Below are 56915 nucleotides of genomic sequence, written 5' to 3' on the forward strand. Positions count from 1 at the left end.
ATTTAGGAATCTATGGCTCTTATAACACGGGCCAGCTTGGGCACCGCCAACTGATAGCTTGGATGTAATTCCATTCTTCTCGCTACACCAGTTGCTCTATCTGTACAATTTTAAAACACGCCCTAGCTTTTATTCTGTTTTCATCGTCTCCCATATCCCGGTAAAAAACTAAAATCATAAGTTCGGAAATAATTGCCGCCTTATCACGTGACAACAAACGACGGCGAAAGATCTCCAATCTTCTGTCAAAATAGTGCTTCAACAAGGCTGGAAAAACCTTATCAGCTATAAAATAGAAAACCGGAAAAAGAGCTAACCCTGCTACCCAAGTTTTAAAATCGGATAGTAACTTCAACGAATCAATGATGTAGTTCAGGCCTTGTTGCATAACTTCATTTTAGATTTCAACACACTTAATAAAAGAGTTAAGCGATGATTTACGCCGTCCATTGTTTCGCTACTTTTTGAGCTCATCAAGCATCTCTTTTGATTTGGCAATTAACTTGGTAAACTGCTCCAAATCGGCCATGGACAAATGTGCCATTGTTCCGTTAAATCTTCCGCATTGTACTGCTGCTTCCACAATACCCTGACTGCTGCTATAGCTAGAAACAGTCATATCTCCTTTTGTCTTATAGTCGGCTTGAAAATCCGCAAGCTTGGTAATTGTCTTGTCAATTTTGGCAATATATTCGATGCCTTTAAGAAGAGAAACAATCTCGTCATCATCAATGAATGAGGTGTCCGACTTTTCAAATCGTGAAGTGCTTTTAACGGTTACTGTGATGCCGTACTCCTTTTTGCCAGAACTTGCATCGGTGAACTCCTTGCATTCGACCGCGATCGATGTGCTTAATTGACCTTGGATTGATCCAACTTCTGAAAAACCTCGAATAATGACTGCGCCACTCCTGGCTTGAAACATCTCTAACTTGGTTTTCGGCTCTGCCGGGGGAGCCTTTGCTTCTTGTGCATGCGTGTAGCGAAGCAACGGGAACGCTAGGAATAGCGCAACTGCTGACAGGGTGGTTTTGGTTGTCATAAATTTGGAATGGTGCTTGGATGCGTCCTAACAGTATTGGCATACTGGAGCCGACAACGGCTACCTGTCGAAGAAAATGTTTATCTGGAATGGTTTGGCATTGATCTCACAAATGTGGAATAGCGTGTCTTTCCCGTACCTGTGTCTATCATAAATAGCACCAAGCATTTAGCGCCTACGCGCCTCAAAAGAGTCAGTGCTTGGCCGCTGGAAACAACGCCTGCATGGCACGCACCGTTTGATCCACGAGGATCTGCCCGCCTTCAGGGCCGACTTTGTTCACGTGCGGCAGGCCGCTGTAGCTGCCGCCTTCGATAGCGAGGGCGGTGGGCAGATACATGCCGCAACCATTCGTGAGCTGCAGCACAAAGGTCTGCTGCGCGGGGCTGCGGGCCTTCATCTGGATGCCCCAGTCGAGATACAGCTCAAAGGTGTTCGTGGTGATGGCGATGTCGCCGAGACGCAGGACGTGGAGCTCCATTTCGTAAGGCGGGAGTTTGTCGGCTTCTTCGAATCGCTTCACGATGCCCTTCTCCAGCGCGAGCATCGTGATGACGCGGTTGTCCGGCTTCTCGACGACGCTGTATTGCGCGATGTTCTTCTTCGCGTCCTCATACTCGCGTTCGAGGATCTTGCGCGGCGGCAGCGGCAGGTCTTCGACGATGTGGCCGAATGGCGCATCAGTCCGGATGTCGGCCTTCGCGGCATCGACCGTGTCGAAAACGGCATTGCTGATGCGGCGACCGAGTTCCTGTTGCCGCGAGAGGCCGCGCAGCTTGATCATGCGCGCCTCGGCGTCCTTGCGATACTGCGGATGCGGCGATTGATCGCCCGCCGCGCTGCACCAGCCGAGCACGGTGAGGTCAGGCAGGTTCAGTTTGGCCTTCAACTGCTCGCGTGCATCATGCCAGAAGTCGGCGTTGAGCGCGCTGCGGCTCTCCACTTCCTGCGAAGGACATGCGACATTGATTGCGACGGCTTGAAGCTGCTTTTCGGCATTCCAGAAGAACAGCGTCTCGATTCCCGATTCGGAACCGGCCTCCAGGTGGCGGAAGCGTGCGTCATTTGTCTTCGCATACATCTGCGCGTGACCATCGGCGAACACGGAGCGGCGATTCTCGCCGATCTGCGCGAAACCGAGCGTCCAGCTCACGCCACCCGGCTTGCGGCTCTTCCAGGCCTGCACGGCGGCCTGCGACAGGCGCTCGACGAGAAACGCGGTGTATTCCGCTGGCTGCATCACGCCTTCCTTCGGGATCGGATAAGTGATCAGCGTCTCCTCGGGAATCTCGGACGTCACTGGAGCGGTGTGCGTGTGCGTGGCGGACACAATGACCTTCCGCACATCGAAGTCCGGCAGCAGCGGCTTCAAATGCTGCCGAAACTGCGCCAGCACGGAGTGATGAATGCCCACAAGGTCGCAGGAGATGAGAATGCTTTGATCGATCACCTTGCTGCCCTCCACCGACTCAATCGCCACCGCCGCAGCGATGATCGGCGCTTCGACGCTTTGCGAAATGCGCGTCCCAAACTGCCCCGCGAGTGCCACGGGCTTGTCAGGCGTGATGCTGACGGTGGAAGAGCCGATGCGGAGTTCGGCGGCGTGGATCGAACCCAAGGCGAGAAGGCATAGAAAAAGTCGCATGAACGAGAAACGGCCTTCTAGACCGATTCTTCGAGCTTGGGCCGTGTGAAGCATGAAACAACGTCTCACGCTTCGGCTTATTGATGGCCCCACCATTCGCCATGAAGCCGACCGCTGCCTCCAACCGCCGCTCCTTTCTCCAAAACACCGCCGCTGCGGCCTCCACGCTCATTTTGCCGTCCGGGCTGCTGCGCGGACAAGCGGCGCGCCAGCTCAACGTCGGCTTCATCGGCATGGGCGGGCAGATTCAAGGCCATGTGAGCAAGATTGTGCAGCTCGGTCATCACGTCGGCGCGCTATGCGATGTCGATTCGGCTCAAATCGAGAACTCCAAGAAGCGCCATGGCGCGGGCGTGGCCGACGCGGCGGTGTATCGCGACTACCGCGTGCTGCTTGAAAAGGAGAAGTCGCTCGACGCAATCGTCATCGCCACGCCGGATCACTGGCATGCGCCGATCTGCCGTGCGGTGATGAATGCGGGAAAGCATGTGTATTGCGAAAAGCCGCTCACGCACACGATCGCGGAGGCACGTGAACTGCGCGAGATGTCACGCACGGCGAAAGTGATCACGCAGACGGGCAATCAAGGCAGTGCGTCGCCGAATCTGCGCCGCAGCATGGAGCTGATCGGCGCGGGATTCTTCGGCGCGATCAGCGACATCCACGTCTGGCATCCCACGCACAGTTGGCCGAGCGGTGATGAGCGCCCTGCGGGCAATGATCCCATCCCCGCTACGCTCGACTGGGACTTCTGGCTGGGCATCGCGCCCGAGCGCGCCTACAAGACCGGCATCTACCATCCGGCGAAGTGGCGCGGCTGGTATGACTTTGGCAACGGCTCGCTCGGCGACTTCTGCTGCCACGGCTTCAACATGCCTGTGCGTGCCTTGAATCTCGATTATCCGACGCGCATCGAGATCAGCGGCACCGGCATGGGCAAGGAGAGCTTCGCCGCAGCCTGCACCGTGCATTTTCACTTCGCGGCGCGTGGTGATCGCGGCCCGGTGCGGCTGCATTTCTACACCGGCGGTGATTTGCCGCCCGCAGATGTCACCGCGTCGCTCATCGCCACGTTCGGCAGCCTGCCGCGCACCGGCTGCCTGCTTATCGGCGAGCAGGGCCAGCTTCAAAGCGGCCTTTGGAACTCCGATTGCTACGTGAAGCTCAACAGCGACGCGAAATTCACCGGCGCGGACAATCATCCCGCCGCGAAACAGGTGCCCATCTCGCTGCCACGCGTGAAAGGCCACATCGACGAGTGGGTCGATGCCATCCAGGGCGGACCAAAGGTCTTCGCCGATTTTGATCTCGGTGGTCATCTCACCGAGATTGGCCTGTCCGGCATCGTGGCGCTGCGTTTGCAAAAGAGCATCGACTGGGACGGCCCGAACATGAAAGTCCCCGGCATGCCGGAGGCGGACAAGTTTATCCGCAAGACCGAGCGCGCGAAGTACGGGCGCCAGTGAAGTCGTATCGCTTCCGATTCAGCGGACCACTTTAAATGATCTCGGCAATCGGCTGCCCGAGATCGACAAGATACTGCGGTCTGCCGGTCGTGTCGGTGAGCGTGGTGCCGCGGGCGTCGATGCCGAGATGTTGGTAGAGCGTGGCAATGACGTCCTGATAGTGCACGGGGCGCTCACTGGCCTCGGCGGCGTATTTGTCGGTAGCACCGATGACTTGGCCGGTTTTGAGATGACCGCCCGCCATGATGCCCATGGCTACTTTGGGCCAGTGATCGCGTCCGGCTTTGTCGTTGATCTTCGGGGTGCGACCAAACTCACCCCAGACGATGATCATCACGTCCTGCAACATACCGCGCTCGTCGAGATCCGTGACCAGCGTGTGTAGCGCGTGGTCGATCAGCGGGCCGAGGTAGCGCATGGCGGAAAAGTTCCGCGAGTGCGTGTCGAAATCGCTGATGGAGATGCTCACACAGCGCACACCGGCCTCGATCAAGCGCCGAGCGAGCAGGAACTTCTGCGCGCACTTCGGGCTTTCCATCGAGCCAAAGGCATCGGCAGGGCGAATGATGCGCGGTGTGTAGCGTTCGAGCACTTGGGGGTCTTCTTTGCTCAGATCCATCGCGGCTGCGAATCGGCCTGAGGTGAGGATACCGAGCGAAAGCTGCGTGAACTCATCCAGCGCGTGCATGGAGCCGCTGTTGTCGATGTCGCGGCGGATCGTATCGAGATCACGCAGCAGCGACACGCGGTCTTCGAGTCGGCCAACCGTGAGACCTTTTGTCAGCGCCAGACTTTGGCTGTGACCGGAACCTCGACGCGCCAGTTCGGCCTTCATGCCGTTCTCCAATTGGCGCTCAAACAGATGGGAGATGTCCGGACGGAACGCCGAGGATGCGGTGCCGAGAAAGCCTGGCCTAGCGCTGTTGCGCACGAGCGGGCGGCCCTGCATGAGATCGACAAAGGCAGGCGCGGAATCTTTGGAGGTACTCAGCAGCTTGCTAACGACACAACCCATCGCCGGACGCCCGCCGATGAAGGCGAGGTCTTTGTCGCTGAAGCCTGACTGGCACTGAAAGGCATCGTGATTGCCCATCGCGCCGCTGAGCGAGCGCAGGAATACATACTTGTCTGCGTTCGCTGCCAGTCGCGGCAGCAATTCGGTCAAATGCAGCCCCGGGATCTTCGTCGGCAGCGATTTGAACTCGCCGCGAATCTCGCTCGGTGCCTCCGGCTTTGGATCGATCAGATCCATCTGAGGCGGACCACCATCGAGATGGATGTTGATCACCGCCTTTGTCGAAGACCGCACGCCAGCCGCCGATTCCGCCCGCAGCAGGTCCGGCAGCGTCAGCGAACCAACACCTAGCGCCCCCGCCTTCAGAAAACTGCGGCGGTGGTGGCTGGAGATGCTGCTCGGGAAGGTGAACATGCGCCCACGAACTACGGCATGGGGCGTGACGTGCTTTCCTTTCTTCTCGACATCGTGATGGGCGGGCAAGTCTCTCGATTTGCGTCGCGTAGTCACGACAGACCATGAAATTCATCCTTCTCTCACTGTTTCTCTCGCCGTTTGCCCTTCTCGCAGTGGATACACGGCAAGTTGGAGCGGCTTCGGTGGACATCACACCGGAGTATCCCGTGCGCCTCAGCGGCTATGGCGGTCGCCGTTTGCCAAACACCGGCGTCTCACAGCACATCTTTGCCAAGGCTCTGGCGATCGGCAGTGACGAAGAAGGCCCGGCGGTGATCGTGACGGTGGACAACTGCGGTGTGCCGGCAGCAATGCGCGACGAGGTGCTGAAACGTCTCGCGGCGAAAACGAAGGTCGTGAACGAGCGATTCGCCATCTGCTCCAGCCACACGCACTGCGCGCCGATGTTGATTGGCGTGCTGCCGAATTTGTTTGGCATGGACATCCCGGCGGAGCATCTGCCAGCCATCGAGCGCTACACGCGTGAACTGACCGACCACATCGAAAAAGTCGCCCTCGCGGCCCTGGCGGACCGAAAACCGGCCACGCTGGCCTGGAGCGTCGGAAAAGTCGGTTTCGCGGCGAACCGTCGGAATTTTCCGACGAAGCCCGTGGATCACGATCTGCCTGTTTTGCGCGCCACGGGCGCGGATGGCAAGGTGCGTGCTATTTTGACCAGCTATGCATGCCATTGCACGACGATCGGCATTGATGAAATCCACGGCGACTGGGCCGGATGTGCGCAGGAGGCGCTGCAACGTGAGTTTCCGGGTGCCATCGCGCTCACGGCGATTGGTTGCGGTGCAGATCAGAATCCCAATCCGCGACGCACGATGGAACTGGTGAAGCAATACGGCGAAGATCTTGGTGCGGAGGCGAAACGGCTCGTGCTGGGCGAGATGAAACCAGTCAATGGCCCGGTGAAGTGCAACGCGAAGCAAATCGACCTGGCCTTCGGCACACTGCCCACACACGAGGAGTGGCAGGCGCTGGCAGCATCGAAAACGCCCGCCATCGCCTACCACGCGAAGAAAAACCTCGCCCGCCTTGATCGCGGTGAGAAAATCCCGACGCATCTGCCCTATTTCGTGCAGACCTGGGCCTTCGGGAATGACATGGCCATGGTCTTCCTACCAGGCGAGATCACCGTGGATTACTCCCTGCGCATCAAGCGTGAGTTTGATCACGCCCGCATGTGGGTGAACGGCTACTCAAATGATGTGCCGTGCTATGTGCCTTCGAGGCGTGTGCTTGATGAGGGCGGCTACGAAGGTGCAGGTGCAATGGTTTATTATGATCGCCCCACCAAATTCGCGCTCGACGTGGAGGAGCGCATCATGAAGGCGGTGCATGAGGTCACGCCGAAGGGGTTCGTGGTTCCGCGGCAGTGACCGGCCGCGGATGACTTTCCGTTTGAGCCTGCCGGGCTTTCGGGCTAGTCAGCGGGCTATCAATTTCCCATGAGCAGCCCCTCCGCACACACTTACAAACAAGCCGGCGTCGATATTCACGAAGCAGCATCGCTGGTCGATGACATTGGCGTGCTGGTGAAGCGCACGCAGCAGAAGCGGAAGCTGGCGAATCCCTTCGGCCTGTTCGCCGCCGCCTACGACCTCAGCGGCTACAAGCACCCCATGATCCTCACCGGCTGCGACGGTGTCGGCACAAAGATCGAGCTGCTGCTGAAGCACGACCAGCTCGAAGCGGCGGGCAAAGACCTCGTCGCCATGAACGTGAACGATGTGCTGACCACGGGCGCCGATCCGATCATGTTCCTGGACTACGTCGGCATTCCGAAAATCCAGAAGACACAGATCACCCGCATCATCGCCGGCATGACGGAGTACCTGGAGGCGTGCAACTGCATCCTCGCGGGTGGTGAGACGGCGGAAATGCCGGGCATGGTGCCGGAAGGCATGGTGGAGCTCAGCGGCTTCGCGATCGGCGCCTGTGAAAAGGAAGACATGCTTGATCCCGGCACTATCGCCGCAGGTGATGTGCTCATCGGCTGGCCCAGCGCGGGTTTCCACGCGAATGGCTTCAGCCTCGTGCGCCGCATCATCGAGAAGGAAAAGCTCCAGTTCAGCGAGGACGAGATGCGTACGCTGCTGCTGCCCACGCTGCTTTATCATGAGGAAACGAAGGCGCTGAAGGCCGCTGGCGTCCGCCCGCGTGCCATGGCGCACATCACCGGCGGTGGTCTGCCGGAAAATCTGGGCCGCATCTTCCTAAAGCGCGGTCTCGGCGCGAACCTGCGCATTCCTTTCTGGCAGAACGACGTCGTCCAGAAGGTGCTGCGTCATGCGGACCCGAAGGACGCGATCGACACCTTCAACATGGGCCTCGGCTGGGTGGCGATCGTGTCGCCAGAACAAGCCGACACCGCTGTGAAGTGCGGCACCGGCGCGAAGATCATCGGCGAAATGGACACCAGCGCCCAGGTAAGCGTGGAGATCGTGTGATCTCCATCCTGGAACCGCTCATGCGAGAACCGGGCGTCGGCGGCTCAGGACGAAAAAGGCCGCGCAAAGAATGAGAACCGCGCCTCCGGGCTCCGGCACCGGCTGGAACAGCGTATCAAAGGTGTAAGTGGCCACATTCATGCCAAGCGCGGCACCGTCGGTGTTGTCACTCATCCAGTGAATGCCGCCGTAAATCCGGCTCATGCCCGCTTCCTCGGCAGCCTCAGTGAAACTGGAGAAATTTCGCGTGTAACCCAGCGGCAGGAAAGGCGACTCGGAAGTCGCAGAGAAGGAAATGTTGTCAGTGCCGAAGAACTGCGCGAGGACGGCAGCTCCTGCCATTGAGAAGGCGCTGTGTCCGCTGGTGTAGGCACCAAACGAGGGCGTGGGGATCAGCGGGGTCCATGACGCGTCGGCGATGGTGTCAGGATTGCCGTCGGTATCAGCGGTGTTGATGGCCAGCATGGGACGCCAGGTGTCATAATAGACCTTGGCCTCCCAGGTGGCGATGGCCGTGTCCGCCTCGGCGAGGTTGAGCAGGGCAAAGAGCCGAGCGTTTTGCTCCACATTCAATCCAGCGGAAGCCGACACGCTCTGAGCGATCCGGTTCCAATGGCCGGGTGGTGAGGCGGTGCCAGGTCCATCGACCCAGAAATAGGCGATGGCAGTCTGGTCTGTCGTACGGGTGGAGCCGGTGGCCCTGCCCAGGCTCTTGACCTGATTGAACTCCGTAGTGTAGGCGGCGCTCTGCACCCAGTTCTGGTAATCTGTGGCTGTCCTGCCATTGAGACCCGCAGGGCCACCAGGGCGAAACTGAGCTCCATTAGTGAGCACAAACGGCACGACGTCGCCCCATTGCGAGTAGAGGAAACTCCCGGTGCTGGCGCCCCAAGCCCCGGGATTGGTTCCCGCCTGCCAGCGGCCCACCGTGCCAAGAGGCTGCGGGTTGTAAGTCGAGACGGCATTCCAGCCATCCCCTGCCCGCGCATTGATCATGGCCGTCGCGGCGGCGGTTCCGACCTCCATGCCACGGGTCTTCGCATCTCCGGAGGCGATGGCGGACATGTGTGTGTTGTAGAGGTCGGTGAATCTGGTCAGATGGGAATTGCCCGGACCGTAGCGGTCCGTGTAAACCGAGGTCAGGGTTTGGTAGGCTGCGGTGGCTGCGGCGGCATTGATGTCGATGGCCGTTCCCGCCGTGGTGGGGTCAAAATAGCCTAAGTAGGGCTGGTAATTCCGGTTCACGGAATTCACCGCGTCGAACATGGATCCGCCAAGCATTCCCATGGTGCGCGAATTAATGGGAGGTGCGGCGGCACTTGCTTCTGCGGCAAAGGTCTGGCGCATGAGTTCATTCCAATCCATGATCACGTCCCCACGCGCCATGCCCGCAAAGGCCAGGCAGAGGGGGAGAATCAAGCGAGAAGAGCTCATTGGGCGGCGTTGAGAAGGGCATTTGGTTAATGCATCAATAATTTATGTGTTTATTAAGCCCATGACAACACCCAGTTTATAATTTCCACAATATTCTTCCAACTTTTTCAACCCACATTGCAGCCCTCCATGAGCCTTTCTTCCCCTGCCTTTGCCGTCCTAATCTGCTCTTTTTTCGGCCTCTCGTTGGCCTTCGCCCAAGCACCTGCCACAAAGGCCAAGCGCGCTCCGAATCCGGCCATGGCTCCGATTCAGGATGTCGCGGGCCTGCCACGAGTGCTCCTGATCGGTGATTCGATCTCCATTGGCTACACGGTGGCCACCCGGAAGCTGCTGGAGGGCAAAGCCAACGTCCACCGCATCCCTACCAACGGCGGCCCGACGAAGAACGGTGTCGGCAACATCGCCAAATGGCTCGGCGATGGCAAATGGGACATCATTCACTTCAACTGGGGCATCCACGACCTCAAATACATGCCCGACGGCAAACGCCAGGTGGAGCCCGCCGACTACGAGGCGAATCTGCGCAAGCTGGTCGCCACGCTGAAAGCCACAGGCGCGAAGCTGATCTGGGCGACCACCACGCCGATCCCGGACGGAGAGCTCAACCCGCCGCGTAAATTCGGCCAGGTGAAGGAATACAACGACATCGCCGCGAAGGTGATGGCGGAGAACGGCGTCGCCATCGACGACCTCAACACCCACATCACGCCTCACCTCGCCGAGATGCAGAATCCGCGCGATGTGCATTACACGGCGGCCGGAAGCCAGCATCTCGCGGAAAAAGTCGCCGGGGCGATCACGCAGGCGCTGGCGAAGTAGCCGGGGAGGCGGGTTGCGCGGGCGTGAATCCCGCTTATCTACGCGGCCCGCTTATGCACAGCTTCCGCTACCATCAGGGCGAATTGTTCGCCGAAAACGTCCCGCTCCAATCCCTTGCCGAAAAACACGGCACGCCGCTCTACGTCTATTCCAAGGCGACGATCACGGACCACTTCACCCGCCTCGACGCGGCGTTCGGAAACCTGAATCACCTCGTCTGCTATGCGGTGAAGGCGAACTCGAACCTCGCCGTGCTCAGCACCATCGCGAAGCTCGGCGGCGGCTTCGACATCGTCTCCGCAGGCGAGCTTTACCGCGTCATCAAGGCCGGCGGTGATCCTGGAAAGTGCACCTTCGCCGGCGTGGGCAAGACGCGTGACGAGATCGAGTTCGCTCTCAAAAGCGGCATTTACTGCTTCAATGCCGAGTCCGAGGCCGAGCTGCGCTACATCAATCATGTCGCCGGTGAACTCGGCAAAAAAGCCCCCGTGGCCGTGCGCGTGAACCCGAACGTCGATGCGAAGACGCACGCGAAGATCACCACAGGCAAGAGCGAGAACAAGTTCGGCATCGACTTCGACCAGATCCTCGACGTTTACGCCCGTGTGGCCGCCGAGTGCCCGAATCTCGTCATTAAGGGCCTGCAGATGCACATCGGCTCCCAACTCACCAATGTCGATCCCTTCCTGGAGGCCGTGCAGAAGGTCGTACCGCTCGTGAAGCAGGTCAAAGAGCGCCACGGCATCGAATTCTTCAGCATCGGTGGCGGCATCGGCATCAACTACCGCCAAAGCCTCGACTCCGGCCCCGCCACCTGGTGGGAAAAGAACGCTGAGACACATCCGCTCACCATCCAGGCTTATTCGGATGCCGTGGTGCCTCATTTGCAGTCGCTCGGACTGCGCATCCTGTGCGAGCCCGGCCGCTTCATGGTGGGCAACGCGGGCACGCTGATTACCAGGGTGCTCTATGAAAAGCGCGGTTCCGCCAAGACCTTCAAAATCGTCGATGCCGGTATGAACGACCTCATCCGCCCGACGCTTTACGAGGGCTGGCATCAAATCGTGCCGCTGAAGCAGCCCGCGACCGATGCTGTCGAGAAAGTCGATGTCGTCGGCCCCATCTGCGAATCCGGCGACTTCCTCGCGCAGAACCGCGAAATCCCGCTCGTGAAGGAAGGCGACTACCTCGCGGTGCTCAGCGCAGGCGCGTATGGCTTCACGATGGCGTCGAACTACAACACACGCCCCATGCCCGCCGAAATCCTCGTCGATGGCGACAAGGCCACCGTCGTGCGCGAGCGCCAGACGCTCGACGACGTGCTCAAAGGCGAGCACATCGCTTAAAAAGCGCGAACTGACAAAAGCGAACCAGGAACCGAATTAGATGCACATCGCCGACATCCTCAAAACCCAGCGTCCCACGCTCTCTTTCGAGTTCTTCCCCCCGAAGACCGCCGAGGCGTCGGAAGCGCTGTATCAGACCATCGGCGAGCTGGAGGCCTACAAGCCCTCGTTTGTCAGCGTCACCTACGGCGCCGGCGGTTCCACGCGTGAACTCACGCATGATCTCGTGGTCCGCATCAAGACCACGACCACGCTCGATCCCATCCCGCACCTCACCTGCGTCTGCCACAGCGAGGCCGACATCGCCGCGATTCTTGAGCGCTACGCAAAAGCCGGCGTGAGCAACATCCTCGCCCTCGGCGGCGATCCGCCGAAGGGTCTCACGGGTTACGACCGTGCGAAGGACGCCTTCCAGCACGCTGCCGACCTCGTCGCCTTCATCCGCAAGTTCATCAGCACCGGCTCGCATCCTGATCCGCGCGGCTTCGGCATCGGCGTCGCCGGTTTCCCGGAAGGTCATCCCGCCACGCCGAACCGCGTGCTGGAAATGGACTACCTCAAGGCCAAGGTCGATGCGGGCGCGGACTACATCTGCACGCAGTTGTTTTTTGACAACCACGACTTCTACGACTTCCGCGAGCGCTGCCAGCTCGCGGGCATCCACATCCCCATCATCGCCGGCATCATGCCCATCACCAGTGCCGCCGGCATGCGCCGCATGGCCGAGCTGGCCGCCGGAGCACGCTATCCGGCCAAGTTGCTGCGCGCCATCCAACGCTGCGGCAAGGACGAGGACGCCGTGCAGAAAGTCGGCATCCACTACGCTACCGAGCAGTGCCGCGACCTGCTCGACCACGGAGTCGATGGCATCCATTTCTACACCTTGAACAAATCCCACGCCACGCGCGAGATTTACTCCAGCCTCGGTATCCGTGACTCCGCCGCAGTGCGCCCGCAATCATGAGCGAAGAAGCACCTCTCATCGCCGCCATCGAGGCCGGCGGCACGAAGTTCGTCTGCGCCATCGGTACCGGCCCGCACGATCTGCGAGATGTCACGCGCATCCCCACCACCACGCCGGAGGAGACGCTTGGCGGTGTGAACCGCTTTCTCACGATGGCCCGGTCGAAATACGGTTCCTTCGCCGCCATCGGCATCGGCTCCTTCGGGCCGATCGATCTCGACAAAAACAGCGAAACCTACGGCTACATCACCTCCACGCCGAAACCCGGCTGGCAGTTCACCAAGGTCGTCCCCATGCTGCACGACCGCTACAAGGTGCCCGTCGCCTGGGACACAGATGTGAATGCAGCCGTTCTCGGTGAATACCTCTGGGGTGCCGGGCAGGGCATCGATCCGCTCATCTACATCACCGTCGGCACCGGTGTGGGCGGTGGCGTGCTCGTGAATGGCCAGCTTTTGCACGGCCTGCTGCATCCCGAGATCGGCCACCTCATGGTTCCGCCGCCGCAGAACTCATCGGCCATCCAGCAGGCCTGCCACTGCCCGTTTCACAAAAGTTGTGTCGAAGGCTACGTCAGCGGCAGCTCGCTCGCCTCACGCTGGGGCGTCAAGGCCGACGCGCTGCCGCCCGATCATCCCGCGTGGGAGGAAGTCGCTGACGTCATGGCCCATGCCTTGATGAATCTCACCCTCAGCCTCTGCCCGAAGCGCATCATCCTCGGTGGAGGCGTCATGAGCCAGGAACACATCCTGCCCCTCATCCGCGGCCAGCTCCACAAGCTCAACAACAACTACCTCCGCGTCCCCGAACTCGGCCGCAACATCGACGACTTCATTGTCGCGCCGGGGTTGGGAGCACGCTCAGGTCTGCTCGGAGCGCTGGCTCTCGGGAAGTATGAGCTGGACAGACATGCGAAGTGAAACTTGTCCTCAATCAAGACACATACGGCGCGGTGCTGCGTGAGATCGTGCCCTCGGCCAGGCGGCTTCTCTGGCTTGTCACGGCGGACATCAAGGACTTGCATGTCGAAGGCGGGCGGAAAAAATTCGTGCCGTTTCTGGAAGTTCTCGCCGGGCTCATCAAGGAGGGCGTGGAAGTGCGGCTGGTGCATGCCAAGGAACCCGGACCGCGCTTCCGCAAGGACTTCGACCGTTTTCCCGAACTCATCGGCAGCGATCTCTTCACGCGCATCCTTTGCCCGCGGATGCACATGAAATGCGTGATCGCCGACGAACGAATCGCCTACATCGGCTCCGCCAACCTCACCGGAGCCGGCCTTGGGGCCAAAAGCGATCACCGCCGCAACTTCGAAGCCGGCGTCGTCACCGAAGACCGGACCACCATACGTACGCTCATGGAGTTTCTCGACGCCTACTTCCTCGGTGACCATTGCCTCAAATGCCAGCGCAGAGATGTCTGCCCCGACCCGATTGCATGATCCATGGGCTCCGGCACCCTCGCGCATTTCCGGTGCCCGTCACCTGGAAGACTGAGGTGGCGCTTGCCTTCCACGCCGGGATTTGGAGAATCGCGCTTCATGAAGCGCCTTTTGCTCCTTCTTTCCCCTGCCCTGCTCGCCTCCGCTGAATCCGGCGCGCCGGTGCAGAAGTTTCAGCAGCTCGACTCGCCGATGCCGACACCTTCGGCGCAGCGACTGGCCTCGGGGGCGCCGGGGAAGGATTACTGGCAGAACCGGGCGGACTATGACATCAACGTCGAGCTGGATGATGTGAAACGCACGATCACGGCGGAGGCGACGGTGACGTATCACAATGCCTCGCCCGACGCGCTGGAGTATCTGTGGGTGCAGCTCGATCAGAATTATCTCTCCCACAACGCCGACTCGCGGGCCGCGCCGAACACGAAGCGCGGCATTGACCCGAACAAGATCACCTACAGCGCGGTGGACCGCCTGCTGGCCTACGAGGACTACGACGGCGAGATGAAGATCAGCAAGCTAACCGACGCGCAGGGCAAACCGCTGCATCATTCCGTGGTGAAGACGATGCTGCGCATCGACCTGCCGCAGCCGCTGGCCGCAGGCGCGGATTTTGTCTTCAAGATCGGCTGGAGCTACCCGATCAACGACTGCGACCGCATCAACGCGCGCACGGGCTACGAGTTCTTCAAAGAGGACGGCAACTGCATCTACACCATCGCGCAGTGGTTCCCGCGCATGGCGGCCTACACAGACTACGCGGGCTGGATCAACAAGCAGTTCCTCGGCACCGGCGAGTTCACGCTCGAATTCGGCAACTACACCGTGCGCCTGACGGTGCCGGACGATCATCTCGTCGCCGCCACGGGCGCCTTGCAGAATCCGGAGGCCGTTTTGACCGAAACGCAGCGTGAGCGGCTCACGAAGGCGCAGAGCGAGACGAAGAAGCCGGTTTTCATCGTCACGCCGGAGGAGGCGAAGGCGGCGGAGAAGGGCAAGCCGAAGGGAAAGAAGACCTGGGTGTTCCAAGCCGACAACGTGCGTGATTTTGCCTTCGCCTCGTCGCGCAAGTTTGCGTGGGACGCGATGGCGGTCGAGGGCGCGAGTGTGCATGGCAAGCCGGTGATGGCGATGTCGCTTTACCCGAAGGAGGGCATGCCCCTGTGGGACAAGTATTCGACGCATGCCATCGCGCACACGATCCAGACTTACTCGCGCTACACCTTTGATTATCCGTATCCCGTCGCGTGGTCGGTGAATGGGCCTGTGGGCGGCATGGAATACCCGATGATCTGCTTCAACGGCCCGCGTCCGGAAAAAGACGGCACCTACCCGGAGCGCACGAAGTATGCGCTGATCGGCGTCGTCATTCATGAGGTGGGGCACAACTACTTCCCGATGATCGTCAACAGCGACGAACGGCAGTGGACGTGGATGGACGAGGGGCTGAACTCGTTTGTCGAATACCTCACCGAGGAGGAATGGGAGAACGACTGGAAGCACCGGCGCAATGAACGCGGCATGGTCGATTACATGCGCACGACGGACCGTGTGCCGGTGATGACGAACTCGGAGTCCATCGCCGACCTCGGCCCGAACGCCTACGGCCAGCCCACCGTGGCGCTGAACATCCTGCGCGAGCACATCCTGGGCCGTGAAGCCTTCGATCACGCGTTCAAGACCTATGCTAAGCGCTGGATGTTCAAGCGGCCCACGCCGAGCGATTTCTTCCGCACGATCGAGGACGCGAGCGGTGTGGATCTCGACTGGTTCTGGCGCGGCTGGTTTTTCAGCGTCGATCACGTCGATGTGGCGATCGAAGAAGTGAAGTGGCTGCAGCTCGACACGCGTGATCCGGCGATCGAGAAGAAGAAAAAGAAGCAGCAGGAGGACGAACTGCCGAAAACCACCACGAAGGAGCGCAACTATCCGCTTTCGAAGCGCGTGGACCGTTTCCCCGAGCTGAAGGACTTCTACGACAGCTTTGATGAGACGACAGTGCTGCCGAGCGAGAAGAAGAAATTCGAATCACTCATCAAGGAACTGAACGAGGAGGAGATCGATCCAAAGCTGCTGCAAACAAAGCACAACTTCTACTCCATCGAGCTGCGGAACGTCGGCGGACTCGTCACACCGGTCATTTTGAAAGTCGAATACACCGACGGAAGCACCGAGGAATTGAAGCTGCCGCCGGAAATCTGGCGCTTCAACACGGAGAAGGCGTCGAAGTTTCTGTTTACGAAGAAGGAACTCAAGTCGGTCACGTTCGATCCGCGTCAGGAACTCGTGGACACCGACGTTGAGAACAACTACTGGCCCCGCCGCCCGGTGAAGAGCAAATTCCAGCTCTTCAAGGAGGACAAGGCCCCGAATCCGATGCGGGAGCTAACGAAGCCGGAGAAGAAAGACGACGAGAAGAAGACGGATGAGAAGAAGTAGCCTCATCGCGGCGCTCACCGTCGTTCTGCTCGTGCCGTGTCTCCACGCGCACTCGCTTCATCAATCCACTGCCGAGGCAGAATACAATCCGACGACGAAAAAGCTCGAAGTCAGCCTCACCGTCTTCATCAACGACCTCGAACTCGCCCTCGTTCGCCAATGCGAGCGCGAGATGCGGATCGAAAAAATTCCCGCCGCCGAATTCGACGCGCAAATTCAGGCCTATCTCGCCAAAACCTTCGTCGTGACCGATACAGCGGGAAAAACGGCTAAAATCAAATGGGTGGGACGTCAGCTCGACGACGAATCGAAGAAAAGCGATGATCCGATGGTGACGCTGTTCTTCGAGATCGGACTGCCGGACGGTCCGAACGGCAAAACGCTACGGCATTCCGTTTTCCATGATCTCTTCAACGATCAGATCAATTTGCTGCATCTGCGCCATGAAACGCGACAAGCTGAGTTGAGATTCACCAAGGACGAAGCGCTCAAGAAGATTGACGGCCAACCCTGATCAACCAAAGAACGGTGCCAGGACATTCCGCGCGACTTTGAGGGCTTTCATGCGGCCTTCGAGGGTTTTGCCGAAGGTGTCGTCTTCGACTTCGATGCAGAGTGGGCCGCCGTAGCCGATGCGCATGAGTTCGGCCATGAATTGAGGCCAATTGATATCGCCATAGCCAGGAATGCGTGGTTGGTGCCACTTGAGCGGGAAATCGAAGCGGCCGACTTCGTTGAGGGCGGCGCGGTTGATCTTCACATCCTTGGCGTGGAGGTGGAAGAGCTTGGATTTGAACTCGGCGAGGGGGCTGAGCGGGTCCATGCCTTGGAGGATGAAGTGCGAGGGATCGTAGTTGAGGCCGAAGTTTGGCGAGTCGATGTCGCTGAAGGCACGGCGCCAGATCGCGGGCGTGGTGAGGAGGTTTTTGCCGCCGGGCCATTCGTCTCGGGTGAAGGACATGGGGCAGTTTTCGATGCCGATCTTCACGCCGTGGTCTTCGGCGAACTGGATGATGGGTTTCCAGATCTTGAGGAAGCGCGGCCAGTTTTCATCGACGCTTTTCGTCCAGTCGCGGCCGACAAAGCCGTTCACGCGGCTCAATCCGAGCTTCGGCGCGGCAGCGATGACTTTCTTGAAGTGCGAAACGGCGAAGCGCGAGACCTCGGGGTTTGGATCGAGCATGTTCGGGTAATAACCGAGGGCGCTGATGCCGACGCCTTGATCCTGACACTGCGCGAGGATGTCGTCCGCTTTCGATTGGGTGAGGCCAATGACATTAATGTGGGTGACGCCGGCATATTTGCGTTCCGCCTTGCCGACAGGCCAGCACATGACCTCGATGGTGGAAAAGCCCTCGTGGCGTGCGAAGGAGAGGACTTCCTCGAAGGAAAGCTCGGGGAGGATGGCGGTGACGAAGCCGAGTTGCATGACGTGGTGGTGGTGGGAGTGGCGGTTTGCGGACACAAAAAAGGGCGGGATGGTGAGTCCCGCCCTTGGTGAGAAGGCTTACTTGTCTTCAGATGGAAGGATCTTTTTTCCTTCGAGCACCTTGTCCACGAGGCCGTATTCGGCGGCCTGGGCGGCGGACATGTAGTTGTCGCGGTCGGCGTCGCGCTCGATCTGCTCGACGGACTTGCCGGTGTGGTGGGCGAGGATGCGGTTGAGGCGCTTTTTGAGGCTGAACATGTATTCAACCGTGCGCTCGACGTCAGAGGCAGTGCCGCGAGCGCCGCCGGAGACCTGGTGGATCATGATGTCGCTGTTCGGCAGGGCGTAGCGCTTGCCTTTGGTGCCTGCGGCGAGAAGTACCGCGCCCATGGAGGCGACAAGACCGATGCTGTAGGTGCAGACGTCGCAAGTGAGGAACTGCATCGTGTCGTAGATGGCGAGGCCGGCGGTGACGCTGCCGCCGGGGCTGTTGACGTAGATGTTGATGTCCTTTTTCGGGTCCTGCATCTGGAGGAAGAGAAGCTGGGCGATGATGATGGAGGCCATCGTGTCATTCACCTCGCCGCCGAGGAAGATGATGCGGTCCTTCAGCAGGCGGGAATAGATGTCGTAGGCGCGCTCGCCACGTCCTTCGCTTTCGATGACGGTGGGGACCATGTAACTGGCGTGCGGAGCGATGATGGAGGGGAAATCGGAGTTCTGGCTGGGAGTCATGGTGGTGAATGAAGGAGTGACGGGGTGGATTGTCAATGCATGGGGCAATGACGAATGAAGAATGTCGCACTTCGGGAGGTTTTACGTCTGTGCGGAGCTTGTGAGCTTCAATCCAACGATTCCCGCGACGATGAGGACGATGCAGACGAGCCGGGCGGCGGTGCGCGGCTCTCCAAAGACAAGAATGCCGACCAAGGCGGTGCCCACCGCACCGATGCCGGTCCAGATGGCGTACGCGGTGCCGATGGGCAGCGAGCGCAGCGCGAGCGAGAGGAAGAAGAAGCTCGCGATCATGAGCAGCGCGGTGATCACACTGGGCCACAGGCGCGTCCAGCCTTCGGTCTGCTTCAAGCCGACGGCCCAGGCGACTTCAAGGAGTCCGGCGATGATGAGGTGGAGCCAGGGCATGACCTTGAACCGCGTTCAGGACGAAACTTTCGCCGCACGCTGCTTGCGACGGGCGGCCACATCGTCCCGCTTCGTGCGCACTCGGCCGGCATCACCGACGCGCCCTTGGTCTGAGAGCTCTTTTTCCAAGGCGTTGAGCACCTCGATGTAGCGGTCGTAGAGCGGGAGTGAACTGGCGTCTTTCTGCTGGGCAAAGGTCTTTTCCGTGGAGCGGTAGGTGTTGCGCAGACGCACGATGGCGCTGTGCAGGCCGGCGGGATCGATGGAGGGCATGAACTTGTGCGTGGTGAAACGCGTTTTTTCATCCCGCAGGGCAATGGCCTCGTCGAGCTTGCCGGCGCGGGTGGCCTCGCTGATGCCGCGGTCGAGCACGCTGAGGTAGTTCGCACCCAGCGTGGCGATCTGGTCGGAATAAACCGCGTTCACATCGCGCTCAAAGGCGGTCTGGAACTGGGACTCCAAGGTGGCGAGACGATCGGCGATGACGGTGGATGAGGAGGCCGGCGGAGGAGTCGGCGCGGGCGTGGATGCCTTCGGCGTGGTCATCGGCGAACTGGAGCCGGAGGGCGTGCTGCTCGAAGGAGTAATGAGAGGTTTTGAAGAGACAGTGGTGGAACTCGATGCGGAGGCCGGAGGCGTCATCGAGGGCGGTGGCAGACGTTCCGGCGTACTGCTGGAGGTGGAGGAAGGCGGCGAAGTGGTGGGCGTGTTGAAGACGACCGAGTCGAAAGGATTGCCACCGTCGGCGGCTGGCTCGGCATCCGGCTGCTGCGCCTGATTGTGGTTCATCACGAACCAGGCTCCGACACCGAGCATGACGAGAGCGGCGATGACATAAGGCAGCGTCGAGGACTCTCTCGGCGCGGGATGCATGACAGGCGGCGGTTCAAAACGCGGCTCCTGACGACGCTGCTGGGCGGAGGCCGGGTTGCGAGCGGACGGCACCACCGTGCGACCCTTCGGCTGGGACGACTGTTGGGGCAGAGCCGCGCTCGATTTCTCCCCGGAGACAGCGAAGGGCGTGGTGAGGATCACGTCGAGGTCACGCCGCAGCTCAAAGCTGGTCTGATAGCGCTCCTCGCGATCATGCTCCAGCGCGCGGCGCACGATACCGTCGAAGCGGGGGTCGATGCTCTGGAACTTCTGCGAGGGCATGCGGAACATGCCGCGTGGAATGTCACCGGTGAGCATCTGGTAGAGCATGACGCCCACGGCATAGATGTCGGCGCGGCCGTCCACATCCACGCCGAGAGTAAGCGTCTCGGGCGCGACGTAATCCGGCGTGCCCATGGCCATGCCGGTTTGCGTCAGTCCGGAGTTCTGCGCACTGTTTGTGATCTTGGCGAGGCCGAAGTCGGCCACCTTGACGCGCCCGTCGGCGTCGATGAGCACGTTCGAGGGCTTGATGTCCCGGTGGACGACACCCTGCTTGTGCGCGTAGCCGAGCGCATCGCAAAGATGCGCGGTGATCGCCAGCGCGTGCTCCGGCGGCAGGCGTCCTTCGCGTGCGATCATGCGCTGCACATCGGTGCCATCGACGAACTCCATCACGAAGTAGAGCTGGCCGTCGGTGGTGCGGCCGAAGTCGTACACGCTGACGATGGCGGGATGGTTCATGCGGCCCATCAGTTTTGCCTCGTTCTTGAAGCGCTCTGCAAAGGCGGAGTCCTGCTGCTCGATGGCCGGCGGGAGCAGTTTGATCGCCACCAGACGTTCCAGACTGAGCTGGACGCCTTTGTAAACCGCGCCCATGCCACCCCGGCCGATGAGCATCTGGATTTCGTATTGCGGCAGCATGCGCTGCAGTTCCTCCGGGCCCGGCGGCTCCCAGCGCCAGCCACCGCCGGTGGTTTTGGGCGGGGGCGTTGGAAGGGTTGGATCACTCATGCAAGATCAGAGAAACTGAGGCGGACTAAACAGCAAAACAACCGCCAGTCGTACGAGAAATTGCGAGGAAGCTCAGGCATTAGAACGAGTGTGCACGGATGGGTTGATTTCCGTGACAGACTCGACTAACTCGGCGGCCCATGAATGAAAGTTTGAAGATTCTGAGCGGGTCCGCGCACCCGACGCTGGCCGCGGCCATCGCCCAAAACCTGGACACACAGCTATGCGCCGCGGAGCTGACCACCTTCCCGGACGGCGAGACCTTTGTGCAAATCCACGAAAACATCCGAGGCGGAGACATTTTCATCGTCCAGCCGACCTGCCCCCCGACCAACCAGAACCTCATGGAACTGCTCATCATGGTGGACGCCGTCCGCCGTGCGAGCGCCAATCGCATCACCGCCGTGCTGCCGTTCTTTGGCTACGCCCGCCAGGACCGCAAGGACCGCCCCCGCGTGCCGATCACGGCCAAGCTCGTGGCGAACCTGCTGGTCGCCGCCGGCGTACACCGCGTGCTCACCGTCGATCTGCACGCCGGGCAGATTCAGGGCTTCTTTGACATTCCCGTCGATCATCTCTATGCCGCGCCGGTCCTGATGAAGGCCATCCGCGAGCGCGAACTGGGCGATCTCGTCGTCGTCTCCCCGGACGTGGGCGGCATCAAGATGACACACGCCTTTGCCAAGGCGCTCAAGGCTCCAATGGCCATCGTCGCGAAAAACCGCGTCAGCGCCGAGGAAGTCGAGGCCCACAGCGTCATCGGGGATGTGGCGGGCAAAAACGTGCTCCTCGTGGACGATTTGACCGAAACCGCCGGCACGCTGACCGCCGCGGCCGACCTGCTCCTGAAGCACGGCGCGCAAAAAATCTACGCAGGCGTCTCCCACGCCGTTTTGGGCGAAAAAGGGCGCGCGCGCATCGCGAAATCCCCCATCGTCGAGCTATTGTCCACCAATTCGACCCCCCAGGCTGTGGGCGAAAAAGTCACGGCGCTGGACATCGCTCCCCTGCTGGCCCAGGCCATCGCCCGCATCCACGGCAATGAGTCCGTGACATCCCTGTTTGACACACGGGGGTAGGCGTGTATTCTCCGCGCCCTTTTTCCAAAACCTATTCCCTCCGTAGAGGACAACGACCATGGCCAAAATTCTCGATCTCCAGGCAGAACTCCGCACCCAGTCCGGCACTGGCGCTGTCAAACGCATGCGCAAGGCAGGCAACATCCCCGCCGCCCTCTACGGCCGCAAAGTGAAGCCCTCGAACATTCAGGTGCACGGCAAGACCTTCTCGAAGCTCCTCGAAGGCAGCGCATCGGACAACATTCTTGTCTCCCTCAAGATCGCCGGTTCTGAAGACCAGCTCGCCCTCGTTCAGGAAGTGCAGCACGACTACCTCCGTGGCGGCATCCTTCACATCGACTTCCACGCCGTCGCCGCTGACGAGGAAATCCACGCCAACGTGCCCGTGGCCATCGTCGGCGAGGCCAAGGGCCAGAAGCACGGCGGTCTCGTGGAGGCCATCCATCACGAAATCGAGGTGCGCTGCCTTCCCAAAGATCTTCCCGAGTCCATTCAGATCGACGTTTCCGGCCTCGAACTCGGACAGGGCATCCACATCAGCGAAATCACCTTCCCAGCCGGAGTCACCTGCCGTCTCGGCGGTGATGTGGTCATTGTCATGTGCGAGGAGCCGAAGGTCGAGGCCGAGGCCGAGCCTGCTGCCGCTCCTGCCGCAGCAGCTCCTGCTGCCGCAGCCCCCGCCGCCGGTGCCAAGCCCGCCGCTGCCGCCGCCCCGGCCAAGAAATAATCCTCCCGCGATGTGGCTTCCGACGCGGACACAACGAGCAGCGGCCTGAATGCGCCGCGCCTCATTGTCGGCCTCGGCAATCCCGGCGAAACCTACCGCGACACCCGTCACAACATTGGCTTTATGGTGCTGGACGAAATCGCACGCCGCTTGGGGACCGCCTTCCGCGAGGAAAAGCGCTGGACCGGACTCGTCGCGAAATTTTCGGGCGGTCACCTCCTCAAGCCGCTCACGTTCATGAACGACAGCGGTCGTTCCGCACGGGCAGTCGGTCATTTCTACAAGACCGGCCCGGAGCAGACCCTGGTGGTTTACGACGATGTCGATCTGCCGCTTGGCCGCCTGCGTTTCCGCACCAGCGGCTCTGCCGCCGGCCACAACGGTATCCGGTCGCTCATTTCCGCCTTCGGCACGCAGGATTTCCCGCGCCTGAAGGTCGGCATCGCCCCTGCCGACGGCCGCCCCGCCGGCGAACGCATGGTCGGCCATGTTCTGGGCAAATTTAGCACCGAGGAGCAACCAGCGCTGCAAAGCGTCATCCAGCGCGCCGCGGAGGCCGTGCTCGCCACGATTGAACGCGGCCTTGACGCCGCCATGAATGTCTTTAACCGACAACCTGAACCCTAAAACCACAACACCGACATGACCCGCAAATACGAGGCACTCATCGTGCTCGACACCAAAGGCAAGGAAGAAACCATCGACTCCCTCGTCAGCACCATCAGCAAGGACATGGAAAAGTCCGGCCTGAAACTCGAGCAGATCGACAACATGGGCAAACGCAAGTTCCCCTTCAATCCGCGCCACGTCGAGGCCGGCCACTTCGTGAAAATTCAATTCAACGGAGAACCAGCCGCGCTCGACTCCCTGCGCTCCAAGCTGCGCCTCAACGAAAACGTCTATCAGCAGTATTATCAGAAGCGCTGCGCTTAAGCCGCCTGAAAGGCTGAAGTTTAAAACCCCGGCACCGCAACAAGCGGGCCGGGGTTTTTGATTCTCACGATTGCTCTGCTCTTGTGGAACAGGGGTGTCACGCATCCAACCCGAAGGCGGTGTGGACGACGCGAGCGGCGTTCTCCACTTCGCTTTCCTCGACGATGACGGCGGTCTTGATCTCACTGGTAGAGATCATCTGGATGTTGATCTTCGCGTCGGCGAGGGCCTTGAACATCTTCGCCGCGACGCCGCTGTGGCTGCGCATACCGATGCCCACGACGCTAACCTTGGCAATGCCGCTGGTGGTGCGGAGCTGGGCTTTTTCACCGAGATTCGGCAGGACGGCCTTGAGGGCGGCCTCGGCCTTCGGCAGATCGGCGGCGCTGAGCGTGAAAGAGATGTCCGTGATACCGTCAAAGCTGACGTTCTGCACGATCATGTCGATGGTGATGTTCGCCTGGGAAATGGCACCAAAGATCGCGGCGCTGATGCCGGGGCGGTCGGCGACGTCGTCGATGGTGACCTTGGCCTGATTGCGCTCGAGGGACACGCCGCGGACGACGACGGACTCCATGCCGGGGGTTTCTTCTTTCACGATGGTTCCTGGGTTGTTGTTCATGCTGTTGCGCACTTCGAAGCGCACACCAAATTTGTTCGCGAACTCGACGCTGCGGCTCTGCATCACCTTGGAGCCGGAGGAGGCCATTTCGAGCATCTCCTCGTAGCTGATCTCCTCGATTTTCCTCGCGGTCTTCACGACACGCGGGTCGCAGGTGTACACGCCGTCCACATCGGTGTAGATCTGGCAGAGGTCGGCCTTGATGGCCGCCGCCATGGCGATTGCGGTCAAATCACTACCACCGCGGCCGAGCGTGGTGATCTCGCCATTCGCGGTCTCGCCCTGGAAGCCGGCGAGCATGACGATATTGCCTTCATCGAGCATTTTCTTCACCGCGTCGGGTGTGATGTTCACGATGCGCGCCTTCGTGTGCACGCGGTCGGTCGAAATCCCGGCCTGAGCACCGGTGAGGGACACCGCCTTGCCGCCAAGGGCATTGATGGCCATCGCCGTGAGCGCGATGGTCGTCTGCTCACCGGTGGCGAGGAGCACGTCCATCTCACGTTCGACCGGTTCGCGTTCAGGAGACACTTCCTTCGCCAGCTTGATCAGGCTGTCGGTCACGCCGGACATGGCGGAAACAACGGCGACCACCTGGTTGCCCGCGCGCTGCGTTTCCAAAATGCGGCGCGCGCAATTGCGGATGCGCTCGGGATTACCGACGGACGTGCCGCCATATTTCTGGACGATGAGGGCCATGCTGGGGTTGGGGGAAAGGGCGCGGAAAATGGCATGGCGGGCGGGGTGCGCAAGGACGGAAATGGCCCTCAGACCCCGAGCGTCTGCTGCTCCGTCCGCGTCAGTTCCCGCCACTGGCCGGGCACCAGCCCCAAATTGGCGAGTTTGAGACCGCCGATGCTCACGCGGACGAGCCGCAGCGTCGGAAAACCAACCGCCGCCGTCATGCGGCGTGCCTGGCGATTTTTGCCCTCGGTCAGAGTGAGCTCGATCCAGTTCGTGGGGATGTTTTGGCGAAAACGGATCGGCGGATTTCGCGGCGGGTGCGCTGGTTCAGCCTCCAGCAGTGCTGCCCGGCATGGCAATGTCCGGAATTCCTTCAAATCGACCCCGGAACGCAGTTTCCGCAGCGCTTCGTCGCTGACCTCGCCCTCGACCTGCGCATGATAAGTCCGCGGATGCGAATGACGTGGATTCAACAAGCGGTCATTCCACTTCGCCTCATCGCTGAGCAGAAGCAGTCCCTCCGAATCGCGATCCAGCCGCCCGATCGGGTAAACATGCGGCGGGAAGCCAAATTCAGCGAGAGTGCGGTGCGAGGGATGCTCCTGCGTGAACTGCGAGAGCACGTCGAAGGGCTTGTAAAACGCCAGCAGCATTCCGAGATCAGCCTTTGGTGAGTTCGTTCAGCTTGCGCGTCAGTTCTGCCCGGCGTTGTCCGTAGGCAGACGCAGCGGCCTTGTCGGTAAGAAACCGCATCGCTTTCCGGCCCAAAACCACGATGCCTATGACGAGTAGGGTCCCGCCAATTGCTGGCCCTGCTTTCTGCGATGAGCTCAAGAGCGGGCCTAGAACGATGACGAGTCCTACCACTATCAGCGCGACCCACGCCCCGAAAGCTCGCGAACCTAGGACGTTGAATATGGCAGCGTGTTCTTCGGGGTGCTCCCGGTCCAGAGTCTCAATCTCTTGTTGTAGCTTCATCACATCCAGGCTCTCCGCCATTTTCCCCGTATTCTCGGCGATCTTCGCGACTTCCTCCGTGAAGACCGATGAACCCGTGCGCTTCACCTCCAGGCTGCTCTGGCAGAACTGGCAGGTGACGAAGCGCGTGCTGCCCGCGACCTGAAGAGGCGCGCCGCAATGGTTGCAGCGGACGGAGAGTGTGTCCATGCCGCGGAGGCTAGCGGGCGCGCTGGAGATTTTCAAGACTGGTTCCAAACCTCATCACATCTTCCAACGCAAGCCTCTGCCGCTCAAACTCCTCCTCCGTCATGCGCCGCGGGATGGGGTGCGGCTTGTCGAAGACGATGGTGACCTTCGCAAAGGGCAGGGGCAGGAGAAACTCGTCCCAGGTCTTGAACTTGATTGCATGACTGTAGTACAAATGCACGGGAATGATGGGCGTTCCGGTGAGCTGTCCGAGCTTGATGATCCCAGGCTGCACACGGTGCAACGGCCCACGCGGACCGTCGGGCGTGATGCCGATCTCGTAGCCCTCATTCGACTTTTTGGCGAGAGCGATGAGCGCGCTCATGCCTTTCTCCGGTTTGGAGCTCGATCCGCGCTCGGCCTCGATGCCGAAGCTTTCGCACACGTCGGCGATGATCTGGCCGTCTCCGCTCGGGCTGGTCAAAATGGTGCCTGGCACGTTCGCAAACCACTCGTGATGCAGCCACGGGATCAGAAACATGCGATTATGCCAGAACGACCAGATCCAGCCTTTGCGTGCGGCATCAAAAACACCCGCCTCGTCGCGCACTTCCCAGCGCAGCGTGGCACCGATGCCGCGCATGAGCCATGCGATGATCTTGCCGACGTTTTTGATGCGGATTCTGGCCATGTGGCGCGCACCTTTGGCGCGATCAGTGAATGCGGCAACCTCAGGACAGCGATTTCACCAACTCGATCACCGATTTGCCTTCCTCCAGGCGGAAATCAACACGGTCGAAAATCTCGCGGATCACATGCAGGCCCAGTCCGCCGATGCGCTGGCCGGTGGAAGGCGGGGCGACGAGTTTTTCGAAATCCTCGTTGGTGATGCCCTCGCCGTGATGCTCGATGAGAATGCGCACCGCACCCGCGTCCGATTCGAACCGACAGCAGGCCGGACGCTCGGCGCTGGTGGAGCAGTAGGCGTACTTGCAGATGTTGCTCATCACCTCGTCACAACCGAGCACGATGAGCCCGGTGACATCATCCGGCAGCGCATGCCAGGCGGCCCAGGAGTCGATGAATTCGCGCACGAGACGCAGCGTGTCCGGCTGGCAGCTCAGATCGAGCCGTGCAGGCGGCGGCTCGGCATGATCTGTGATGGTCAGCACGGTCGCGTCGTCCTGATAACTCGCGCCCTGCGCGAACGAACGCCATTTTCCCACCAGGTGCTGGAGAAAATCGTCGCCACCATCCGCCTCCTGGAGCGCGGCTGCAAAGGCTCCGTCCTCAAAATATTCCCCGGCGCTGTTCTGCACCTCGAGGATGCCATCTGTGAAGAGCATCCAGTGGCGGCCGGCGCTCAAAGGCAGCACGCATTCCGCATAACGTGCGGCGGAAGCGATGCCGAGCGGCGCGTTTCCCGGCGCAGCGGCCTCCCGCCAAGCTTTGCCGTCGTAAAGCTGCGCGCCCGGCAAGCCGGCGCAGCAGAGCCTCACGCGGCGTGTTTTCGGACAGATGAGCATCGCGTTGATGGCGATGAAGCGTCCCGCCTTCATCACGCCGCAGAGCTTCTTGTTCAGCGCCGCCATCCATTCGGCGAGGTTCATCGAAACACACAGATGCGCGGTGGAGGCGATCAAGGTGGTGCCCCGCGCCATGTCGAGCGCGGCAGGCAGCCCTTTGCCGCACACGTCGCCGACGCCGAGGAGGATCTTGCCATCGTCAATCTGGTGCCAGAAGTAAAAGTCGCCGCCCACCTCACTCGCTGGCTCATAAAAGCTCTCCACGGCGATGTCACCCAACCGCACCTGCGGCGCAGGCAGAAACGAATTCTGGATTTCCTTGGCCAAGGAGAGCTGCTGGCGGTTTTCAGCTTCCTGGATGGCCTTCTTCTGCGATTCGAGCCGCAGCAATGTCACGGCAATAAGACTGCCGAAAGTCTCGAACATCTCCACGTCTAGCGTGTTGAAGGCAGCGCCATGATTTGGGTTGATCGCCTGCATCACGCCGAGGCAGCGATCACCGTCGAGCAGCGGGATCGTGACCATTGCCCGCGTGACGAGTTCTGTTTTGTCGGAAGCGGGGCGAAAATGGCGCGGATCGTTCAACGCGTCCTCGATGTTGACGGTTTTTTTCGTCGCAAAGACATCCCCGGCGATCCCCTTCCCTTTCGGCACACGCACCTCCATCGCATTGATCGGATCCAGCGTGGAGCGGATGCGCAGATCGTCATTCGGGCCGTCAGGCAGCAAGATCGAGCAAACTTCGCAGTCCATCACCTCGCGTGAACGCTGAAGAATGTGATCCACCAGTTCGGAAGGATTCTGCGTGCTGCTCAAACGACGCGCCACGTCAATCAGCACGTTCTGGCGTGAAGCGATGGGCTGCGGGTTACTCACGGCGTTTGAAGTATTCGAGGATGCTTTTCTTTTTCGACTCGGACATGGGCGGCTCGGGTTTCGCGCCGGAATCGAGCTCCTTGATGCGCACAGGATAAGGTTCCTTCGAGCGGCGCATGTGCTCGATGATCTGCTCCTTGGTCGGCACGTCGTTCTCCTTGTTGCCAAAGATCAGACGATTGGGCTTCTCCGCGAGCGTGCCGGTGATGTACTCGCCCCAAATGACGAGCGCGCTCATCTCCTCGACCAGCGTGTGGATCTTCTTCATCGTCGTGTCGAGATTCTTCTCCAAGCCGGGGCCCGAAGCCCCCTCGCCGCCAGCGAGGAGCTTGTGCATATCCGCCGTGATTTCTTCGATGCGCGCCCGCAGGCCTGGTTTGCCCTCAACACCGGCGATGGTGGCGTTCAGCTCCTTGGAAAACGTCTCCAGATTTGCGAACACGGCGTCCGCACGTTTGGCGAGGCCTTTGTCCGCCGCGCCCTTCGGCCCCTGCACGAGTTCCTGGATGCCTGTGGCCGTTTCTTCGAGCTTGTCGGCCACGGTATTGAGCTTCTGGCCGAATCCGGGTGTCTTGCCGTCGCCGGCGAAGACGTTTTTGAGTTCATCGGTGAAGGTCTCGATGTTCGCTAGCGAATCAGTGATCTTCTGCGCGGCATCGCCCTTGCCGAGAGGGTCGGTGATTTTTTTGATGTCGGCGGTGATGGACTTGAGGTTCGCGATGAGCACGTCGCCGCCGGGAAGCAGCATCTCCAGCATGCTGCCGAGGCTGTCGGAGGTGAGTTTCGCGCCGTCCGCCAGCAGGCCGCCGTCATCGTCCTCGCGCACGAGGCCGATGTGCTTTTCACCAAGGATGGACTCGGCGCTGATGACCACTTTCACATGCGCGGGCACGTCCGCCTTCTCCAGAACCGAGATGTGGACGCGAACCGGCCGGTGCGAAACGAGCCGGTCGGCAGGCGCGAGATGCTCGATGCGCTCCACGACGCCGATCTTCGAGCCGGAGAGCAGCACGTTGGAATTGCGGTGCAGGCCGGTCACATCCTCGAAGTCGACGGAGAACCGCAAATGAGGCTTCTGCCACGGATCGCCTGAAATCGCGAAGATCAGCGCCCCGAGCAGCACCAGGGAGCAAAGGATGACCAGCGTGGCCACGGTGGCGTCGTGCTTGTTTTTCATGACTTGGTAGAAAGGATGGCCGTGCGTGAATACCTGCCGGTCTCGCTGCCGCCAAGCAATGTTTCAAGATAGAGAAGCTCGCCGGAGTCGTCACCCGCGTCGCCTTCGGCCTCGCCGTTGATGAACTGCTGCACGGCGGGGTTTGGATTCGCGCGAATCTCCTCCGGCGTGCCCTGCGCGATGATCCTGCCCTGATTGGGGCCAGTGCCGAGCATGATGATCCGCGTGCCGATGCGGAAGACGCTGTTCATGTCATGCGTGACGACGACAACGGTCGCGCCGATTTTCTGCGTGAGGCGCTGGGTCAGTTCATCCACCACCGCGGTCATGATCGGGTCGAGTCCGGCGGTCGGCTCATCGCTGAAGACAAGCGGCGGGTCGAGCGCGAGCGCACGGGCCAGAGCGGCGCGCTTTTTCATGCCGCCGCTGATTTCAGAGGGCTTTTTGTGGCCGTGACCGGTCAGACCGACCTGCTCCAGCTTCATTTTGACCACAGTGTCGATCAATCCTGCATCGAGCCTCGTGTGCTCGACGAGCGGCAGCGCCACGTTTTCCGCGACACTGAGCGACTGCAGCAGCGCACCGGATTGAAACAGCATGCCGTAGCGGCCGCGCAGCTTTTGGAGTTCGCCGTCACGCATCGTGGTGATCTCACGGTCGAAAATCTTGATGCTGCCGGAGGTGGGTTTCTCGGTGCCGATGAGATGACGCAGCAGCGTGCTCTTCCCGCAGCCGCTGCCGCCCATGATGACAAAGGTGTCGCCTTCATAGACCTTGAAGCTCACGCCATTGAGCACGGTCTGCCTCCCAAAATGCCGCACGAGCGAATCGACCTCAATGATCGGCTCGCGTGCGGCAGGATCTGGTATTCCGGAAGACATCAGAAGAAAAACAACGCGGTGAGCAGGGCGTTCGCGATGAAGACAGTCAGCAAGGAGACCACCACGGAGCGTGTCGTCGCCAGACCGACGCCCTCCGCGCCGCCGGTCACGTTTAAACCGATGCTGCACGCGATGGTGATGATGAGCACGCCGAAAACACCGCTTTTGAGCATGCCGATGCCGACATCCCGTAATTCGACATATTCCAGTGCGTGGCTGACAAAGTAGGGCGTGCTCATGTGCAGCGAAAAGTGGCTTATCAGCCAGCCGCCGGCCAGTCCGACATAAATGCCGAACACGGTGAGCAGCGGCAGCATGATGACCATCGCGAGGAAACGCGGCACGATCAGCCAGGACATCGGCGGAATCGCCATAACCTCCAGCGCCTCGATTTCCTCGGACACTTTCATGGTGCCCAGCTCCGCCGTGACCGCGGAGCCGCTGCGGCCGATGACGATCACCGCCGTGATCAGCGGCGCCAGCTCGCGCACGAGGCTGGAGGAGACTAGGCCGGGCACGTACATCGTCGCTCCGAGTTTCGCGAGTTGCGCGGCAGACTGCATCGCCAGCACCACCCCGATGGTCATCGCGGTGAGCGCCGACATCGGCACCGCATGCACACCGATGCGCACGATCTGGGCGAAAGTATGGCCCATCCGCCACGGCTTTCCAAGAAAAGGGGCCACAACAAGCCAATAAAGAAGATCACCGCACAAAGCGAAGTATTGGCGGAAGGCAGCGATCATGAGGGCGGCGATTATCTTCCAAGCGTCGCGGCGGCAAGAGCGTCATCCACCGAGGGAAGCGTTGCGATGAAATCACCGAGCCGGACGATCTTGAACGATGCCTCCACGCGCCCCTGAATGCCGGTGAGCACGAATTCGGTCCCCGCTCCGCTCGCATGCTGGAAATACTCGACCACGACGGCCCAGACGGGCGTGTTGACGAAGGTGACCTTCGAGAAGTCGATGATAAGGCGCTGGACTTTTGCCTTCATCTGCTCGCGGACGATCTTTTGAAACTCGGGCACCGTCGCGAGATCGGCCTCGCCCTCGAGTTCGATGACAGTGGCGTTGGAATGGGTGCGGACAGTGGGTTTCATGCAGACAGGGCGGTCTAGGGATGGCCATGATCACCCTCGCCATGACGTTTGACCAGACAAAAACCAAACTGCTCCGTTCCACGGCTAAAATTTTCCACGAAACCCGACGGCGTGGAAAGAGGGACAAAGGAAAAGCCGGCGGCGGCTGTGATTCAGCACTGTTGGCTTGAACATGGACGCTTCGCTGCTTTGATCGTGCCGCCGGCTGGTTCTCCGCCAGGGTCAAACGGGACCCGCGAAGCATCTCCGGCTCAACCCATTTCAGCCTTTTGATTCTCAGTGAAACAGAAAAATTCGAAGTCCGTCCACGTGCTCATCGCATGCGGCGGCACCGGGGGACATTTGTTCCCCGGCATCGCCGTGGGTGAGGTGCTCGCCTCACGCGGCCACGACGTCACCCTGCTCATCAGCGAAAAGAAAATCGACTCCCTGGCCGCTTCCGGGCACAAGGAGCTGCGATTTGAGAAAATGCCGTTCCTCGCCATGCCGAAGCCGTGGTCCCCGAAGATGATCGGCTTCCTCAAGGGCCTGTGGCAGGGCACCAAGGCATGCCGGAAGATCATCCGCGACCATGATGTGAAGGTGGTGCTCGGCATGGGCGGCTTCACGTCGTTCGCGCCTTTGTATGCCGGCCGCAAGGAGGGCTGCCGCACGCTCATTCACGAAAGCAACGCCATTCCCGGCAAGGCGAACCGCCTGAACGCCCGTTTCAGCGACATCGTGCTGTGCGGGCTCGACGCGTGCAAAGAACACTTCCCGAAGCATGGCGACGTGCGTGTCGTCGGCACGCCGATCCGCAGCAGCATGAAGCACCTGAACGGCGATGACCCGCGCGCGTTCTTCAAGCTCGACAAAGACAAGCGCACGCTGCTCGTCATGGGCGGGAGCCAGGGGGCTCGTGGCGTGAATCGCGCGGTGGGGCAGGCGCTCGAGCAGTTCGAAAAAATGGGCATTCAGGTGCTGCACATCGCAGGACCCACCGACTACGAGGAGGTGCGTGATGTTTATGCGAAGATCCCGATGCTGAAGCAGCACGTCGCGGCATTCTGCCATCGCATGGATCTCGCTTATCGCGCCGCTGATCTTGCCATCGCACGTTCGGGGGCCTCGTCGATGTCGGAACTCGCCTACTTCGGCGTGCCGAGCCTGCTGGTGCCCTATCCGTATGCCGCCGAGGATCACCAGACGCGCAACGCGGAGATTTTCGACAAGGCAGGCGCGGCCAGGCTGATCCGTGAGAGCGATCTGAACGCGGAAACGCTCGCCGACGCGGTGCGCAGCATTGTGAATGATTCCCGCAAAGCCGGTGACATGAAAAAGGCGGCGCAGAAGCTCGCAGTGAAGAACTCCGCGGAGAAAATCGCCGACCTGATCGTCAAAGAAGCCGAAAAGGCCCATGCGGCGTAAATTTTGCCGATCTTGCCATTTTCTGTGCCTCAAGCCGGAACGGAAGCATCCCTGTTTGAAACACGGGGCGGAGTCGCTATGTATCTGCCCCTCAAATCCCAACCCGACCACTTATGAATCTAACACGCACGGCTTACGGCACCTGGAGCGGCGGCCGCTTCATGCACTACGGCGAACAACTCTCCGAGGAGCATTACATGCAGCTCATGCGTGACTCCTTCGCCAAAGGCGTGCGCACCTTTGTCACCGCGGATGTGTATGGCGTGGGGCGTGCAGATGCGTTGCTGGGCGAGGCGCTCAAAGGCATCCCGCGTGAGGAATACTGCCTCGTCGGCATCGTGGGCCACGACATTTACGAAGGCATCCGCCAGGGATCCAAAGGCTACCCGCGCTTCACCGATCCCTCGCTGCGCGGACCGGAGAAGTATTACGACTACCTCAAGATGGCCACAGAGAAGAGCCTCGAGCGCTGTCAGACCTCGAAGTTTGACCTGCTCATGCTCCACAACCCGGACAGCATCAGCTACACGAGCGAAAAGGTGTGGGACGCCTTCACCAAGATACGCGACGAAGGCCTCACCGAGCGCCTCGGCATCGCTCCCGGACCCGCGAACGGCTTCACGCTCGACATGATCGAGTGCTTCGAGCGCTACGGCGACCGCATGGACTGGGCGATGATCATCTTGAATCCCTTCGAGCCCTGGCCCGGCCAGCACGTGCTCGCTGCCGCTGAAAAGAACAAGGTCGATATCCTCGCCCGCGTGGTGGACTACGGCGGTCTCTTCCATGATGACGTGAAGCCCGGCCACAAGTTCCGCGATGGCGATCACCGCACGCATCGCCCCGGCGAGTGGATCGAGCATGGCGTGGAGCGCCTCGAAAAAGTGCGCCCCATCGCCCAAAAGCACGGCCTCACCATGCTGCAGCTCGCCTGCTTGTGGACCTTGGGGAACACCGCCGTGAAAAGCGTCGTCCCCACGCTCATCCAGGAGCACGGCGAAGGCGCTCGCACCATCGAGAGCAAGCTCGACGAGCTCGCCGCACTGCCGGATCAGTGCCTGAGCAAAGAAGAGATCGAAACCATCCGTCAAATTGGCGACAACACCGGCTGCATGGCCCTGAAGGGAGCCAGCCAGCGCCATCCCGCCGACATGGAGCCCCGCGCCGACGAATGGGCGATGCGCGACGACCTCATGGCGCTCGCCGGCAGTTTTGGCCTGCGTTGGACCTGGTGACGCATCGGTTGCATCACCGTCCTTTCAAGACGACAGAGGCCGCTCATGATCGAATCCGATTTCATCATTGTCGGCACCGGCGCGGGCGGCCTTAGCGCGGCTTTGCATGCCTCGGAGCATGGCAATGTGGTGATGATCACAAAAAAAGGCGCGCTCGACTCGAATTCTAACTGGGCGCAGGGCGGCATCGCCTGCGTCACGGCCGAGAATGACTCCATCGAGAAGCATGTGAGCGACACGCTCATTGCGGGGGCCGGTTTGTGCAAAGAAGCTGCAGTGCGCACGATTGTCAGCGAGGGGCCGGCACGGATCGCCGAACTCGTGAATTGGGGGGTGCATTTCGACCAGCGTGAGTCGGAGAGCGGGCACCTGGAGTTCGACCTGACCAAAGAAGGCGGCCACACGGCTCGTCGTGTGCTGCATGCCGCTGATGCCACGGGTCGTGAGATCACTGAAAAGCTGCTCGCAGCCGTTCGTGCGAAGCCAAACATCAAGATCTACGAGAATCATTACGCGATCGACCTCATCACGACGGCCAAGCTCGGACTCGTCTCCGAGGATCGCGTGCTCGGACTCTACGTGCTTGATGAGATCACGGGCGATGTTCACACTTTTCGCTCGGATCGAGTTATCCTGGCCACCGGCGGCTGCGGACGTGTCTATCTTTACACGACGAACCCACGCGTGGCGACCGGCGACGGTGTGGCGATGGCCTGGCGTGCCGGGGCGACGATTTCGAACATGGAGTTCATCCAATTCCATCCGACCTGCCTGTATCATCCCCAGAAGCGATCCTTTTTGATCACCGAGGCCATGCGCGGCGAAGGCGCGCGGCTGATCGGCAAAGACGGCCAGGAGTTCATGCACCGCTACGACAAGCGCGGCTCGCTCGCGCCGCGTGACATCGTGGCCCGTGCCATCGACCACGAGATCAAGCGCACCGGCGGCCCGTGCGTCTATCTCGACATCAGCCACAAGCCGGCGGACTTCATCGCGCATCACTTCCCAAACATCCAAAAGGCCTGCCTGGAGGTCGGGATCGACATCACGAAGGAGCCGATTCCGGTCGTTCCAGCGGCGCATTACCAATGCGGCGGCGTTTTGACCGATGTGAACGGGGCCACCAACATCCGCGGACTGTGTGCGGTGGGCGAGGTCGGCTGCACCGGCCTGCACGGCGCGAACCGCCTCGCGAGCAACTCCTTGCTGGAGTGCTGCGTCACCGCCCAGCGCTCTGTGGCGCACCTGCTCAAAAAGATTCCGGCCGGAAAAATGGCGGAACAAAGCTACGAGCTGCGCCCCTGGCAGGTCAGCGGGGTGGTCGAGAATGACGAGCTCGTCGTCATCTACCACAACTGGGACGAAATCCGCCGCCTGATGTGGGACTACGTCTCGATCGTGCGCACAAACAAGCGCCTGCAACGCGCTGCCGCCCGCCTGCGGAATCTCAAGCGCGAGGTGCAGGAATTTTACTGGAACAACCGCGTCACGAGCGAGATTTTGGAACTGCGCAACCTTGTCGAAACCGCCTCCCTCATCGTCGAGTGCGCCATCCGGCGGCACGAGAGTCGCGGCCTGCACTACACGCTTGATTATCCAAAGACCGACGACACGCGGCCGCCTGCGGACACGATGCTGCGGCGTTATTGAGATTATTACCGCTCTTTGCCTGGGGCAGAATGCTCCTATCTACGCCTGTTTTTTGAACAAGGGCCGCGACCGCCTGTCCCCGCTTATGAAGAAGTGCTTCAGGATTCCAAACCTTTGGATTCAACGGGAACTTCGGCCGCGCCTTCATCAATAAGAGATTGCAGTTCGCTGCGTGAAGCTGCTACAATTCCCTCAACCACCGCCCAACCCCATGCCTGCCGGACGTTTTCCATGCCTGCTCGCCGCTGCTTCCCTGGCTGCGGCTTTGTCGGCCCATGGTCAGGGAGCCTCCTCAGTTTCTGCGACTGGGGCCGTGGCGGCGCTGAAAAAGCGCGATGGTGCGCCTGTGGCCACAAAGAGTGTCAAACAAGCCCCCGCCTCCGCGCCAAAAGCTGACGCGCCGCCAGCCACAAGGGCCGAGCCGCAGCCGCGGTCCATCGCCTCCTCGCTGCCCAATTTCAGCGCTCAATCGATGCCGCATCTCGGTTACGCACGTTATCCATGGAAACTCGACATTGTGGCCACAGTGTTCTGGGTGGGCGAGGAGCCGACAGAAAACAACCCCACGCCCAACGACAAAAGTTCCTGGGACACCAAGTGGATGGAGAACTTCGGCGGGTACGACGACCCGGACCCGACGAAGCGCACGGATTTCTTCACCCCCGAGGGTTTTACACCCAAACAAAATCCCTTCTACGTCGCGCTGCCTTACAATGATGTGATCGACTACAACTCGCACAAGCCCGAGGCATCCAAGGTCATTCCATGGTTCAAGCAGCGCTACAGCCGTTCCGGCAAGACCGTTCTCAAAGGGCAGTGGGTGGCCATCCGGCATGGCAACCGTGTGTGCTACGCGCAGTGGGAAGATTGCGGCCCGTTCGTCACGGACGACCACGAGTATGTGTTCGGCTCCGCCCGTCCGAAGAACACCAGCAACAACAGCGCCGGCATCGACATCTCCCCGGCGATCCGTGATTATCTCGGCCTGAAAAGCATGTCCCGGTGCGATTGGCGCTTCGTTGATGTGAGCGAGGTGCCCGCCGGTCCGTGGCGCAATTTCGGCGACAACAACCACTTCGTCCGCCAGCAGAAGATCGACAAGGAGCGCGAGCACAGCGCCATTTCCTCCCGACTTGAGGAACTCCGCCGCGCCCGCGACGAATACTTCAAGCAAAACGGCACCGGAGCCGTGCGCTGATCACACCAGACCGCGCCTAGCCAGCGATTCCTCCATCGCACGGTCGATGAGCATTACCGCGAGAGATTGGGTGGCGTCGTCGAGATGCTGCGTGGCCGTTTTGAGCGCCTTTGCGTCGTGAGATGGTGAATCAAGCAGCTTCCGCACTTCCACCGCATGCTGGAGGACGGATTGCTTCTCTTCATGGCTGATCATATCACCGAGCTGCGCGAGCGCGGCATCCACGGCGGGCAGCAGTTCCTCGGCTTTGAGCTTCGCCTCGGTCCAGATGCGCTCGTTCATGTCCTCGAAGGCATAATCCACGCTCTCGGCGATCATCTGCTCCACGCGCTCGTCTTCGACATCGACCGCGGTGCCGCGGATTTCGAGCATGGTGTCCGTGTTCGTAGCAGTATCGCGGGCGAGCACCTTCAAAATGCCATCCGCGTCCAGGCTGAACTGCACGCCGACACGAGCGCTGCCTTTCGGACCGGGAGGAAAAGGAACCTCGATGCGTCCGAGTTCCCAGTTGTCCTTCGCTAGCTCTCGCTCGCCCTGAAGAATGCGGATGAGCATCGAATCCTGGTTCGCGACGGCATTGGTAAACATCTCCCCGGCTTTCGCAGGAATCGTGGTGTTGCGCGGAATGATGATGTTCATCAAGCCGCCGAAGGTCTCGATGCCGAGCGAGAGCGGCGTGACATCGAGCAGCAACACCTGTCGCAGACTGCCGCCGAGGATGCCGGCCTGGATCGTAGCGCCGAGCGCGATGGCCTCGTCGGGGTTCTGCGAGGTGTTTGGCTCACGCCGGAAGATTTCCCGCACATAATCGCGCACCAGGGGCATGCGCGTGCTGCCGCCGACGAGAATGACTTCATCAAGTTCCTCCGGTTTGATCTTCGCATCGCTCAAGGCTCGCAGGCAATGGACACGCGTGCGTTCAATCCAGGGTCTCGCGATTTTTTCGAGTTCAGCACGGGTGATGTCCAGGCCGTTGAAGGAGGTCGTTTCCTCGCTCGAGAGGCGCTTTTTGACCATTTCGGCACCTTCGATCACGCGGATGTCACCAGGCGGCAAATTCAGCCTCTCCGCGATGAAAACGGCCAGCATGCGGTCCAGATCGTCGCCGCCGAGTTGCGTGTCACCGGCGGTGGAAAGCACCTGGAAGACGCCCTCGCGCATTTCGAGCACGGAAATGTCAAACGTGCCGCCGCCGAGGTCATAGACGGCCACCTTTTGATGCTCGCCGAGCTTGTCGAGGCCGTAGGCCAGTGCCGCGGCAGTCGGCTCGCTCAAGATGCGCACGACTTCGAGTCCGGCGAGTTCCCCGGCCTGCTTCGTGGCATTGCGCTGCGCGTCATTGAAGTAGGCAGGCACCGTGATGACCGCTTTCGACACGCTTTGCTCCAGCGCCCGCTCGGCGACGGCCTTCAAGTGTTTCAAAATCTCCGCCGAAATCTCGACAGGGGTTGTTTTCAGGTCGCTGAGGTCGTAAGGCGGCCTCCAGCCCGACTCTCCGGGCCTGCGGCCGATGAGACGCTTCACCGAGGTGATCGTGCGGGTGGGCTGCAAGGCCCGCTGCCGCAACGCGGGAGCGCCAACGGTGATTTCCCCATCCTCGGCGATGCAAACGGCGCTTGGCGTGCTGCGGCTGCCATTTTCATCCGCCAGCAGGATCGGAAAGCCGCTGTCCACCACGCCGACGAGGGAGTTCGTCGTGCCGAGGTCGATGCCAAGGATGGGGGAGGATTGCATGTGTTTCGTTCTACGCGGCCAACAAGATCAGCAAGGACATTTCTGCAAACGCAAGGCCTGCCGTCTCCAAATCAAACTCCCACAAATCACCTAGTCCGAGTTTGCTGAATTTATTGGTCCTAAATATAAAAGGGGGATTTAGCACACCCTTAATCAGTGAAGGAGATTCCGCATTGTTATGAAGGCCACCGTGTTTGATATCAGCGTCGCAAAAGGATACGATAAGCCAAACACCAAACCAGTACCTGCACTCGGGCGTTTCCAAAGTCGGCAAAGACTCCAAAAGACAGCACCAAGAATGAAAATTGCCTGGAGCCCACCAGCGACACTAATCCCCGGCTTGGAGTCTAGTAGTGCCCATGGAACAAGCGTCAGAAGGGGGATGGCAAATACCCATTCAGGAGCGACTGCGAGAACCATGGCATGCATGATCAGTAGCCCTCCGTCGCCTCGCTGAAGTTCCACGGAGCTTGGTAGGCGCCCGTGCGCTCTTTTTCGAGCTGACGGACGAGGTCGTTCAGCAATGCCGACGCGCCGAAACGGTAGCGGCGGTTGTTGAGCCACTCGTCGCCGAGGGTTTCATTGACGGCGATGAGGAAATGCAGCGCCTGCTTCGCGGTCCGGATGCCGCCGGCGGGTTTCATGGAAATGGGCACGCCGGTGGCGAGAAAATGATCGCGGATGGCCTCCAGCATGACCTGATTGTTGCCGAGCGTGGCGTTTGAGGACGTTTTGCCGGTGCTAGTCTTGATGAAGTCGTTTGGACGGATCACGCGCATCGCCAGGAAGCTGGCGGCGCGGATGTTGTCATAGGTTTCGAGTTCGCTGACTTCGAGAATGACCTTCAGCGTGGCCTTGCCACAGGCTTCGACGACGGCGGCGATTTCATCCTGCATGCGGCCAAATTCGCCGGCGAGGAAAGCACCACGATTGATGACCATGTCGATTTCATCGGCGCCGTCGTTCACGGCAGCGTGAACCTCAGCGAGACGTGTCTTGAGCGGAGCCTGACCCGACGGAAACGCAGTGGCGACGGAAGCGATCTTCACTTTGGTGCCGCCAACGTGCTTTTTCGCGTGCTTCACCATCGCGGGATAAACGCAGACGGCGGCGGTTTGCGGGATGTCGCCTTGGTCGTGCGGGGAAATCGCCTTCTGGCAGAGCGAGGCGACCTTGCCGGGCGTGTCCTTGCCTTCCAAGGTGGTCAGATCGACCATCGAAACGGCGAGACGCAGGCCGAAGACCTTGGACTTCTTTTTAATGCTGCGGGTGGTGTATTTCGCCACCCGTTCCTCGATTCCGACGTGATCGACCGTGCCGATCTCATCGAAGAGGCGGCGGAAGCTGGCGGGCGCTTTGGCGGCGGGCATGCTGCGATGTTGCTTGGCGGCAGGGCATGCTGTCAAGAAGCCAATTTTTGTGCATGACGAAAAGGAATCCCGTGACGTAATCATTGTCACCATGAGCAGCATGATTCCCCCGGTGTATGACACCCCCGTTTTCCGCATGGCCTGCCAGCAGTTCGACCTGGTGGCCGATTTCCTCGACATCCCGGTGAATGCGCGTGACCGCCTGAAGCTTCCGAAGCGCAGTGTCAGTGTCGCGATGCCCGTGCGGCGTGATGACGGCAGCACGACGGTCTTCATGGGCTACCGCGTGCAGCACCACCTGACACTCGGCCCGACGAAAGGCGGCGTGCGTTTCCATCCTGAGGTGACGCTCGGTGAAGTCGCCGCGCTGGCGATGTGGATGAGCTGGAAATGCGCGCTGACCGGCCTGCCGTATGGCGGTGCCAAGGGCGGCGTGACCTGCAATCCGCGCGAGCTTTCAACCGGCGAGCTGGAGCGCGTGACGCGGCGCTACACGCAGGAGTTGATTCCCTTTATTGGCCCGCAGATCGACATTCCCGCGCCAGACATGGGCACAAACGAGCAGACCATGGCGTGGATGATGGACACTTACTCACTGCAAAGCGGTCATTGCGTGCCTGCGGTCGTCACGGGCAAGCCGGTGAGCCTCGGCGGATCACTCGGACGTCGTGAAGCGACGGGGCGCGGCGTGGCTTACCTGGTTTCACGAGCGATGGACACGATTGGCATACCCGCCAACGGAGCCACAGCGGTCGTGCAGGGCTATGGCAACGTGGGCAGCATCGCCGCGAGCACGATGGCACGCCAGGGCATCAAAATCATCGCCGTGAGCGATGCGGTTGGCGGACTTTACAACGCTAAGGGCATTGACCTCGCCAAACTCGACGAGCATGTCGCCAAAACGAAGAGCGTCGTCGGTTTCGACGGGGGTGAGGCGATCACGAATGAGCAACTGCTCCTAACACCCTGTGATATTCTCGTTCCCGCCGCTCTGGAACGGCAGATCACAGTCGAAAACGCGTCGAAAATCCAGTGCCGCATCCTCGCCGAAGGCGCGAACGGTCCGACGACGCCTGAGGCGGACGCGATCATCGCCCAGCGGCCGGAGATCTTCGTGATCCCCGACATCCTGTGCAACGCCGGCGGCGTGATCGTCTCTTACTTCGAGTGGGTGCAGGATCTGCAAAGCTTCTTCTGGGATGAGGGCGAGGTGATGAGCAAGCTCTACCGCATCCTGGAGCAGTCGTTCATGCAGACCGTGAACTTCGCGAAGAAGCGCAAGGTCAGCATGCGCTTCGCCGCGCTCAGCCTCGGCATCCAGCGCGTGCATGAGGCCAAGACGATCCGCGGATTGTTTCCGTGATCATCCCATCACTTCCGTCGGACATTCCGGCAAGGACGCGAGGAAGGCGCGGCCGTAGGGCTTGGTGAGGATGCGGTTGTCGAGGATGGCGCAGATGCCTTTGTCGGTGGCGGTGCGGATGAGGCGGCCGACACCTTGACGCAGCTTCAGGATGGCCTCCGGCACGCTGTATTCGGTAAAGGCGTTGAGGCCCTGCTCTTCGAGATGCTCGATGCGTGAGGCGGTGAGCGGATGATCGGGCACAGCAAAGGGCAGGCGTGTGATGATGACGTTGCTCAGCGACTCGCCAGGCACATCCACACCGGTCCAGAAGCTGTCGGTGCCGCAGAGCACGCTGTGCGTGTCGTTTTTGAACTCGGCGAGCATTTGATGGCGCGGCATGCCACGGCCTTGCACGAGCAAGCGCCAGCCGCGTTTCTCGCAATGGGCCTCCAGTTTGTCCGCCAGCGAGGTCATCTGGCTGTAGCTGGTGAACAGGACGAAGGCGCGGCCGATGCTGAGGTCGATGAAATGCGTGATCCAGTGCTCAAGCTGGTCGAGGTAGCCGGGGTCGGACGGCTGGGGCATCTTCTTGAGCAGATAGAGCTTCATCTGCTTCTTGAAATCAAACGGGCTCTCGATGCATGCGGCGCGCGCCTCATCAGCACCGACGCGGTTGCGGAAGTAGCTCAGTTCCTCGTCATCGCCGATGCCAAGCGTGGCGCTGGTGAAGACGCAGGCCTTGTGGCTGGCGAAAAAAATCTGCCGCAGACGCGGCGAGACATCGACCGGCGCGGTGTGGAAGCTGATGGCGCGATGATCCGCGCCGGTGCGCTCGACCCAATGCACGTGATCCTCGTTTTCCTGATCAAGAAAGGCTTTCAGGCCAACGCGGATGGCGGTGAGCCGCTTGGCGAGATCGTGAAGCTCAAGCTTGGTTCCTTCTCGGTCCACGGCATCGCCAGCTTTTTGGGCGCGGAGGGCGAGGCGTTGCAGCGGGAGCGAAAGCGAGTCTTCGACGAGGCCCGCCTCGCGCACACGGAACTCACGACCGAGGGCGTTGAACTTGCAGCTCGCCTCGGCGGCACGGAAAAAGGTGTCCACACTGTCCAGCGTCTGCAAAACCTCACGCACACCATCCTTGTCGCCGACGAGCTGGAAGAAGCCCTTGCGCGTCTTCGGGTTGTGCAGGCGGCCGAGGTCGAACTTGAGATTGGACTCGCTGATGTGGAGTCCGAAGGCACGTGCGGCGACGTTTTCGATGGTGTGGGCCTCGTCGAGGATGACGAAGTCACGCGGGAAGAGGAAATTGCAGTCCTCGGTGAGCGTCTCGTCTGCGGAGGCGAGCAGCGTGAAGAACAGCGTGTGATTCAGCACGATGACATCCGCGGCCTCCATGCGGCGGCGGGTGTCCTGATACCAGCAGCGGCTGCCGGGCGGGCAGCGGCGCGGCGTGCAGGCATGCGGCTCGCTGCACACGAGCGACCACACGCGGGCGCTGGGGCTGAAGTCGAGATCGCTGAGCGTGCCGTCCTCGGTTTCGGCCACCCAGTCGAGCAGCAGCTTGAGTTCGGAGGCCTCGGATGTGGAAAAGAGATCGCCAGACTCGTTGAGGGCACGCTTGAGGCGCGTGGGGCAGATGTAATTGCCGCGGCCCTTCAAAATCTCGGCGTGAAACGGCCCGACGATCTGCTTCACGATGGGAATGTCCTTCGTGATCAGCTGCTCCTGCAGGTTGATCGTGTGCGTGCAGATGATGGCCTTCCGCTTCTGCTCCAGCGCGAAGGTGACGGCGGGGACGAGGTAGGCGAGCGACTTGCCGACACCCGTCGCCGCCTCGCACACGAGCGCGTGGTTGCCATCGAGCGCCGCGCCCACCAGCTCCGCCATGCGCTGCTGTTGCGGACGGTATTCGAACTGCGGCGACTCAGACAGCTTTCCGTCCTCCGAAAACGCCAGACGCATGCGTGGCGCGAGCGGCGGATGACTCCGGCGCGGCGCTTGGCTGCCTTCTTCATGGTCTTCAGCGACGTAAAACATGTGAGGCGCTTGATAGCAGAGGGCGACGGGTGGGGGGCAAAGATTTTTTCGCGATTTGGCGAATCGATTTGAAATCGACCGCAGCAGCCGGGTTTCCGCGCTGAAATTGGGTGTGAAACAGCCCCGAAAGCTCACGTTGATGGCCGGTGATGAAAAATGCTCCCCTCTCCCGCCGTCGCGCCATTCAAACGCTGTTCTGCTCGTCTGCTGCTCTCGCCTTGAACATCCGCCCGGATCGTGCCAGCGCTGAAATTGCCAAGGAGGCGCTGCATTTGCTCATGATCGGCGACTTCGGCACGGGAGGAAAGGATCAGCAGACGGTGGCCGCGGCGATGCAGAAGTTTGTCGCGGACAAGGGCATCAAACCTGCCGGCCTGCTGCTGCTGGGCGACAATTTTTACAGCCTGGACAAGGCGGGCTTCAGCACGGAGTCGCCGCGCTGGAAGAAGGAGATCGAGGACATGTATCCGGCGAGCGTGTTTCCGGGGCCGATGTGGCCGGTGCTGGGGAATCACGATTACCACGACAATCCGGGTGGCGAGAAGGTGCAGCTCGCGTATGCGCAGAAGGCAGGGGTGCGCTGGAAAATGCCCGCGAAGTGGCATCGCTTCGACCTCGGGCCGCAGGACAAGCCGCTCGTGACCTTCATCTGCCTGGACAGCAATCTTCCGGCAGTGTCAGGCGGGATCGACAAGAAGAAAAAGACGCCGCGCAGCTCGCTGACAAAAGCGGAGGAGCAGGAACAGCTCGCCTGGCTGAAGGCGGAGCTGGTGAAGCCGCGCGCGCCGTTCACCATCGCGGTGGGACATCATCCGCTCTACTCGAATGGGTCCCACGGCGACACGAAGGCACTGCTGGCGCAGTGGGAGCCGCTGTTTCAGGAGCACAAGGTGCATGCCTATCTCTGCGGCCACGATCATGACCTGCAGCATTTGGAAATGAAGGGACGCTTCACGACGCACCTGCTCTCCGGCGGTGGGGGCGCGAGCACGCGCAAGATGCCAAATGAACGCAAGATGCCCTTCGGGAAGGACATCCACGGCTTCACGCACCTGCAAATCACGGCCGACTCGCTGATCTTCACGCATCACTCCGCCGATGGCGCGGCGCTGCACACGGTGACGAAGAGGGCGGACGGCAGCTTTGCCATCGGCTGATCATTTGTAACCCGTGACCATGACGACAGGCACTTCCTTGCGCTTGCCTTTGTCGGTCTGGTGGATGGCGATCATGTACATGCCGGTTTTCTTCGGCTTGTAGAAAAGCACAAAACCCCAGCCGTCGATCACGGGGAGGATCTCACCGGCGGGCTTGCCCTCCAGGTCGAGCACGGCGCCGGTGATGTGCACGCCGGACTTTCGCGGCACGGCGACGCAGAAGCAGTATTCATTGCCCTTGTAGAGCTGCATGCGGGTGGCCTTGCCGAGCTTCGGTTCAAGCAGGCGCACCCAGCCCTCGGCGCGGATGTTATAACCTTCGTTCTCCTGGTCGTAGGCCAGGGCATGCGCGGCTTTTTCGGCCTCGTCCTGGTCGTCGGCCCGCAGCCATGAGGAGGTGAGTAGCAATGAAACGGCGAACACGGCGGCGGACGTGAGGCTTGGCAGGGCGGCAAAGAAGCGCATGGCAAAGGAAGAGAACTGATTTACTCTCTCATGCGAACATAGCCGTTGCATCAGGAAAATCCCAAGTTTCTGTTCCAAGGTTCGTGTTCGTCGTCTGAATCAACGGTTTCATTACTCTCCAAATCCCCCTTTTTCATGGCCTCGGTAGTCTTTTATATGGAGGACGGCAACACGCTCGTCCACAAGCTGGAAAACGAAGTGACCACCATCGGGCGTCACCCGGAGAGCATCGTGCAGCTCACCTGTCCGTCCTCCTCAGGACGGCATGCGGTGATCAAGCAACGCGAGGACGGCTACTACGTCCATGATCTCGATTCCAGCAACGGCACCCGCGTCAACGGCGCCGAGATCGAGGAGGCGCTGCTCAAGGACGGCGACCGCGTGGGCTTCGGCGACGTGCAGGCTGTGTTCTATGCCGGTGATCCGCCCAAGGTGCTGGAGGAGAAGCCGGTCGCCCCTCCACGCCTCGGCAAATCCCTGCCAGCTCCCGTGCCGGCCGCGAACGACGAACCCAAACCCGCTCCCTCGGGCCGCCCCCTCAGCCCGGTGCGCCGCGCCTATGGCGCCAAGTCCGCTAGCAGTTACCCGGACACGACGGAAAGCGGCTGCATGACATCGATCATCGTGACCGGCTTGTTTGCGATCGCCTTCATGGTCGGCCTGGCGATGCGTCACTCGAAGGAGATGAACGGCAACATCGTCAGCGACACGCTCGACAAGATTTTCGGCACCATGCCGAAGATCAAGATCGAGCGGAAGGAGGACTAGCCTAAGCCAGGGTCAAAGCCCTTGCTTGTAGCTTTCGCAGCGGTTGTGCCAGCCTGCGAGCCAGCGTTTCTCGCCGCGCTCGGGCGGCGAGTTCGCCACGCGGCGGCTGAGCACTCGTTTGGCGGATTCGGCGAATTCGCCGGGATAATTCCACACCGCCTTCTGACTCGTCATGCCCTCGAGCACTTGCAGGAGTCCCCAGCCCTCACCGCGGTAGCGCTCCTTGGCGCTTGTGCCTTCCCCTTTGAAATTCACATAGTCGATCAGGCAGAACATGCCCTCCGGAGTTTGTCTCAGGCCGTCAAAGGCACGGCGCACCCCTTCTGGATTCGGTGATTGCGCCAGCATCTTCGGCAGCGCCCGTTCCATCCGCTGCATGATGAATTCCGTCTGCTCCCGCACCGTACGGCCCAGCAAAGTGCGGAGTTCCTGCTGCCACGCGCCGTTTTTGTCCGCGTCGAAGGCGGCCTTCGCCGGCCACGGGCAGCTTCCACGCATCCAGCCCGGCACCGCATGACCTCTCGCGGCCAGGAAGGCGGCCAGCGGCGGAAAACTTTCCTCAAACGGCCCATTTTGCCCCTGGGCATACCAGATGAAATGCCCGATGCCGAGGGAAGCGAAGCTCTCACCCGCGTTCCAGCTCGTCAGCCCTGCAACGGTGCCGCCGCACTCGTTTTGCCAGATGCGCCGGCCCACACGGTCGATTTGAGCGCTGGAAAGGGCCGCGGCAGCACCGCCAGAGGCCTGCGGAGCACGGCCCGTTGGCTCCGCGCAGCCGGTCAGGCTGGTAAAAAGCAGGCTCAAAATGCCAAGTCTGACGGGAACAGAGGGTGTCTTCATGTTTTAGAAATCTTAAATGATGCTTTGCAGTCGAACTGGTTTTTGAAACCATAGTCGCGGGCGGTTACTTCTCTGACCTGCAATTTCATTAAGTTTGATTCACTGATTTTCCACCCTTATTCTCCCCGCCCTCAGTCTCTTGCGCGTCCGGCATGCCGTATCTGGCCTTCAATCTCAACGACGGAAATGAGTTCGTCTTCGACATCCTCGAAGAACGGCTCTCCATCGGTCGTGACGCCGGCAACGACATCGTCATCGACAACACCTTCATCTCCGGCTTTCACGCCGAGTTCCTGCGCCAGCCGGATGGTGGTTACGAAATCGTCGATCTGAAGTCCTCCAACGGCACCTTCGTCAACGGCAAGCGCGTCGAGCGCTCACGGGTCAAAGGCGGCGATCGCATCATGTTCGGCCAGCTTGAGAGCCGTTTCCGTGAGCGCGCTCCGAAGGGCCTGGCTCCCGATGCCGGATCAAAGACCGTCGCCCCGCCCAAAGGCCAGCCCACGCGTGAGGACGGCAAAAAAGGCGACACCGAGAGCATTCCCGCCCGAGATAAGCCAGAATCGCCAAAAACAGCACCTGAGACCGGGAAGATCGAAGTCACCAAACCTGTCGTCCAGCGGGCTCCGGCGGAAACGCCGAAGTCCCCTTCCGTCACCCCGCCTGTTTCGCTGATTCCGAAGCCGCCGGGAGCCACCGCGCCACCGCCTGATCCGGCCGCCGCGCCACAGACCGCTGCTCTGCGCGACGAGATCGCAAAACTCACCCAGCAGCGCGACAGGCTGCGCAGCGAGAACGACGTCGAGCAAAAGCGCCGCGATGAAATCCGCTCGCTGGAAGCCACGCTGGATGTCCGCCGCAAGGAACTCGGACAGACGCAGGCCGAGATCGCCGGCTTCAAGGGCGAGCTCGAAAAACTCCGCGGGCAGGTGCAAAACGCCCGCGCCGATGCCGAAAATGCCAAGGCTGAGGCCGGCAAGCATGACGTCAAACGCCGCGATCTTGGCAACCTTGAGAGCAAGCTCGAATCCACCCGCACTCTCATAACCAAGGCCGAGGCCGACCTCGAAACCGCGCGCAAGAGCCTGCAGACACTCCACGACGAGGCCGAGCAGAAGCGCAAGGATCGCGAAGGCGTGATAGCGAAGCTCCTGGCCGACGAAACCGCCGCGCAGGCGAAGGTCGCCGCCATCAACCAGCTCCTCGCCACCGCGCAAAAGTCCGAGGCGGAGCTCAAATCCCAGCGCAGCGCCGAACTTCAGGCCCTGGAGGCCGATGTGGCCGCCAGACGTGCCTCACTCGATCAAATCACCGCGACTCTCGCAAAGACGAGCGAGGAGGCGAAGACCCAGGAAGCCGCCGTCACCAAGGCCGCGGCGGAAGTTTCATCCGCGAGCAACAAGCTGGCGGCGCTCCAAGCGGAGATCACCGCCGCCGAGGCAAAGTTCAAGAGCGTCAACCAGTCCCTCGCCGACGCGCAGAAGTCCGAGGCCGAGCTCAAGACGAAACGCGGCGCCGACCTTCAGGCGCTCGAAGCGCAGATCACCGCCAAGACCGCCGATCTCGGCAAAGCGCAGGCTGATTTAACGAAAATTCAGGGAGACCTGTCCGCGCAAAAAGCCGCGTTTGCCAAAGCTTCTGACGAGTTCAAAGCCCGCGAGGCAGCGCTGGCCAAAATCGCCGCCGACGAGGCCGCCACGGCGAAAAAACTCGCCGAGCTGCAAAAACAAGTCAACGCGGCCGATGCCGAGATCAAACGCCTCGCCGCCCTGCAGGCCGACGCGCAGAAGTCCGAGGCCGAGCAGCGCACGAAGCGCAGTTCCGAGCTGCAGGACCTCGACAAGCAGCTCGACGCGCGCCGCGCCGAACTGAAGCAGCTTGATTCTCAAAAAGACGCAAAGCAGAACGAAATAGAGGCCGTCAACGCCACGCTGGCAAAGGCCCAGGAGCAGGTGCGCGACGCGCAGAGCCAGATCGCGCAGCTTGGTGGCGAGGAGAAGGCCGTCGCCGCCCGTGTCAGCGAGCTACGCGCCAACGAGGAACGGCTCAACGCGCTCACGCAGACGCTCGGTCAGTTGGAAAACCAGCGCGGCATGCTGGACGCCGCCATCGCCGCGCTCATGGGCAAGCAGCAATACCATGAGGCGGAAACGAACACCGCCGAGCAGCGCAAGAACGCCATCCGCGCCCAACTGGCCGACATCGAGCGCCAGCGTCTTGAGGCGGAGCAGCAGCTTGCAGATCTCAACACGCGGAAATCCGACGCCGAGGCCGCCTTTGCGCAGCAGCAGAAGGACGCGCAGACGAAGCTGGCCGAGATCGACAAACAGGCCCGCGACGCCCGCGTTCATGACGAGGAAGACCGTCTGGCGGCCGAAAAACGGCTCGCCGAGCTCCATGCGCAGATCACCGATGGCGAGACCCGCCTCGCCGCGGTCCAGGCGGAGATGAAGGCGCTGGACGACAAGGTCGCCGACCTCAACAACAAGCTGGAAGACCTCGCCTCCACCGACACGAAGCTCAACGACGCCACCGAGGCACTTAAAGCTGTCGAATCGCACAAGGCCGAGGTCGTCGCCGCTGTCGCCGCGCTGGTGAAGGACCGGGACGAGCGCACGCGCGAGCTGCTGGCCGCCACCGAGCACGGGCGCGCGCAGGCTTTGCTCACACAGACGCTCACGCAGCGCCGTGAGGCTGCGGAAAAAGAAACACGATCCATCGAGGAGCAGCAGGCCGAGAAGTCGCAGGCACTGGGCATATTGCGCGAGCAGTTGCGCGAGGCCGAGAACGAGCTCAAAAAACGCGAGGCGCAGGCCGCCGCGGCCGAGCAGAAGAAGAAGAACCTCGACGAGCTCGCGGCAGCCGCCGACCAGCAGTTCAAGATCCTGCAGACGGAACACAAGAACCTCACCGCGCAGCTTGCGCAGGCCAGAACCGAGCTGGAACAATCCATCGCCGCCGCCTCGGAGAGAAAGAAGGAGGCCGCCGCCGCCGCGGCCGCCGCGGAGAAAAGCTCGCAGCAGCAACTCACCTTCGCGGAGAAGATCAGCGGCCTGGAGGCCGTCATCGCCACGCTCACGGCAACGCATGCCACCACGCAGCAGAAGCTTTCAGCTGCGGAGTCCGACCATCAGAATTTGCAGGAGCGCCTGCTGGCGCGGCAGAAGGAGATCACTGCCGCCGAGGCCCGCGTGGCCGAGCTGACGCAGCAGACCGCCGGTTTGGAAGACCGCGTAAAGGAATTGGCCGCGACGAACAAGCGACACGCCGAACTGACTGCCGCCATCGCTGACGCCACGCAGCAGCGTGACAAGCTGGCGGCCGAAACGCAGCGCCTAGCGAAGGAACGCGCCGATCTCGACGCCGCGCTGCCCGATTTGCGTGCGAGCGTGACTCAGACCCGCGCCGAGGCGGACAATTTGAAGGCCGAGCTGGCCGCCCTGATCAAGGATCGCGATGCCGCGGCCGCCGCGTTGAAGGAATCCATCGCCGAGCGGCAAAAGTCCGACGCCGCCGTCAAGACACTGCGCGTCGAATCGGTCAATCTCGACAAAATTCTCGGCGACAAGCGGGCCAACCTCGAAGCCGAGACGAAAGCGAAGCTGGCGGAGGCCAATGCGGCGGAAACCCGCCTCAAAGGCCTCCAGGAACGCATCGCCGCCGCGGAGAAACGCCTCACGGAGCTGGCGGATGTGGACGCGCGCGTCGCCGCCGCCACCAAAACGCTCAAGGATACCGAGGCGCAGCGCTTGGCCGAAGACAAGGCGCTCGGCGAAATCACCCGGAACCAGGAACGGCTCAAAAAGGAGGTCGCCGAGCTTGAAGCCTCCCTCAAAACGGAAAACGCCCGTCTGGCCGAACTCACGAAGAACGTCAAAACCTCCGAGGCGAAGGCCGCGGATGCTGAAAAACGCGCCGAGAAGGCCCTGGCCGCGCAGCAGGATGCCGACAAGAAACGCGCCGAGGCGGAGGCTGTCGTCGAAAAGTCCCGCGCCGAGGAAAAAGAACTGCGAAAGCAGATTCCCGCGCTCAACACCGAACTGGCCGGCATCCAGGCCGCGCTCGCCAGCATCAACAAGGAGCGCGAAGAGGCGTCCCAGTTCGTCACACGCCTGAACGTCACCACCGACAGCCAGAACAAAAAGCTGGCCGAGCTGCAACAGCAGGTCACGCAGCTCGAGGAGGCGCACAAACTGCGCGAGGAGCGCGTGATGAAGGCGCAGGCGGACGTGGACAAGGAAGCCGCCCGGCTCAAGGCCGCGCAGGAGCAGTCGCGTTCCGCCGAGGCGCAGCTCGCCGAACTGCAAAAGGAGATCAAGGACACGAGGACGAAGGCCGAGGCGGCGAAAAAGGAGTCCACTGTCGTCGATGGCGAGCTGCGGCAGCGGCTTGACCGGGTGCAGAACCTCAAGGCCGACGAAGAGCGCCTCATCAAGACCCTAGAGACGCAGAAGCTCTCGTTGGCGGACGCGGACATGCAGCTCAAGGAGCTGCACACGAAGATCGGCGCGCGCCAGGCGGAGCTGAAGGATTACATCCACGTGGGCGGTCAGGTTCTCGGCGTGGGCCAGGCGCTGCTGGGCCTGGAGGCACGCCAGGCTGAGATCAACAAGTCCCTGCGCAAGGCCTCCGAGGAGGAGCTAGCGATCCAGGTGAAGCTGAACGCCGCGCAGGAGGCGCTGAACCGAGAGAACGCCCGCGCCGAGCAGGCGCGCAAGGACCGCGAGGCCGCGGACGCGGAGTTCCAGAAATTCAGCGCCGAGATCCAGAAGCAGGCCGCCGCTTTGCAAAACTACGAGTTGGAGCAGAAAAAGCGCATCACCGAGCTCGAGAAGCGCATCGCCGACCTCGGCACCACGCAGCAGCGCGCCCTCAGCCAGATCGAGGAGACGCGGGCCGAGCTTACCCGGCTTGAGGGGCGCAAGCATGAGTTCGCGCAGGCGGAGGCGCAGCTCAAGAACTGGCAGGATATCGAGAAGCGCCTGCGCGGCCAGCTCGCCGAGCTGGAGGAGAAGCACGAGATCATGCGCCGCGGCCTGCCGGTGGAGGAGAGCACGGTGGTCATGTTCGCCAACGACATCATCAAGCGCATCGACCTCATCGACGCGCTGGTGGCGCGCTATGCCGGGGCCAATGGCGCCGCGGGCGACGTGCCGCAGCAGCTCGTGACCTTGCGCGCCTCTTTCGAGGACATCCTGCATCAGCACAGTGTGCAGGAATTCAGCGTACCGGCCGGCACGGAGGTCGATCTGGAGCTGCGCAAGCGCATCGCCGTCGTGGACTCGCTTCCAGGCAAGCTCAAGCCGCGGGTGACTGAAAGCTGCCGCTCCGGTTTTATCTTCTCGCGTGGCGAGGGCCACGAGATTATCCTGCGGAAGGTGGAGGTGCGCACTTCCAGCCAGTAGGCCGCCTGCACAGCCCCCTTTTTCCTTTTACCAATCACTCTTGTTTATGGCTGAATACGTTGGAATCGACCTTGGCACCACCCTCTCCGGGCTGGCTTATCTGAAACCGGATGGCAATCCCGAAATCGTGCCGAACGCCGACGGCGAGCGTCTGACGCCTTCCGTGGTCTTTTTTGAATCGCACGAGGATGTGAAGCTCGTCGGCTCCGCCGCGCGTGACGGCGGGGAGCCGGACCGCACGATCTTCCAGATCAAGCGCTACATGGACGATCCGGAGCATCTGGTGGAGATCGACGGCAAGAAATGGACGCCGGCGGAAATCTCCGCGCTCATCCTCTCCAAATTGAAGCGCGAGTGCTCGAAAATCTGCGGCGACATCAACGAGGTCGTCATCACCGTGCCGGCGAACTTCAACGAGCTCGCGCGCAAGAGCACCATTGCCGCCGCCGAGATGGCGGGCATGAAGGTGAAGCGCCTCGTGAACGAGCCCACCGCCGCGGCCGTCTATTACGCGCATTCGCAGGGCGTGAAGGGCCGCATCCTCGTCTATGACCTTGGCGGCGGCACGCTGGACACCACCATCCTCGAAGTGGACGGCGAGCAGATCAAAATCCTCACCTCCGAGGGCGCCCGCCATCTTGGCGGCAGCAACTTCGACGACCTGCTCCTCGAGGCTTACGCCGAGCAGTACAAAAAGCAGACCGGCGCGGCCCTCTACAGCGACGAGCGCCACCGCCGCCGCGTGCTGCACGCCACCGAGGACGCGAAGAAGATGCTCTCAAAGCTCCAGCGCGTGAACGATACCGTGGCCAACGATCAGAACAGCGGCATCGCCCGCATCGACCTCACCCGCGATCATTTCGAGAAGATGATCCGCCACATGCTCACCCGCACGGTGTTTCTCGTCGAGCAGGCGCTCGACTCGGCGAAGCTGAAGCCCTCCGACATCGACCACGTCGTGCTGGTCGGCGGCTCGACGCGCATTCCGAAGGTGAAGACAATGCTGGAGAAGATGTTCGGCAAGACGCCGAAGTCCTGCGGCAACGTGGACGAATGCGTCGCGCTCGGCGCGGCCTTGTTCGCAAAAAAATCTGCCCGCATCCAGGAGGTGTGCAACGCCAGCTACGGCACGCTCGCCATGGTCTATAACGCGAAGACCAAGGAGGAGAAGCTGATGAACACCATCGTCATCCCGAAGAACAGCGTCATCCCCTGCTCCCGCACGCAGGTTTACCAGACCTCCGAGGACAATGAGCGCGTCATCGAGGTGGACATCACCCAAGGCGAGGACGAGGACGCGAAATTCGTCGATGTCATCGGCCGCATCACGCTCGACGTGCCGCCGAACCGCCCGAAGGGCTGCGAGGTGGCCGTGACTTTCAGCTATGATGAGAACCAGCGCGTGCGCGCACTCGTCGTGGACAAGCAGTCCGGCCGCAGCAAGGAAGTCGCCGTGACTTACAAGGGCGCAGGCGTGCTTTCCGACGAGGAATTGAAGCGCCGCAGCCACCATCTTCGCGCCATGCGCATCGAGTAACCCGCACATCTTTCCCGAGGAGTCCCATTCATGTTCAAGATCTTCAAAAACATCTCCAAATCCCTGGGTGGAACCGCAAAACCCGAGGAAAAAAAGCCCGCCGCAAAGGCCGGCAGCCTGCTGGACAAGGTGAACAAAGGCGCTCCCGCCGCCGCGAAGGCGGAGGCGCCCCAGACACCCGAGGAGCTCTGCGACATCACCCCCAAAATGTCCAAGGACGAGATCCGGGCCCAGTTGAAGCTTCTCTTCCGCCGCTACAACCGCAGCGCCTCCAGCCTTGACGCCAAGCTGCGCGGCGAGGCCGACAAGATGCTCGACGCCATCGTCCAGGTCCGCGAGAAGCACTTCGGAGAGATCTGACCCGTCCCCGACGAACACAGCGGTCATGAAACTCGACCGTCTCATCGCGGCGTATCAGTCCATGGGGAGGCAGGCGGCGCATCTGGCCATCGCGGGCAGGCGTGTGAGTGTCGATGGATTGATCGTCACTGACAGCCATCATCCGGTGGACCGGTTCATGCGGATCGAGCTCGATGACGCGCCCATCCAGCTGCCGGAGCGCGCGCTGTATCTCATGCTGCACAAGCCGGCGGGCATCCTCAGCGCCACGAAGGATGAGCAGCACCCCACAGTGATCGACTTGATCAACGATCCTGACAGGCACACGCTCCACATCGCCGGGCGGCTGGACCGCTCGACCTCGGGTCTCGTTCTGCTCACCAATGACGGCCGCTGGTCGAAGCGGCTCATGGCGGCGGAGCACAAGGTGCCGAAAGTTTATCTCGTCGAAACGTCCGAACCCATCGCCCCGGAGGCAGTGGAGGCCTTTGCGCGTGGATTTTACTTCCACACTGAGGACATCACGACCCTGCCCGCCGAGCTGGTCATCCTGGGTGAACGAAGCGCCCGGCTGACGCTGCATGAGGGCCGCTATCATCAGGTGAAGCGCATGTTTCACCGCGTGAACAACCGGGTCACGCGCCTCCACCGCGAAAGCATCGGTGCCTTTGACCTGCCCCCGGACCTGAAGCCTGGGGAATGGCGCGACCTTGGCGCACTGGCGGCCTGGGCAGGGCTGAACTCTGGCGATTCTTTGAATTTCAGAAATTCCGGCTTTCGCGGATGAATTTCACCCGTTACTCTGCCCGTCTTGTGACTTACCCCCGCATGTATTTCAGCATTTGGTTAGGCATCATGCTGGCCGCAGACTCCGGCTGCACCTCTCAAAAGGCCGTGAAGCCTGACAAACTCGCCACCGAGGAGGCGCGCAAAGCCCTGCCCGTGGATGACAAGGAGAACCCGCTGGTGAAGCGGCTGAACAATCCCTCCTCGATGCCCACCGTGCCGCCCGCCGGCGCCCGCACCTCATATTCCTCCGTGAAAATCTCGCAGAAGGTGCTGGCGATGACCTTTGACGACGGCCCGCACCCCAGCCTCACGCCGAAGCTGCTCGACATCCTGAAGGAGCGGAACATCAAGTGCACCTTCTTCCTCATCGGCCAGCAGGTGAAGATGTATCCCGACATCGTGCGCCGTATCATCGCGGAAGGCCATGAGATCGGCAACCACACCTGGACACATTGCAGCCTGACCAGCCGCTCCGACGCGCAGATCCGCGTCGAGCTCAAGAAATCGGAAGACGCGGTCTATGAGGTGGCGGGGGTGCGCCCGCATCTCGTCCGCCCACCGTATGGCGCGATCAATTCGCGCATCAAAGACCTGATGTTCACCGAGTTCGGCTACTCCACCATCATGTGGTCGGTCGATCCGCAGGACTGGCGCCGCCCCGGCGTTTCCGTGGTCACCAGCCGTCTCGTCAGTGGAGCGCATTCCGGAGCGATCATGCTCGCCCACGACATTCATCCGCCGACCATCACCGCCATGCCGCCGATGTTCGACCAGCTCCTTGCCCAGGGGTATCAGTTTGTCACCGTCAGCCAGCTCCTGAACATGGAGAAGGCGTCCATGCCCGTCGGCGTCATCATTCGTCCGGCCGCTCCTGTGAGTGACAAGGATCCCAAGCCGCTGCCGCAGACCGCGAAGCCGAGCGCTTGAGTTTTTGAAGAGCCGGGATTTGTCGGCTTTACATTTTCCAGCAACGAGCCGTCGCCGCTCCATAAAAGAGAAAGCGCCCCGGGCGGAGCCGGGACGCTTTCGAAACCCGCCTGTGCCGTCCGACGCCAAAGGCTCACGAATCCCATGAGACCAGGTGGGGACCCGCGTTGAAGGAGCGCTGTCTTCCAGTGAAGGCATGACATGTCACTCCAGCGCGCAGCCCCCGCATTTGTAGAAACGGGCCGGGCCGCAAGGCACGATAACGAGCACCGCAGGAAAGGGTATGGCCGCATGACGCGGCGTGGAAATCTCAAAGAGCGAAAGGTTGGGCGACTCTATGTCCTCGCGCGCCCGGGATCAAGACCGTTGAGCTTCAGCGGACAAGTGGCCGGCTATTTCATCACGGCCGGCTGGCCGGTGCATTCAAGCACGCTGTGCCACAGCTCCTGGGTGGGATCGACCTTGCGCCGGCCCTGGATGACGAGTTCGAGCGGCAGATGCACGAAGGAATTGTGCCAGCGGCCGACGAGCATGCCGGTCTTGCCCGCCATCGCCGCATGCACGGCGGCCTGGGCCAGACGCGAGCAATAGACGTTGTCCTGCGCGTTCGCGGGCACGCTGCGGACGATGTAGCTGGGGTCGATGTACTTGAGGTTCACCTCGGTTTTGCGCGATTTGAAGAAGGCATTGATGCGCTCCTTCAGGAACTGGCCGATGTCGCCGTAGCGCTTGTTCCCGCTGGCGTCGGTCGTATTGTCCGTCTCCATCAGGTGCTGTCCCGCGCCCTCGGCCACGACAATCACGGCGCTGCCGCGCTTCATCAGCTTGTGTCTCAGGGTTTCCAACAGGCCTCCGTCACCATCGAGCTCGAAGGAAACCTCGGGAATGAGCACAAAGTCCACATTGCTGCCCGCCAGGGCGGCGTAACAGGCGATGAAGCCCGAATCACGGCCCATGAGCTTCACAAGGCC

General features: G+C 61.1%; 51 protein-coding genes (1 of these 51 running past the window's edge). 27 read left to right on the forward strand and 24 right to left on the reverse strand.

Going from position 1 to position 56915, the window contains the following annotated elements; translation table 11 throughout:
* Positions 1-82: 82 nt before the first annotated feature.
* From ACILSE_RS08845 to ACILSE_RS08855, 3 genes are all read right to left on the reverse strand, one after another.
* Positions 83-388: a hypothetical protein gene (locus ACILSE_RS08845; RefSeq protein ID WP_395717014.1), complete on the reverse strand. Its 306-nt coding sequence runs from the start codon at positions 386-388 to the stop codon at positions 83-85.
* A 69-nt stretch (positions 389-457) separates the two neighbouring features.
* Complete coding sequence (locus tag ACILSE_RS08850) at positions 458-1042, reverse strand: hypothetical protein (RefSeq protein WP_395717015.1); 585 nt, start codon at positions 1040-1042, stop codon at positions 458-460.
* 193 nt (positions 1043-1235) lie between these two features.
* The gene (locus ACILSE_RS08855; RefSeq protein WP_395717016.1) at positions 1236-2687 is read right to left on the reverse strand and encodes a hypothetical protein; all 1452 of its coding nucleotides are present in this window, start codon (positions 2685-2687) and stop codon (positions 1236-1238) included.
* A 101-nt stretch (positions 2688-2788) separates the two neighbouring features.
* Here ACILSE_RS08855 and ACILSE_RS08860 point away from each other — a divergent pair, with 101 nt between their 5' ends.
* The gene (locus ACILSE_RS08860) at positions 2789-4153 is read left to right on the forward strand and encodes a Gfo/Idh/MocA family protein (RefSeq protein WP_395717017.1); all 1365 of its coding nucleotides are present in this window, start codon (positions 2789-2791) and stop codon (positions 4151-4153) included.
* 31 nt (positions 4154-4184) lie between these two features.
* Here the strand turns inward: ACILSE_RS08860 and ACILSE_RS08865 are convergent, their stop codons facing one another.
* Positions 4185-5582, reverse strand: a complete 1398-nt coding sequence (locus ACILSE_RS08865) for a DUF1501 domain-containing protein (protein ID WP_395717018.1) — start codon at positions 5580-5582, stop codon at positions 4185-4187.
* A gap of 104 nt (positions 5583-5686) precedes the next feature.
* Here ACILSE_RS08865 and ACILSE_RS08870 point away from each other — a divergent pair, with 104 nt between their 5' ends.
* Positions 5687-7015, forward strand: a complete 1329-nt coding sequence (locus tag ACILSE_RS08870; protein WP_395717019.1) for a neutral/alkaline non-lysosomal ceramidase N-terminal domain-containing protein — start codon at positions 5687-5689, stop codon at positions 7013-7015.
* A 69-nt stretch (positions 7016-7084) separates the two neighbouring features.
* A complete protein-coding gene (purM, locus tag ACILSE_RS08875; protein ID WP_395717020.1) occupies positions 7085-8086 on the forward strand; it encodes a phosphoribosylformylglycinamidine cyclo-ligase in 1002 nt (333 codons plus the stop codon).
* Between the two features lie 18 nt (positions 8087-8104).
* Here the strand turns inward: purM and ACILSE_RS08880 are convergent, their stop codons facing one another.
* The gene (locus tag ACILSE_RS08880) at positions 8105-9520 is read right to left on the reverse strand and encodes a vanadium-dependent haloperoxidase (protein ID WP_395717021.1); all 1416 of its coding nucleotides are present in this window, start codon (positions 9518-9520) and stop codon (positions 8105-8107) included.
* 129 nt (positions 9521-9649) lie between these two features.
* Here ACILSE_RS08880 and ACILSE_RS08885 point away from each other — a divergent pair, with 129 nt between their 5' ends.
* The 7 genes from ACILSE_RS08885 (at position 9650) to ACILSE_RS08915 (ending at position 17043) form a co-directional block, all read left to right on the forward strand.
* Positions 9650-10342 carry an SGNH/GDSL hydrolase family protein gene (locus ACILSE_RS08885; protein WP_395717022.1) on the forward strand — a complete coding sequence of 231 codons (693 nt, stop codon included), beginning with the start codon at positions 9650-9652 and terminating at the stop codon, positions 10340-10342.
* Between the two features lie 53 nt (positions 10343-10395).
* Entirely contained in the window at positions 10396-11688 is a 1293-nt protein-coding gene (gene lysA / locus ACILSE_RS08890) for a diaminopimelate decarboxylase (protein ID WP_395717023.1), read from the forward strand.
* 40 nt (positions 11689-11728) lie between these two features.
* On the forward strand, positions 11729-12652 hold the full coding sequence (gene metF / locus ACILSE_RS08895; protein WP_395717024.1) for a methylenetetrahydrofolate reductase [NAD(P)H]: 924 nt from the start codon (positions 11729-11731) through the stop codon (positions 12650-12652).
* Positions 12649-13572: an ROK family protein gene (locus tag ACILSE_RS08900; protein ID WP_395717025.1), complete on the forward strand. Its 924-nt coding sequence runs from the start codon at positions 12649-12651 to the stop codon at positions 13570-13572. Before metF ends, ACILSE_RS08900 begins: the two co-directional genes overlap by 4 nt.
* Positions 13569-14090, forward strand: coding sequence for a phospholipase D-like domain-containing protein (locus ACILSE_RS08905; protein WP_395717026.1), 522 nt, complete (start codon positions 13569-13571; stop codon positions 14088-14090). The genes ACILSE_RS08900 and ACILSE_RS08905 overlap by 4 nt, the downstream gene beginning before the upstream one ends.
* A 99-nt stretch (positions 14091-14189) precedes the next feature.
* Positions 14190-16529, forward strand: a complete 2340-nt coding sequence (locus ACILSE_RS08910) for a M1 family metallopeptidase (RefSeq protein WP_395717027.1) — start codon at positions 14190-14192, stop codon at positions 16527-16529.
* The gene (locus ACILSE_RS08915) at positions 16516-17043 is read left to right on the forward strand and encodes a DUF6702 family protein (protein WP_395717028.1); all 528 of its coding nucleotides are present in this window, start codon (positions 16516-16518) and stop codon (positions 17041-17043) included. Before ACILSE_RS08910 ends, ACILSE_RS08915 begins: the two co-directional genes overlap by 14 nt.
* Here ACILSE_RS08915 and ACILSE_RS08920 read toward each other — a convergent pair whose 3' ends face one another.
* From ACILSE_RS08920 to ACILSE_RS08935, 4 genes are all read right to left on the reverse strand, one after another.
* The gene (locus tag ACILSE_RS08920; RefSeq protein WP_395717029.1) at positions 17044-17958 is read right to left on the reverse strand and encodes a sugar phosphate isomerase/epimerase family protein; all 915 of its coding nucleotides are present in this window, start codon (positions 17956-17958) and stop codon (positions 17044-17046) included.
* A gap of 78 nt (positions 17959-18036) precedes the next feature.
* A complete protein-coding gene (locus tag ACILSE_RS08925; protein WP_395717030.1) occupies positions 18037-18693 on the reverse strand; it encodes an ATP-dependent Clp protease proteolytic subunit in 657 nt (218 codons plus the stop codon).
* An 81-nt stretch (positions 18694-18774) separates the two neighbouring features.
* Complete coding sequence (sugE, locus tag ACILSE_RS08930; RefSeq protein ID WP_395717031.1) at positions 18775-19101, reverse strand: quaternary ammonium compound efflux SMR transporter SugE; 327 nt, start codon at positions 19099-19101, stop codon at positions 18775-18777.
* Between the two features lie 15 nt (positions 19102-19116).
* Positions 19117-20988, reverse strand: coding sequence for a serine/threonine-protein kinase (locus ACILSE_RS08935; protein ID WP_395717032.1), 1872 nt, complete (start codon positions 20986-20988; stop codon positions 19117-19119).
* Positions 20989-21128: 140 nt separating this feature from the next.
* Between ACILSE_RS08935 and ACILSE_RS08940 the strand changes: the two genes are divergently transcribed.
* From ACILSE_RS08940 to rpsF, 4 genes are read left to right on the forward strand one after another with little or no spacing between them, the layout of a single operon-like run.
* Positions 21129-22067, forward strand: a complete 939-nt coding sequence (locus ACILSE_RS08940) for a ribose-phosphate diphosphokinase (protein ID WP_395717033.1) — start codon at positions 21129-21131, stop codon at positions 22065-22067.
* Positions 22068-22125: 58 nt separating this feature from the next.
* Positions 22126-22794 carry a 50S ribosomal protein L25 gene (locus tag ACILSE_RS08945; RefSeq protein ID WP_395717034.1) on the forward strand — a complete coding sequence of 223 codons (669 nt, stop codon included), beginning with the start codon at positions 22126-22128 and terminating at the stop codon, positions 22792-22794.
* Between the two features lie 12 nt (positions 22795-22806).
* Positions 22807-23421: an aminoacyl-tRNA hydrolase gene (gene pth, locus ACILSE_RS08950; RefSeq protein ID WP_395717035.1), complete on the forward strand. Its 615-nt coding sequence runs from the start codon at positions 22807-22809 to the stop codon at positions 23419-23421.
* 15 nt (positions 23422-23436) lie between these two features.
* Positions 23437-23727: a 30S ribosomal protein S6 gene (rpsF, locus tag ACILSE_RS08955; protein ID WP_395717036.1), complete on the forward strand. Its 291-nt coding sequence runs from the start codon at positions 23437-23439 to the stop codon at positions 23725-23727.
* A gap of 97 nt (positions 23728-23824) precedes the next feature.
* Here the strand turns inward: rpsF and ACILSE_RS08960 are convergent, their stop codons facing one another.
* From ACILSE_RS08960 to ACILSE_RS09000, 9 genes are all read right to left on the reverse strand, one after another.
* Complete coding sequence (locus tag ACILSE_RS08960) at positions 23825-25048, reverse strand: aspartate kinase (RefSeq protein WP_395717037.1); 1224 nt, start codon at positions 25046-25048, stop codon at positions 23825-23827.
* A gap of 68 nt (positions 25049-25116) precedes the next feature.
* Entirely contained in the window at positions 25117-25686 is a 570-nt protein-coding gene (locus tag ACILSE_RS08965) for a pseudouridine synthase (RefSeq protein WP_395717038.1), read from the reverse strand.
* A 7-nt stretch (positions 25687-25693) separates the two neighbouring features.
* Positions 25694-26200 (reverse strand): hypothetical protein, encoded by a 507-nt coding sequence (locus tag ACILSE_RS08970; protein ID WP_395717039.1) that lies wholly within the window; start codon positions 26198-26200, stop codon positions 25694-25696.
* Between the two features lie 10 nt (positions 26201-26210).
* Positions 26211-26870: a lysophospholipid acyltransferase family protein gene (locus ACILSE_RS08975; RefSeq protein ID WP_395717040.1), complete on the reverse strand. Its 660-nt coding sequence runs from the start codon at positions 26868-26870 to the stop codon at positions 26211-26213.
* A 40-nt stretch (positions 26871-26910) separates the two neighbouring features.
* Positions 26911-28581 carry a SpoIIE family protein phosphatase gene (locus ACILSE_RS08980; RefSeq protein ID WP_395717041.1) on the reverse strand — a complete coding sequence of 557 codons (1671 nt, stop codon included), beginning with the start codon at positions 28579-28581 and terminating at the stop codon, positions 26911-26913.
* The gene (locus ACILSE_RS08985; RefSeq protein ID WP_395717042.1) at positions 28574-29758 is read right to left on the reverse strand and encodes an MlaD family protein; all 1185 of its coding nucleotides are present in this window, start codon (positions 29756-29758) and stop codon (positions 28574-28576) included. The genes ACILSE_RS08980 and ACILSE_RS08985 overlap by 8 nt, the downstream gene beginning before the upstream one ends.
* Positions 29755-30639, reverse strand: a complete 885-nt coding sequence (locus ACILSE_RS08990; RefSeq protein ID WP_395717043.1) for an ABC transporter ATP-binding protein — start codon at positions 30637-30639, stop codon at positions 29755-29757. Before ACILSE_RS08990 ends, ACILSE_RS08985 begins: the two co-directional genes overlap by 4 nt.
* Complete coding sequence (locus ACILSE_RS08995) at positions 30639-31385, reverse strand: MlaE family ABC transporter permease (protein ID WP_395717044.1); 747 nt, start codon at positions 31383-31385, stop codon at positions 30639-30641. The genes ACILSE_RS08990 and ACILSE_RS08995 overlap by 1 nt, the downstream gene beginning before the upstream one ends.
* Before the next feature lie 11 nt (positions 31386-31396).
* Complete coding sequence (locus ACILSE_RS09000; RefSeq protein WP_395717045.1) at positions 31397-31741, reverse strand: STAS domain-containing protein; 345 nt, start codon at positions 31739-31741, stop codon at positions 31397-31399.
* Positions 31742-31767: 26 nt separating this feature from the next.
* Between ACILSE_RS09000 and ACILSE_RS09005 the strand changes: the two genes are divergently transcribed.
* The 5 genes from ACILSE_RS09005 (at position 31768) to ACILSE_RS09025 (ending at position 37231) form a co-directional block, all read left to right on the forward strand.
* Positions 31768-31911, forward strand: coding sequence for a hypothetical protein (locus ACILSE_RS09005; protein WP_395717046.1), 144 nt, complete (start codon positions 31768-31770; stop codon positions 31909-31911).
* Between the two features lie 109 nt (positions 31912-32020).
* The gene (murG, locus tag ACILSE_RS09010; RefSeq protein ID WP_395717047.1) at positions 32021-33148 is read left to right on the forward strand and encodes an undecaprenyldiphospho-muramoylpentapeptide beta-N-acetylglucosaminyltransferase; all 1128 of its coding nucleotides are present in this window, start codon (positions 32021-32023) and stop codon (positions 33146-33148) included.
* Positions 33149-33261: 113 nt separating this feature from the next.
* A complete protein-coding gene (locus tag ACILSE_RS09015) occupies positions 33262-34383 on the forward strand; it encodes an aldo/keto reductase (protein WP_395717048.1) in 1122 nt (373 codons plus the stop codon).
* A 45-nt stretch (positions 34384-34428) separates the two neighbouring features.
* The gene (gene nadB, locus ACILSE_RS09020; protein WP_395717049.1) at positions 34429-36033 is read left to right on the forward strand and encodes an L-aspartate oxidase; all 1605 of its coding nucleotides are present in this window, start codon (positions 34429-34431) and stop codon (positions 36031-36033) included.
* 211 nt (positions 36034-36244) lie between these two features.
* Positions 36245-37231, forward strand: coding sequence for a hypothetical protein (locus ACILSE_RS09025; protein WP_395717050.1), 987 nt, complete (start codon positions 36245-36247; stop codon positions 37229-37231).
* Here the strand turns inward: ACILSE_RS09025 and ACILSE_RS09030 are convergent, their stop codons facing one another.
* Positions 37232-38965 carry an Hsp70 family protein gene (locus ACILSE_RS09030; protein WP_395717051.1) on the reverse strand — a complete coding sequence of 578 codons (1734 nt, stop codon included), beginning with the start codon at positions 38963-38965 and terminating at the stop codon, positions 37232-37234. It abuts the gene before it with no gap.
* Between the two features lie 431 nt (positions 38966-39396).
* Complete coding sequence (gene deoC, locus ACILSE_RS09035; RefSeq protein WP_395717052.1) at positions 39397-40335, reverse strand: deoxyribose-phosphate aldolase; 939 nt, start codon at positions 40333-40335, stop codon at positions 39397-39399.
* A gap of 91 nt (positions 40336-40426) precedes the next feature.
* Between deoC and ACILSE_RS09040 the strand changes: the two genes are divergently transcribed.
* Positions 40427-41698 carry a Glu/Leu/Phe/Val dehydrogenase gene (locus ACILSE_RS09040; RefSeq protein WP_395717053.1) on the forward strand — a complete coding sequence of 424 codons (1272 nt, stop codon included), beginning with the start codon at positions 40427-40429 and terminating at the stop codon, positions 41696-41698.
* Here the strand turns inward: ACILSE_RS09040 and ACILSE_RS09045 are convergent, their stop codons facing one another.
* Positions 41699-43717, reverse strand: a complete 2019-nt coding sequence (locus ACILSE_RS09045) for an ATP-dependent DNA helicase (protein WP_395717054.1) — start codon at positions 43715-43717, stop codon at positions 41699-41701.
* A gap of 149 nt (positions 43718-43866) precedes the next feature.
* Between ACILSE_RS09045 and ACILSE_RS09050 the strand changes: the two genes are divergently transcribed.
* Positions 43867-44874 (forward strand): metallophosphoesterase, encoded by a 1008-nt coding sequence (locus ACILSE_RS09050; RefSeq protein ID WP_395717055.1) that lies wholly within the window; start codon positions 43867-43869, stop codon positions 44872-44874.
* Here ACILSE_RS09050 and ACILSE_RS09055 read toward each other — a convergent pair whose 3' ends face one another.
* The gene (locus ACILSE_RS09055; RefSeq protein ID WP_395717056.1) at positions 44875-45339 is read right to left on the reverse strand and encodes a hypothetical protein; all 465 of its coding nucleotides are present in this window, start codon (positions 45337-45339) and stop codon (positions 44875-44877) included.
* Between the two features lie 135 nt (positions 45340-45474).
* On the opposite strand from ACILSE_RS09055, the gene ACILSE_RS09060 reads away from it, so the two are divergent.
* Positions 45475-46107: an FHA domain-containing protein gene (locus tag ACILSE_RS09060; protein ID WP_395717057.1), complete on the forward strand. Its 633-nt coding sequence runs from the start codon at positions 45475-45477 to the stop codon at positions 46105-46107.
* A gap of 12 nt (positions 46108-46119) precedes the next feature.
* On the opposite strand, the gene ACILSE_RS09065 is transcribed toward ACILSE_RS09060, so the two are convergent.
* Complete coding sequence (locus ACILSE_RS09065) at positions 46120-46947, reverse strand: hypothetical protein (protein WP_395717058.1); 828 nt, start codon at positions 46945-46947, stop codon at positions 46120-46122.
* Positions 46948-47099: 152 nt separating this feature from the next.
* Here ACILSE_RS09065 and ACILSE_RS09070 point away from each other — a divergent pair, with 152 nt between their 5' ends.
* Genes ACILSE_RS09070 through ACILSE_RS09090 form a run of 5 tightly spaced genes read left to right on the forward strand, consistent with a single transcriptional unit; the run spans position 47100 to position 55944 of the window.
* On the forward strand, positions 47100-52352 hold the full coding sequence (locus tag ACILSE_RS09070) for an FHA domain-containing protein (RefSeq protein ID WP_395717059.1): 5253 nt from the start codon (positions 47100-47102) through the stop codon (positions 52350-52352).
* Positions 52353-52398: 46 nt separating this feature from the next.
* On the forward strand, positions 52399-53889 hold the full coding sequence (locus tag ACILSE_RS09075) for an Hsp70 family protein (RefSeq protein ID WP_395717060.1): 1491 nt from the start codon (positions 52399-52401) through the stop codon (positions 53887-53889).
* Positions 53890-53919: 30 nt separating this feature from the next.
* Positions 53920-54249 (forward strand): hypothetical protein, encoded by a 330-nt coding sequence (locus ACILSE_RS09080; RefSeq protein WP_395717061.1) that lies wholly within the window; start codon positions 53920-53922, stop codon positions 54247-54249.
* A 25-nt stretch (positions 54250-54274) separates the two neighbouring features.
* Positions 54275-55015 carry a pseudouridine synthase gene (locus ACILSE_RS09085; RefSeq protein ID WP_395717062.1) on the forward strand — a complete coding sequence of 247 codons (741 nt, stop codon included), beginning with the start codon at positions 54275-54277 and terminating at the stop codon, positions 55013-55015.
* A gap of 41 nt (positions 55016-55056) precedes the next feature.
* Complete coding sequence (locus ACILSE_RS09090; protein ID WP_395717063.1) at positions 55057-55944, forward strand: polysaccharide deacetylase family protein; 888 nt, start codon at positions 55057-55059, stop codon at positions 55942-55944.
* A 392-nt stretch (positions 55945-56336) separates the two neighbouring features.
* On the opposite strand, the gene ACILSE_RS09095 is transcribed toward ACILSE_RS09090, so the two are convergent.
* Positions 56337-56915: the end of an ATP-dependent 6-phosphofructokinase gene (locus ACILSE_RS09095; protein ID WP_395717064.1), read on the reverse strand. The gene runs 726 nt beyond the window's last position; the window shows 579 of its 1305 coding nt (coding positions 727-1305); the start codon falls outside the window, past its right edge; its stop codon occupies positions 56337-56339.

Origin of the sequence: Prosthecobacter sp. (assembly GCF_044236155.1) — a bacterium.
Classification (GTDB): domain Bacteria; phylum Verrucomicrobiota; class Verrucomicrobiia; order Verrucomicrobiales; family Verrucomicrobiaceae; genus Prosthecobacter.

What these genes read in the sequence shown, in the direction of transcription:
- ACILSE_RS09060 (WP_395717057.1), top strand. Translation starts at nt 45,475, where the DNA reads ATGGCCTCGGTAGTCTTTTATATGGAGGACGGCAACACGCTCGTCCAC.
- ACILSE_RS08990 (WP_395717043.1), bottom strand. Translation starts at nt 30,639, where the DNA reads ATGTCTTCCGGAATACCAGATCCTGCCGCACGCGAGCCGATCATTGAG.
- ACILSE_RS09015 (WP_395717048.1), top strand. Translation starts at nt 33,262, where the DNA reads ATGAATCTAACACGCACGGCTTACGGCACCTGGAGCGGCGGCCGCTTC.
- ACILSE_RS08885 (WP_395717022.1), top strand. Translation starts at nt 9,650, where the DNA reads ATGAGCCTTTCTTCCCCTGCCTTTGCCGTCCTAATCTGCTCTTTTTTC.
- ACILSE_RS08940 (WP_395717033.1), top strand. Translation starts at nt 21,129, where the DNA reads ATGAATGAAAGTTTGAAGATTCTGAGCGGGTCCGCGCACCCGACGCTG.
- ACILSE_RS08985 (WP_395717042.1), bottom strand. Translation starts at nt 29,758, where the DNA reads ATGAAAAACAAGCACGACGCCACCGTGGCCACGCTGGTCATCCTTTGC.
- ACILSE_RS09085 (WP_395717062.1), top strand. Translation starts at nt 54,275, where the DNA reads ATGAAACTCGACCGTCTCATCGCGGCGTATCAGTCCATGGGGAGGCAG.
- deoC (WP_395717052.1), bottom strand. Translation starts at nt 40,335, where the DNA reads ATGCCCGCCGCCAAAGCGCCCGCCAGCTTCCGCCGCCTCTTCGATGAG.
- ACILSE_RS09090 (WP_395717063.1), top strand. Translation starts at nt 55,057, where the DNA reads ATGTATTTCAGCATTTGGTTAGGCATCATGCTGGCCGCAGACTCCGGC.
- ACILSE_RS09005 (WP_395717046.1), top strand. Translation starts at nt 31,768, where the DNA reads ATGATCACCCTCGCCATGACGTTTGACCAGACAAAAACCAAACTGCTC.
- ACILSE_RS08925 (WP_395717030.1), bottom strand. Translation starts at nt 18,693, where the DNA reads ATGACTCCCAGCCAGAACTCCGATTTCCCCTCCATCATCGCTCCGCAC.
- ACILSE_RS09065 (WP_395717058.1), bottom strand. Translation starts at nt 46,947, where the DNA reads ATGAAGACACCCTCTGTTCCCGTCAGACTTGGCATTTTGAGCCTGCTT.
- ACILSE_RS09040 (WP_395717053.1), top strand. Translation starts at nt 40,427, where the DNA reads ATGAGCAGCATGATTCCCCCGGTGTATGACACCCCCGTTTTCCGCATG.
- metF (WP_395717024.1), top strand. Translation starts at nt 11,729, where the DNA reads ATGCACATCGCCGACATCCTCAAAACCCAGCGTCCCACGCTCTCTTTC.
- purM (WP_395717020.1), top strand. Translation starts at nt 7,085, where the DNA reads ATGAGCAGCCCCTCCGCACACACTTACAAACAAGCCGGCGTCGATATT.
- ACILSE_RS08920 (WP_395717029.1), bottom strand. Translation starts at nt 17,958, where the DNA reads ATGCAACTCGGCTTCGTCACCGCCATCCTCCCCGAGCTTTCCTTCGAG.
- ACILSE_RS09075 (WP_395717060.1), top strand. Translation starts at nt 52,399, where the DNA reads ATGGCTGAATACGTTGGAATCGACCTTGGCACCACCCTCTCCGGGCTG.
- ACILSE_RS08900 (WP_395717025.1), top strand. Translation starts at nt 12,649, where the DNA reads ATGAGCGAAGAAGCACCTCTCATCGCCGCCATCGAGGCCGGCGGCACG.
- ACILSE_RS09045 (WP_395717054.1), bottom strand. Translation starts at nt 43,717, where the DNA reads ATGTTTTACGTCGCTGAAGACCATGAAGAAGGCAGCCAAGCGCCGCGC.
- ACILSE_RS08945 (WP_395717034.1), top strand. Translation starts at nt 22,126, where the DNA reads ATGGCCAAAATTCTCGATCTCCAGGCAGAACTCCGCACCCAGTCCGGC.
- ACILSE_RS08865 (WP_395717018.1), bottom strand. Translation starts at nt 5,582, where the DNA reads ATGTTCACCTTCCCGAGCAGCATCTCCAGCCACCACCGCCGCAGTTTT.
- ACILSE_RS08960 (WP_395717037.1), bottom strand. Translation starts at nt 25,048, where the DNA reads ATGGCCCTCATCGTCCAGAAATATGGCGGCACGTCCGTCGGTAATCCC.
- ACILSE_RS09050 (WP_395717055.1), top strand. Translation starts at nt 43,867, where the DNA reads ATGAAAAATGCTCCCCTCTCCCGCCGTCGCGCCATTCAAACGCTGTTC.
- sugE (WP_395717031.1), bottom strand. Translation starts at nt 19,101, where the DNA reads ATGCCCTGGCTCCACCTCATCATCGCCGGACTCCTTGAAGTCGCCTGG.
- ACILSE_RS08975 (WP_395717040.1), bottom strand. Translation starts at nt 26,870, where the DNA reads ATGGCCAGAATCCGCATCAAAAACGTCGGCAAGATCATCGCATGGCTC.
- ACILSE_RS08965 (WP_395717038.1), bottom strand. Translation starts at nt 25,686, where the DNA reads ATGCTGCTGGCGTTTTACAAGCCCTTCGACGTGCTCTCGCAGTTCACG.
- ACILSE_RS09025 (WP_395717050.1), top strand. Translation starts at nt 36,245, where the DNA reads ATGCCTGCCGGACGTTTTCCATGCCTGCTCGCCGCTGCTTCCCTGGCT.
- ACILSE_RS08880 (WP_395717021.1), bottom strand. Translation starts at nt 9,520, where the DNA reads ATGAGCTCTTCTCGCTTGATTCTCCCCCTCTGCCTGGCCTTTGCGGGC.
- ACILSE_RS09030 (WP_395717051.1), bottom strand. Translation starts at nt 38,965, where the DNA reads ATGCAATCCTCCCCCATCCTTGGCATCGACCTCGGCACGACGAACTCC.
- ACILSE_RS09080 (WP_395717061.1), top strand. Translation starts at nt 53,920, where the DNA reads ATGTTCAAGATCTTCAAAAACATCTCCAAATCCCTGGGTGGAACCGCA.
- lysA (WP_395717023.1), top strand. Translation starts at nt 10,396, where the DNA reads ATGCACAGCTTCCGCTACCATCAGGGCGAATTGTTCGCCGAAAACGTC.
- ACILSE_RS08870 (WP_395717019.1), top strand. Translation starts at nt 5,687, where the DNA reads ATGAAATTCATCCTTCTCTCACTGTTTCTCTCGCCGTTTGCCCTTCTC.
- ACILSE_RS08850 (WP_395717015.1), bottom strand. Translation starts at nt 1,042, where the DNA reads ATGACAACCAAAACCACCCTGTCAGCAGTTGCGCTATTCCTAGCGTTC.
- ACILSE_RS08855 (WP_395717016.1), bottom strand. Translation starts at nt 2,687, where the DNA reads ATGCGACTTTTTCTATGCCTTCTCGCCTTGGGTTCGATCCACGCCGCC.
- ACILSE_RS08845 (WP_395717014.1), bottom strand. Translation starts at nt 388, where the DNA reads ATGCAACAAGGCCTGAACTACATCATTGATTCGTTGAAGTTACTATCC.
- ACILSE_RS09070 (WP_395717059.1), top strand. Translation starts at nt 47,100, where the DNA reads ATGCCGTATCTGGCCTTCAATCTCAACGACGGAAATGAGTTCGTCTTC.
- ACILSE_RS09000 (WP_395717045.1), bottom strand. Translation starts at nt 31,741, where the DNA reads ATGAAACCCACTGTCCGCACCCATTCCAACGCCACTGTCATCGAACTC.
- ACILSE_RS08970 (WP_395717039.1), bottom strand. Translation starts at nt 26,200, where the DNA reads ATGGACACACTCTCCGTCCGCTGCAACCATTGCGGCGCGCCTCTTCAG.
- ACILSE_RS08995 (WP_395717044.1), bottom strand. Translation starts at nt 31,385, where the DNA reads ATGATCGCTGCCTTCCGCCAATACTTCGCTTTGTGCGGTGATCTTCTT.
- ACILSE_RS08935 (WP_395717032.1), bottom strand. Translation starts at nt 20,988, where the DNA reads ATGAGTGATCCAACCCTTCCAACGCCCCCGCCCAAAACCACCGGCGGT.
- ACILSE_RS09055 (WP_395717056.1), bottom strand. Translation starts at nt 45,339, where the DNA reads ATGCGCTTCTTTGCCGCCCTGCCAAGCCTCACGTCCGCCGCCGTGTTC.
- nadB (WP_395717049.1), top strand. Translation starts at nt 34,429, where the DNA reads ATGATCGAATCCGATTTCATCATTGTCGGCACCGGCGCGGGCGGCCTT.
- ACILSE_RS08915 (WP_395717028.1), top strand. Translation starts at nt 16,516, where the DNA reads ATGAGAAGAAGTAGCCTCATCGCGGCGCTCACCGTCGTTCTGCTCGTG.
- ACILSE_RS08860 (WP_395717017.1), top strand. Translation starts at nt 2,789, where the DNA reads ATGAAGCCGACCGCTGCCTCCAACCGCCGCTCCTTTCTCCAAAACACC.
- ACILSE_RS08910 (WP_395717027.1), top strand. Translation starts at nt 14,190, where the DNA reads ATGAAGCGCCTTTTGCTCCTTCTTTCCCCTGCCCTGCTCGCCTCCGCT.
- rpsF (WP_395717036.1), top strand. Translation starts at nt 23,437, where the DNA reads ATGACCCGCAAATACGAGGCACTCATCGTGCTCGACACCAAAGGCAAG.